This window comes from Lysinibacillus sp. EB271-A1-10B, assembly GCF_058791335.1.
The window spans coordinates 1-57,671 of record NZ_JBYTDL010000005.1 but is presented as its reverse complement, the minus strand read 5'-3'; the positions used below and the strand labels follow the sequence as shown (position 1 = coordinate 57,671).

General features: G+C 38.0%; 48 protein-coding genes (1 of these 48 running past the window's edge). 41 read left to right on the top strand and 7 right to left on the bottom strand.

The genetic code is table 11. The features are described 5' to 3' along the window. From AC3WSK_RS09170 to prfB, 14 genes are all read left to right on the top strand, one after another. Nucleotides 1-991 carry the 3' portion of a DUF4910 domain-containing protein gene (locus tag AC3WSK_RS09170; protein ID WP_492411769.1) on the top strand. The gene continues 350 nt to the left of window position 1, outside the view, so 991 of the gene's 1,341 nt are visible here — the last part of the coding sequence; its start codon lies beyond the left edge, outside the window; it ends in the stop codon at nucleotides 989-991. Then, the gene (locus AC3WSK_RS09165; protein WP_427481800.1) at nucleotides 991-1,797 is read left to right on the top strand and encodes a formyltransferase family protein; all 807 of its coding nucleotides are present in this window, start codon (nucleotides 991-993) and stop codon (nucleotides 1,795-1,797) included. The genes AC3WSK_RS09170 and AC3WSK_RS09165 overlap by 1 nt, the downstream gene beginning before the upstream one ends. A 2-nt stretch (nucleotides 1,798-1,799) precedes the next feature. Further along, nucleotides 1,800-2,942 (top strand): UDP-4-amino-4,6-dideoxy-N-acetyl-beta-L-altrosamine transaminase, encoded by a 1,143-nt coding sequence (gene pseC, locus AC3WSK_RS09160; protein WP_492411767.1) that lies wholly within the window; start codon nucleotides 1,800-1,802, stop codon nucleotides 2,940-2,942. A gap of 60 nt (nucleotides 2,943-3,002) precedes the next feature. Continuing rightward, nucleotides 3,003-4,217, top strand: a complete 1,215-nt coding sequence (locus AC3WSK_RS09155) for a glucose-6-phosphate isomerase (protein WP_492411765.1) — start codon at nucleotides 3,003-3,005, stop codon at nucleotides 4,215-4,217. Nucleotides 4,218-4,254: 37 nt separating this feature from the next. Then, nucleotides 4,255-5,907 (top strand): phospho-sugar mutase, encoded by a 1,653-nt coding sequence (locus AC3WSK_RS09150; RefSeq protein WP_492411968.1) that lies wholly within the window; start codon nucleotides 4,255-4,257, stop codon nucleotides 5,905-5,907. A 189-nt stretch (nucleotides 5,908-6,096) separates the two neighbouring features. Then, on the top strand, nucleotides 6,097-6,483 hold the full coding sequence (locus AC3WSK_RS09145) for a flagellar protein FlaG (RefSeq protein ID WP_427481804.1): 387 nt from the start codon (nucleotides 6,097-6,099) through the stop codon (nucleotides 6,481-6,483). Between the two features lie 23 nt (nucleotides 6,484-6,506). Further along, the gene (gene fliD / locus AC3WSK_RS09140; RefSeq protein ID WP_427481806.1) at nucleotides 6,507-8,834 is read left to right on the top strand and encodes a flagellar filament capping protein FliD; all 2,328 of its coding nucleotides are present in this window, start codon (nucleotides 6,507-6,509) and stop codon (nucleotides 8,832-8,834) included. Nucleotides 8,835-8,855: 21 nt separating this feature from the next. Continuing rightward, complete coding sequence (gene fliT / locus AC3WSK_RS09135; protein ID WP_427481808.1) at nucleotides 8,856-9,215, top strand: flagellar protein FliT; 360 nt, start codon at nucleotides 8,856-8,858, stop codon at nucleotides 9,213-9,215. A gap of 76 nt (nucleotides 9,216-9,291) precedes the next feature. Continuing rightward, nucleotides 9,292-9,702 carry a flagellar export chaperone FliS gene (fliS, locus tag AC3WSK_RS09130; protein ID WP_427481809.1) on the top strand — a complete coding sequence of 137 codons (411 nt, stop codon included), beginning with the start codon at nucleotides 9,292-9,294 and terminating at the stop codon, nucleotides 9,700-9,702. A gap of 408 nt (nucleotides 9,703-10,110) precedes the next feature. Beyond that, nucleotides 10,111-10,494: a PilZ domain-containing protein gene (locus tag AC3WSK_RS09125; RefSeq protein WP_492411761.1), complete on the top strand. Its 384-nt coding sequence runs from the start codon at nucleotides 10,111-10,113 to the stop codon at nucleotides 10,492-10,494. A gap of 173 nt (nucleotides 10,495-10,667) precedes the next feature. Further along, entirely contained in the window at nucleotides 10,668-11,219 is a 552-nt protein-coding gene (hpf, locus tag AC3WSK_RS09120; protein WP_079559522.1) for a ribosome hibernation-promoting factor, HPF/YfiA family, read from the top strand. 368 nt (nucleotides 11,220-11,587) lie between these two features. Further along, nucleotides 11,588-14,098, top strand: coding sequence for a preprotein translocase subunit SecA (secA, locus tag AC3WSK_RS09115; RefSeq protein ID WP_079559523.1), 2,511 nt, complete (start codon nucleotides 11,588-11,590; stop codon nucleotides 14,096-14,098). A 348-nt stretch (nucleotides 14,099-14,446) separates the two neighbouring features. Further along, nucleotides 14,447-15,001, top strand: coding sequence for a competence protein ComK (locus AC3WSK_RS09110; protein WP_079559524.1), 555 nt, complete (start codon nucleotides 14,447-14,449; stop codon nucleotides 14,999-15,001). A 146-nt stretch (nucleotides 15,002-15,147) separates the two neighbouring features. Continuing rightward, nucleotides 15,148-16,252, top strand: a protein-coding gene (gene prfB, locus AC3WSK_RS09105; protein WP_427413545.1) for a peptide chain release factor 2 whose coding sequence is annotated in 2 segments (ribosomal slippage) — nucleotides 15,148-15,222 and nucleotides 15,224-16,252 — 1,104 coding nt in all. Because the reading frame shifts where the segments join, the coding sequence is not laid out codon by codon here. An 86-nt stretch (nucleotides 16,253-16,338) separates the two neighbouring features. Here prfB and AC3WSK_RS09100 read toward each other — a convergent pair. Beyond that, nucleotides 16,339-16,848, bottom strand: coding sequence for a competence protein ComK (locus AC3WSK_RS09100; RefSeq protein WP_079559526.1), 510 nt, complete (start codon nucleotides 16,846-16,848; stop codon nucleotides 16,339-16,341). 224 nt (nucleotides 16,849-17,072) lie between these two features. Here AC3WSK_RS09100 and AC3WSK_RS09095 point away from each other — a divergent pair, with 224 nt between their 5' ends. From AC3WSK_RS09095 to AC3WSK_RS09030, 14 genes are all read left to right on the top strand, one after another. Continuing rightward, complete coding sequence (locus tag AC3WSK_RS09095) at nucleotides 17,073-17,315, top strand: IDEAL domain-containing protein (RefSeq protein ID WP_079559527.1); 243 nt, start codon at nucleotides 17,073-17,075, stop codon at nucleotides 17,313-17,315. 288 nt (nucleotides 17,316-17,603) lie between these two features. After that, nucleotides 17,604-18,197, top strand: a complete 594-nt coding sequence (locus tag AC3WSK_RS09090) for an RNA polymerase sigma factor (RefSeq protein ID WP_492411757.1) — start codon at nucleotides 17,604-17,606, stop codon at nucleotides 18,195-18,197. Continuing rightward, complete coding sequence (locus AC3WSK_RS09085; RefSeq protein WP_492411755.1) at nucleotides 18,169-19,296, top strand: DUF4179 domain-containing protein; 1,128 nt, start codon at nucleotides 18,169-18,171, stop codon at nucleotides 19,294-19,296. The genes AC3WSK_RS09090 and AC3WSK_RS09085 overlap by 29 nt, the downstream gene beginning before the upstream one ends. 469 nt (nucleotides 19,297-19,765) lie before the next feature. Then, nucleotides 19,766-21,745 carry an excinuclease ABC subunit UvrB gene (gene uvrB / locus AC3WSK_RS09080; RefSeq protein ID WP_427481821.1) on the top strand — a complete coding sequence of 660 codons (1,980 nt, stop codon included), beginning with the start codon at nucleotides 19,766-19,768 and terminating at the stop codon, nucleotides 21,743-21,745. 7 nt (nucleotides 21,746-21,752) lie between these two features. After that, a complete protein-coding gene (uvrA, locus tag AC3WSK_RS09075) occupies nucleotides 21,753-24,617 on the top strand; it encodes an excinuclease ABC subunit UvrA (RefSeq protein WP_427481823.1) in 2,865 nt (954 codons plus the stop codon). A gap of 336 nt (nucleotides 24,618-24,953) precedes the next feature. Beyond that, a complete protein-coding gene (locus AC3WSK_RS09070) occupies nucleotides 24,954-26,147 on the top strand; it encodes a DUF4097 family beta strand repeat-containing protein (protein WP_492411752.1) in 1,194 nt (397 codons plus the stop codon). A gap of 271 nt (nucleotides 26,148-26,418) precedes the next feature. Then, complete coding sequence (ftsE, locus tag AC3WSK_RS09065) at nucleotides 26,419-27,105, top strand: cell division ATP-binding protein FtsE (protein ID WP_079559533.1); 687 nt, start codon at nucleotides 26,419-26,421, stop codon at nucleotides 27,103-27,105. Beyond that, complete coding sequence (ftsX, locus tag AC3WSK_RS09060; RefSeq protein WP_079559534.1) at nucleotides 27,095-27,979, top strand: permease-like cell division protein FtsX; 885 nt, start codon at nucleotides 27,095-27,097, stop codon at nucleotides 27,977-27,979. The genes ftsE and ftsX overlap by 11 nt, the downstream gene beginning before the upstream one ends. A gap of 57 nt (nucleotides 27,980-28,036) precedes the next feature. Beyond that, entirely contained in the window at nucleotides 28,037-29,371 is a 1,335-nt protein-coding gene (locus AC3WSK_RS09055; protein ID WP_079559535.1) for a murein hydrolase activator EnvC family protein, read from the top strand. Between the two features lie 289 nt (nucleotides 29,372-29,660). Next, complete coding sequence (locus AC3WSK_RS09050) at nucleotides 29,661-30,302, top strand: hypothetical protein (protein ID WP_079559536.1); 642 nt, start codon at nucleotides 29,661-29,663, stop codon at nucleotides 30,300-30,302. Continuing rightward, nucleotides 30,299-30,886 carry a peroxiredoxin family protein gene (locus tag AC3WSK_RS09045; RefSeq protein WP_427481828.1) on the top strand — a complete coding sequence of 196 codons (588 nt, stop codon included), beginning with the start codon at nucleotides 30,299-30,301 and terminating at the stop codon, nucleotides 30,884-30,886. Before AC3WSK_RS09050 ends, AC3WSK_RS09045 begins: the two co-directional genes overlap by 4 nt. Nucleotides 30,887-31,443: 557 nt before the next feature. After that, nucleotides 31,444-32,880, top strand: a complete 1,437-nt coding sequence (locus AC3WSK_RS09040) for a S41 family peptidase (RefSeq protein WP_240518174.1) — start codon at nucleotides 31,444-31,446, stop codon at nucleotides 32,878-32,880. A 202-nt stretch (nucleotides 32,881-33,082) separates the two neighbouring features. Next, the gene (locus tag AC3WSK_RS09035; RefSeq protein WP_079559539.1) at nucleotides 33,083-34,264 is read left to right on the top strand and encodes a PDZ domain-containing protein; all 1,182 of its coding nucleotides are present in this window, start codon (nucleotides 33,083-33,085) and stop codon (nucleotides 34,262-34,264) included. Further along, nucleotides 34,264-34,500 carry a DUF2198 family protein gene (locus tag AC3WSK_RS09030; protein ID WP_079559540.1) on the top strand — a complete coding sequence of 79 codons (237 nt, stop codon included), beginning with the start codon at nucleotides 34,264-34,266 and terminating at the stop codon, nucleotides 34,498-34,500. The genes AC3WSK_RS09035 and AC3WSK_RS09030 overlap by 1 nt, the downstream gene beginning before the upstream one ends. 123 nt (nucleotides 34,501-34,623) lie before the next feature. On the opposite strand, the gene AC3WSK_RS09025 is transcribed toward AC3WSK_RS09030, so the two are convergent. Together AC3WSK_RS09025 and AC3WSK_RS09020 are read right to left on the bottom strand one after the other, a co-directional pair. After that, nucleotides 34,624-34,950: an AzlD domain-containing protein gene (locus tag AC3WSK_RS09025; RefSeq protein WP_492411748.1), complete on the bottom strand. Its 327-nt coding sequence runs from the start codon at nucleotides 34,948-34,950 to the stop codon at nucleotides 34,624-34,626. After that, on the bottom strand, nucleotides 34,947-35,678 hold the full coding sequence (locus AC3WSK_RS09020; RefSeq protein ID WP_079559542.1) for an AzlC family ABC transporter permease: 732 nt from the start codon (nucleotides 35,676-35,678) through the stop codon (nucleotides 34,947-34,949). Before AC3WSK_RS09020 ends, AC3WSK_RS09025 begins: the two co-directional genes overlap by 4 nt. Nucleotides 35,679-35,803: 125 nt before the next feature. On the opposite strand from AC3WSK_RS09020, the gene AC3WSK_RS09015 reads away from it, so the two are divergent. The 8 genes from AC3WSK_RS09015 to AC3WSK_RS08980 all read left to right on the top strand — a co-directional run bounded on the left by AC3WSK_RS09015 (nucleotide 35,804) and on the right by AC3WSK_RS08980 (nucleotide 49,333). Then, a complete protein-coding gene (locus AC3WSK_RS09015) occupies nucleotides 35,804-36,355 on the top strand; it encodes a helix-turn-helix domain-containing protein (protein WP_492411745.1) in 552 nt (183 codons plus the stop codon). An 11-nt stretch (nucleotides 36,356-36,366) separates the two neighbouring features. Then, entirely contained in the window at nucleotides 36,367-36,990 is a 624-nt protein-coding gene (locus AC3WSK_RS09010; protein ID WP_079559544.1) for a TVP38/TMEM64 family protein, read from the top strand. Between the two features lie 304 nt (nucleotides 36,991-37,294). Next, nucleotides 37,295-40,804, top strand: coding sequence for a helicase-exonuclease AddAB subunit AddB (gene addB, locus AC3WSK_RS09005; protein WP_492411743.1), 3,510 nt, complete (start codon nucleotides 37,295-37,297; stop codon nucleotides 40,802-40,804). A 1-nt stretch (nucleotide 40,805) separates the two neighbouring features. After that, complete coding sequence (gene addA / locus AC3WSK_RS09000) at nucleotides 40,806-44,522, top strand: helicase-exonuclease AddAB subunit AddA (protein ID WP_427481836.1); 3,717 nt, start codon at nucleotides 40,806-40,808, stop codon at nucleotides 44,520-44,522. Nucleotides 44,523-44,621: 99 nt separating this feature from the next. Then, nucleotides 44,622-45,788 carry a DUF418 domain-containing protein gene (locus AC3WSK_RS08995; protein WP_079559547.1) on the top strand — a complete coding sequence of 389 codons (1,167 nt, stop codon included), beginning with the start codon at nucleotides 44,622-44,624 and terminating at the stop codon, nucleotides 45,786-45,788. Between the two features lie 372 nt (nucleotides 45,789-46,160). Next, nucleotides 46,161-47,063, top strand: coding sequence for a fumarylacetoacetate hydrolase family protein (locus AC3WSK_RS08990; RefSeq protein ID WP_492411740.1), 903 nt, complete (start codon nucleotides 46,161-46,163; stop codon nucleotides 47,061-47,063). Nucleotides 47,064-47,274: 211 nt separating this feature from the next. Next, nucleotides 47,275-47,643, top strand: coding sequence for a YisL family protein (locus AC3WSK_RS08985; RefSeq protein WP_349659098.1), 369 nt, complete (start codon nucleotides 47,275-47,277; stop codon nucleotides 47,641-47,643). Between the two features lie 199 nt (nucleotides 47,644-47,842). Continuing rightward, entirely contained in the window at nucleotides 47,843-49,333 is a 1,491-nt protein-coding gene (locus AC3WSK_RS08980) for an alpha-amylase family glycosyl hydrolase (RefSeq protein ID WP_492411738.1), read from the top strand. Nucleotides 49,334-49,392: 59 nt separating this feature from the next. On the opposite strand, the gene AC3WSK_RS08975 is transcribed toward AC3WSK_RS08980, so the two are convergent. Both AC3WSK_RS08975 and AC3WSK_RS08970 read right to left on the bottom strand, forming a co-directional pair. Then, the gene (locus tag AC3WSK_RS08975; protein ID WP_079559550.1) at nucleotides 49,393-50,250 is read right to left on the bottom strand and encodes a DegV family protein; all 858 of its coding nucleotides are present in this window, start codon (nucleotides 50,248-50,250) and stop codon (nucleotides 49,393-49,395) included. A gap of 355 nt (nucleotides 50,251-50,605) precedes the next feature. Continuing rightward, complete coding sequence (locus AC3WSK_RS08970; RefSeq protein ID WP_079559551.1) at nucleotides 50,606-51,415, bottom strand: Cof-type HAD-IIB family hydrolase; 810 nt, start codon at nucleotides 51,413-51,415, stop codon at nucleotides 50,606-50,608. A gap of 121 nt (nucleotides 51,416-51,536) precedes the next feature. On the opposite strand from AC3WSK_RS08970, the gene AC3WSK_RS08965 reads away from it, so the two are divergent. Together AC3WSK_RS08965 and AC3WSK_RS08960 are read left to right on the top strand one after the other, a co-directional pair. Beyond that, nucleotides 51,537-52,301: a prolyl oligopeptidase family serine peptidase gene (locus AC3WSK_RS08965; protein WP_079559552.1), complete on the top strand. Its 765-nt coding sequence runs from the start codon at nucleotides 51,537-51,539 to the stop codon at nucleotides 52,299-52,301. A 53-nt stretch (nucleotides 52,302-52,354) separates the two neighbouring features. After that, on the top strand, nucleotides 52,355-52,663 hold the full coding sequence (locus AC3WSK_RS08960; RefSeq protein ID WP_079559553.1) for a metal-sulfur cluster assembly factor: 309 nt from the start codon (nucleotides 52,355-52,357) through the stop codon (nucleotides 52,661-52,663). Nucleotides 52,664-52,731: 68 nt separating this feature from the next. Here the strand turns inward: AC3WSK_RS08960 and AC3WSK_RS08955 are convergent, their stop codons facing one another. Continuing rightward, complete coding sequence (locus tag AC3WSK_RS08955) at nucleotides 52,732-53,418, bottom strand: Crp/Fnr family transcriptional regulator (RefSeq protein WP_079559810.1); 687 nt, start codon at nucleotides 53,416-53,418, stop codon at nucleotides 52,732-52,734. Between the two features lie 269 nt (nucleotides 53,419-53,687). Between AC3WSK_RS08955 and AC3WSK_RS08950 the strand changes: the two genes are divergently transcribed. Then, nucleotides 53,688-55,814 (top strand): ATP-dependent Clp protease ATP-binding subunit, encoded by a 2,127-nt coding sequence (locus AC3WSK_RS08950; RefSeq protein ID WP_427481843.1) that lies wholly within the window; start codon nucleotides 53,688-53,690, stop codon nucleotides 55,812-55,814. A 47-nt stretch (nucleotides 55,815-55,861) separates the two neighbouring features. Here AC3WSK_RS08950 and AC3WSK_RS08945 read toward each other — a convergent pair whose 3' ends face one another. Further along, nucleotides 55,862-56,056: a YjzD family protein gene (locus tag AC3WSK_RS08945; protein ID WP_079559555.1), complete on the bottom strand. Its 195-nt coding sequence runs from the start codon at nucleotides 56,054-56,056 to the stop codon at nucleotides 55,862-55,864. Between the two features lie 401 nt (nucleotides 56,057-56,457). Here AC3WSK_RS08945 and AC3WSK_RS08940 point away from each other — a divergent pair, with 401 nt between their 5' ends. Next, complete coding sequence (locus tag AC3WSK_RS08940) at nucleotides 56,458-57,396, top strand: beta-ketoacyl-ACP synthase III (protein ID WP_079559556.1); 939 nt, start codon at nucleotides 56,458-56,460, stop codon at nucleotides 57,394-57,396. 30 nt (nucleotides 57,397-57,426) lie between these two features. Then, the coding region (locus tag AC3WSK_RS08935) for a beta-ketoacyl synthase N-terminal-like domain-containing protein (RefSeq protein ID WP_492535014.1) at nucleotides 57,427-57,671 on the top strand (245 nt) is incomplete at its 3' end.

The window sequence follows — 57,671 nt, the reverse complement described above, 5'->3', positions numbered from 1 at the left end:
TATTTCCTATTATAAGGATCGTTGGGGTTTTTGTATGAGCCAAAATCAGGTAGATGCTCTTCCAGATGGACAGTACCATGTGTATATTGATAGTGAAAAAATTGATGGTGAGCTAAACTTTGCTCAAGCTGTTTTACCGGGAAAATCAAAAAAAGAAGTATTAATTAGTACATATATTTGTCATCCTTCCATGGCAAATAACGAACTAAGTGGACCAATTGTTGCAACCTTTCTATATAATCGCCTTAAACAATGGGAAAATAGAGAGTTAACTTATCGATTTGTTTTTTTACCTGAAACAATAGGATCTATTGCATATTTATCAAAATACGGACAACATTTAAAGGAAAATATGTATTCCGGAGCAGTATTAACATGTTTGGGTGGAAAAGAGCATCCGCTTAGTTACAAGAAATCTCGTAATATTAATGCACCACTTAATAATTTGGTAACCTACTTAAATGAAAGTGGACAACATAGTTATTCAATACGTCCATTTACACCATTGTTTGGTTCAGATGAACGTCAATATTGTTCACCTGGTTTTAATTTGCCAGTAGGGCAGTTCTCTAAAATGATATATGGAACGTACCAAGGCTATCATAATTCTTTAGATACAAAAGAGCATATGACAATAGAAGCTTTATTAAATAGTGTCAATGAAATTGAACATATTTTACAGCTACAAGAATTAGATGGTTATTATATTAATAAAAAACCATTTAGTGAACCAAAACTAGGGAAGTATGATCTTTACCCTGATATAAACGCTCCTGGGACATGGGGTAGTTCTAATAGCAAAAAAATAGATAATCGACAACAATTAAATCAAGTATTAACACTTTTAAGTTATTCTGATGGGAAACATAGATTATCCGATGTTGCCAAAACTTTAAACTATTCACTAGAGGATTATAAAATTTCAATTGATGTCTTAAAAGAACATCAATTACTTGAAGGTCCATTTTATGAGGAGAGGGAGTTATTTTAGTGAGAGTATTATTACTAACAGGATCTCATCCGAGACATTTATTTGTAGTGAATAAACTAGCAGAATTAGGTATAGTAGCTGCTCATGTTATGGAAGTTCGAGAAGCGTTTGTCCCTCAACCACCAGCTAATCTAGAAGAAATCGATCGCTTGAATTTTATGCGACATTTTGCAGATAGAGATGAAGCCGAACAGCGCCATTTTGTAGGACATGAAAAAGTACAACTTGAGATTCCAACTTTAAATGTGTCTTTAGCACAATTAAATAGTGAGGAAACAATTAAGTGGGTTGCTTCACAATCATTTGATATAGCTATTAGTTATGGGGTACATAAGTTATCTGACGAGTTGTTAGATGTTTTACCAGAGCATGCATGGAATATTCATGGTGGACTATCACCTTGGTATAAAGGAAACACTACACTATTTTGGCCATTCTTTATGTTACGACCAAATTGGGCAGGTATGACAGTACACCGATTATCAGCGCGTTTAGATGGAGGAGATATTGTCCATCAATCAGTTCCAAATTTAGATTATGGAGATGAGCTTCATGATGTTGCTTGTAAGGCGGTCGTTCAAGTTGCTAAGGATTTGTCTACAATTTTAACTACAACACCTCTTGACCAAGTAGAATATCATCCGCAAAAAGGAAACGGTAAACTTTGGGTAGGTAATGATTGGATGCCACAGCATCTTCGTTTTGTTTACAATCAATATAACAATGATCTAGTAGACCAGTTTTTAGACGGCAAAATTCCAAGAACTGATCCTCCGATTATTTCTGCTTTGAGATTTGAGGAATAGATATGAAAAAATTGCCTGAATTTCTTTCCTATGGTCGTCAATCGATTGATGAAGACGACATACAGATTGTTATAGAAACATTACGCTCACCTTTTTTAACACAAGGACCCAAAATTCAACAGTTTGAGCAGGCAATTGCTGATTATGTTGGCGCTCAATATGCAGTTGCATTTTGTAACGGAACTGCAGCACTTCATGCAGCTTGTTTTGCAGCAGGTATAAGCGAAGGGGATGAGGTAATTACTTCACCCATTACATTTGCAGCAAGTGCTAACTGTGTGCGTTATATGGGAGGAACAGTTGTATTTGCTGATATTGACGCAAGTACTTACAACATTGATCCTAAAGAGATAAGAGAAAAGATTACACCAAATACAAAGGCAATAATTCCGGTTGATTTTTCAGGTCAACCAGCAGATATGGATGCCATTATGGATATCGCACGTGAACACAATCTAGTTGTGATTGAAGACGGTGCTCACTCTCTTGGTGCTGAATATAAAGGGGAAAAAGTTGGTACACAGGCAGATATGACAATGTTTAGCTTCCATCCAGTTAAGCCAATTACGACAGCTGAAGGCGGTATTATTGTAACGAATAATGAGGATTATTATCGTAAATTACAACTATTTCGTAGTCATGGTATTGAACGAACGGACTATTCAGCTGATCAAGGTGGTTGGTATTATGAAATGACTGACCTCGGCTATAATTATCGAATGACTGATTTACAAGCTGCACTTGGCTTATCTCAAATTACTAAAATTGATACGTTTATCCAGCACCGTCGTGAAATTGCAGCCCTTTATACGGAGGCATTTCAAGATATAGAAGGAATTATCGTTCCACAGCAGCTAGAGGAAACTAATTCCGGCTGGCATTTGTATATGCTTCAGCTTGAGGGAATATCTCGGAAGTTTGTATTTGAACAAATGAGATCTTTTAATATAGGAGTTCATGTACATTATATTCCTGTCTATTGGCATCCATATTATCAGGAACTGGGTTATGAACGTGGAATATGCCCAATTGCTGAAAAGTGGTACGAAAAAGCTTTAACGTTACCAATTCATCCAAATATGACAGTTGAAGATATATCAATAATTGTGTCGAATATTAAAGAATTACTAAAACAGCCGAAATAAGTAGTACAACACACAGCTTGCTCTTAAAAGAGTAAGCTGTTTTTAACAGGAGTTGACGATATGATTAATTTTCATCCACTAGCTAATATTCCTAAAATGAAAATTTCAGAAAATCCTAGCATGCAGCATTATAATCCTGTTACTATGCAAGAGCTTTTTACGATTCAAAATGTTGCAAATCAGATAAATTCAAGAGCACAAATTTTTCTAGTTATTGGTGTAGGTGGTTCTTTTCTTGGTGCACGTGCGGTGATTGATGCTCTAACTCCTTATTTCCATACTAATAACGGTGTTGAAATTTTATATGCTGGAAATAATATGAGTGGTGCCTATTTAAAGCAGCTATTATCTTATTTAGATACGAAGGACGTTTATGTCAATGTTATTTCAAAGTCTGGTTCAACGATGGAGCCTGCGCTTGCCTTTCGAGTTGTAAAAAAATATATGGAACGACGATATGGTAAGGAGACACGTAAAAGAATAATTGTTACTACTGATGCTGAAAAAGGAATCTTAAAGCAAATTGCAAAAAAAGAAGGATATCGCCAGTTTACTGTTCCGTTTGAAGTTGGAGGACGTTATTCTGTCTTTACGCCTGTAGGTTTATTACCAATTGCTGTTGCAGGTATTGATATAGAAGCTTTTGTTCGTGGCGGAAGACAAGCGGAATTAGATTTTTCTAGTGAATCGAATAGTGCAGTCGATTATGCTAGTAATCGTTATGCATTATATAAACAAGGTTATTCAGTTGAACTGCTTGCCTCGTTTGAGCCAAGACTTAATAAATTGCATGAATGGTGGAAACAGCTATTTGGAGAAAGTGAAGGGAAAGAGCATAAAGGGCTATATCCTTCAACCGTGAACTATTCGACAGATTTACACGCTATTGGACAGTTTATTCAAGATGGTAGTCGTATAATGTTTGAAACACTTATTCACTTTGATAATATCGAAGAAGATATTGAAATCCCTTTTTCTGCTGAAAATATAGATGATCTGAATTATTTAGCTGGTCTATCAATGAATGAGGTAAATGCAACATCAAAAGATGGGGTAGCACTCGCACATGAAGAAGGTGGCGTACCTGTTATTCGTATAGAATTGCCAAAGTTAGATGCATATCATGTTGGATATTTGATGATGTTCTTTATGAAAGCGTGTGTTATCAGTGCTAACTTACTTGAGGTGAATCCATTTGATCAGCCTGGTGTAGAAGCATATAAAAAGAAAATGTTAGAGTTGTTAAAGGAAGATGTGGTGAAGGTTCGTGCATAGAGAGTTGTATGAGTTATGGCGACAAAAAGCGAGTAGTATGTATCAAGATGAACTCTTGGAAATTGCTAATAAAAAACAAGCGATAGAAGATCAATTCTATCAGTTAGTTCCTTTCGGTACGGGTGGAATGCGTGGGAGGTTAGGCGCCGGCACGAATCGTATCAATGTTCATACCATTCGTTTAGTAGCTGAAGGATTAGCTCGTCAAATTGAATGTCAGGGAGAAGCGGCGAAAATAAGTGGTGTCGTTATTGCGTATGATACACGACATTTTTCACAGGAGTTTGCTTATGAAACAGCAGGAGTTCTGGCTGCGCATGGTATACAAAGTTATGTATTTAGTGAAAGTAGACCAACTCCTGAATTAAGTTTTGCTATTCGATATTTAGCGGCTTATGCCGGAGTAGTTATTACAGCAAGTCATAATCCTAAAGAATATAATGGTTTTAAAGTATATGGACAAGATGGAGCACAGTTAACACCTCAATTTGCCGATGAAGTCTCTGAACATATGAAAAGTGTAGAAGATATTTTTAAAATTCATTCTCTCACAAAAGATGAATTATTAACATCGGGTTATTGCATTGAGATGCTAGAAAAATTGGATGATGCGTATAATGCTGCTCTAAAAACACTTGTTCAAGCTAATGGTAAAAAGGATATAAACATAGTCTATACTCCTTTGCATGGTGCAGGTCTTGTGCCGACAAAGCGTGCTTTAAAAGAGGCAGGCTTTACAAATGTACATATTGTTAACGAACAAGCTATTCAAGATGGCGATTTTCCAACAGTGTTGTATCCAAATCCAGAAGAAACTCTTACTTTTCAAATGGGGGTTGCTTTAGGGAAGGAAGTTGAAGCTGAATTAATACTAGCTACAGATCCAGATGCTGATCGTCTTGGTGTAGCGATACTTAATGAAGACCAGTATCAACTTTTGACAGGGAACCAACTTGGAGCTTTATTGTTAAACTATATACTTTCTACAATGCAAAGAGTAGGAACTTTACCTTCGAATGGGGCGATGTTAAAAACTATTGTAACCTCAGAGTTAGGGACAGCAATTGCAGATAGTTTTAACATACAAACAATAAATACACTTACAGGTTTTAAGTATATTGCTGAGAAAATTGAGGAATTTGAGACTACTGGTGAGCATTCATTTTTATTTGGTTATGAAGAAAGCTATGGATATTTAGCAAGGAATTTTGTAAGAGATAAAGATGCAGTACAAATTGCGCTCTTAACTTCAGAAATGGCTTCTTATTACAAAGAACAAAATTTAACACTTTTAGATGTACTGAACTCCCTTTACCAACAACATGGATACTATCAAGAAAAATTGTTGTCATTTACATATGAGGGGATGGAGGGACAGAAACGCATAACCAATATTATGGAGCAATTTAGAAACAAAAAACTTGCCGAAATTGCTGGAATAAAAGTTATAGCAACAGAAGATTACAAAGTTGGTTTCACATATCTTGCAAACGGTGAGAAACAAGCATTATCTTTACCAAAAACGGATGTTCTCAAATATAGATTACAAGATGGTTCATGGATTTGTATTCGACCTTCTGGAACAGAACCAAAATGTAAGATTTACATTGGAGTACGAAAGGATAGCGAAACAAAAGCATTTGAAACCATGATTGATATAGAAGAGTATATGCAAAAAATGATTAATTAAAAGTTTAAAAAGACCTCGAAATCACATGGCACATTGTGTGATTTCGAGGTTTTTTAACTATAGCTTGTCTAAAAATGAAATGAAGACTTAACAAGTTACTAAGCATTTGTTTACCAAAAAACGTGAAACTATACAAAATGCTTCCGATAATAATGGTAAGCAATTGAAAAGTTTAGGAGGTTGAGTTTCATGCGTATTGCATCCCAAGGGCAGTCAAATGATACGATTACTGCACCAACTAATACAAAAGCAATGAATGTACAGGAAAATATAACGCCTAATGTTTCAAAAGTAACCGACTCTCAACAAGTAGTAGAAAAAGCAACTACTGTTGGAGAAGAACAGGAAATTTCAAAAGAAAAACTACAACAAGCTGTAGATGTTGTAAATGAATTTTTGGAAATAAATCACAGTTCCTCGAAGTTTGTTTATCATGATGGCTTGGAACGCTATTATGTGACGATAGTGAATCGTGATACTGAGGAAGTTGTTAAGGAAATTCCACCTAAAAAATTATTAGATGCTTTCTATGAAATGCAAAAAATGGTTGGAATGATTGTAGACGAGAAAATTTAAACGGAAATTGGGAGGAAATAAACATGGTAATGAGAATGGGCGGATTAGCGTCAGGGATGGATATTGATAGTCTTGTAGAGAAACTGATGCAGGCAGAAAGAGTGCCTTTGGATAAAACTTATCAAAAAAAGCAAACGTTCGAATGGCAACGGGATGCTTACCGCGATGTTAATAAAACAACCCAGAAATTTAATCAGTTTTTAAAGGATAGTATGCGGTTACAAAGTAGCATGATGAAAAAGACAGCTACATCTTCCAATGAAAACTTAGCCACTGTAAAGGCAACAAGTACAGCTAATGGAACGCTCAATATAGAAAGTGTTACACAATTAGCTACATCAACTCAAATGATTGGTAGTCAGACAGGGTACACTGGAACAACAAAATTGTCTGCTTTAGTAGGAGAATCCGTTAAGTCAGTAGAGATTCAAGCTATTGATAAAAATGGAAATTTAGCAGAAAAGGCAACGACAATTACCTTCGACCCAACAAATGATACAGTTGATGATTTAGTGAAAAAAATCAATCAAAGCAATGCAGGTGTTACAGCACTATTCGAAAATGGACAGTTATCACTAACTGCAAATAATTCTGGTAGTGTAAAAAGTGGTAACGGCGAAATTGTATTTGGACAAGGGAAAGAATTGTTCGATGCATTAGGTATGGATAATGCGACAACAAATTCAGGTAAAAATGCAATCTTTAAAGTAAATGGCATTTCAATGGAGCGTTCATCAAATACTTTTACAATCTCTGGTTTTGAGGTATCACTGAAGTCAACTTTCAATGCAAAGTCAGGTGCAGCTGATCGCTTGGCAGCAGCACAAGTAGAATTAAATAATGCACAGGCTGCTCTACCTGGCTTAGAAGCAGAAAGAGACAGTAAGCGTATTGCATATGAAAGCTATCGAGATAATACGTATAAAAATGCATATAAGAATACTTTTGGGGAAAATAATTTAACAGCTGATCAACAGGAAAAATTTGATAAACTTTCAAATGTAGGGAAGGTTGCGCTCCTAAACTCTGGAGATTTGTCTGACCTACAATCTTTGAACATTGATTACACAGATGCAGATAGTATTAAATCATCTATTAATAATTCCAGCTTAACAGATGAACAAAAAGCAAAATTATTAAGACTATCATCCGATGATTTACAGGCATTACAAAGCCCGGATGGTGCAGATATACTTGAACGTGCACATCAAGTTGATTTTGAAAATTCATATAAAACTCTTGATAAGAAATTTTTAAATGACCTAACAACTGATGATATTGCTTTCTTATCCGAAATTAAAGGAAAAACAGGAAGTGAAATTGAACAAATTTTAGCAGGAAAAGATGACGCTATTAAAGATAAATTCGGCAAGATGGATTCAATGGATTTAAATAAATTAGCTGATTTAAGTGGTTCCTTAGAAGATTTTCAACAGTTTAGTGCCATTGAGAAAACAAATAACGAAAATGCAGCTGCATATAAAACAGCTGAAAACAATGCAGTGGCGGGTCAAAAACGTCTAGATGAAGCACAAAAATCTTATGATAATGCAAAAGCAGCATCGGATAGCGTGGCAAATGATACTTCTCCAGCTGTAGCGGCTGTAAATCTTACATCAACGACTGATACCAAAAGTATAAAAGACTCTATTCAAGAGTTTGTTAAAAATTACAATGAGATGGTAGATTCGCTAAATAGTTCATTAAAAGAGAAGAAATATCGTGACTATCCAGCACTAACAAGTGAACAACGTAAAGATATGTCTGAAAACGAACAAAAGCTTTGGGATGAAAAAGCAAAAAGTGGTTTATTACGTAGCGATTCCTTAATTCGAGATGGCTTAGCTAAAATCCGTACGCAGTTTATGTCATCGGTAAACGGACTTGGGGACGACACAATAGATTCATTAGCTGAAATTGGCATTACAACATCTGATAAATTATCGGATGGTGGAAAACTGAAAATTAATGATGCTAAACTGGATAAAGCATTAGCTAAAGACCCTGATCAAGTTGTTCAAATGTTTACTAATACAGGAAGTGTAACTACGACAACTGATGAAAATGGTAGAAAAGTTACAAAAGATTCACGTGGTATTTCACAACGTTTAACTGCTGAAATTGAAACACTTCAAAAGAATATTGAAAAAAAGGCTGGTAGAGAAGGAGCAACAGATCACACATATAGTTTAGGTAAGAAAATTGTTGAATCTGATGATCGCATTACTAAATTACAAGCAAAGTTAAAAGATATCGAAGCTCGATACTGGAAACAATTCACAGCCATGGAGAAAGCAATCAATAAAGCAAACCAGCAATCAAGTATGTTTATGCAAGGTGCAGGCTTCTAATTAGCAAGGTAGGAGAAAATTATGCAACTAATAAATCAACTATTACAGGTATCAGCTAATTTATTTAAGCTTTTGGGTGATATTCCAAATGGTGAAGAGCGCGATGAATATATTGATAATATTAACAGTATGTTAGACAAGCGTGGAAAGATTATTGAAGATTTAGTTCAAGAAGGCTTTAAATTCGATGAACAGAATCGAATTCATCGAACGTTACTGGAATTAGATAACGGGATAAAAGAACGATTGGCTGCTGTTATGGGCGCCGTAAAACAGGATATGGCAAACTTACAGAAAACGAAGAAAAGTGAAGAGCAATACTTCAATCCATATTCGAATGTTCGTGTGATGGATGGGATGTATTATGACAAAAAGAATTAACATTCACCTATTAGCTTTTCTTCATATTATGGTTTAAACTAGTAATTAAGTAACCTTTCAAAGGAGTTGTCTTTTATTGGCAGCAAATTTAACAGCACAAAATGCGTATAAACAAAATAGTGTTACCACTGCTTCCCCTGGTGAGCTGACGTTAATGCTTTATAATGGATGTTTAAAGTTCTTGCACAAAGCTAAGCTAGCAATTCAAGAAAAGAATATCCAAGAAAAAAATACTAATCTTATCAAAGCACAGGCGATTATTAGCGAGCTGATGTCGACTTTGAATATGGATATCGAAGTGTCAAAAAATATGTTTGCCCTTTATGAATATATCAACCGTCGCTTAGTCGAGGCAAACATTCAAAGTGATGTCACTATTATTGAAGAAGTTGAGGGATTAGTGACGGAATTCCGTGATACATGGAAGGAAGTAATTCGCATTAATCGACAGCAGCAATTCGGTCAGGGTAACGCTGGACAAATTTAGACAACATAGAGGCCATCAATTCATGATGGTCTCTTTTCTTTTCGAGAAAAGCGAGAAATGACATTTACATCATCGTATAAAAGGGAACGTTTAACTTATTTCAGCAGGTGTCAAAACACCCACTGAAATAGAGGAACTCAGTCTAAGAACGCCACGTCCTGTGGCAACGACTGAGTGACCAACATCACGTTGGCCCAAAGCCTCCGGCGGATGTCACGGAATCGGAAAGGAATGCTTTGTGCTAGCACAAAGCCGCTTCCGGACGCAATTATGCCGAGGCATAATTGATTTACTCATAAAATAGGACTTTATTCAGTAAAATATGTTACTTATTCCCTCTGGATGTAAAACATGCACCGTGCCATAATCAAGCTAAATAGATGTTTAGAATAGTATTGAGGTGGGAAAATGATATTTAAGCGCCAAGAAGGCTTTCGATTTAAATTCGAGGAGCCTGTTCAAATGACTTTTGCGATATACGAGAATGGTAGAGACAATCAAGCACAAACGGCAATGGCTGATTTGCTTGATATAAGTCCACGAGGGTTAAAGATGTTTACTGAGGTGGATTTAGGTGTTAATCCTCGTCCTTTGGATTTACGCTTTATTCTGGATACAAGAGAGGTACGAGCTTATGGAGAAGTCATTTGGAGCCGTCCTTTTGGTACTGGTAAGCAGTATGGTGTGAATTTCAATGATCAAGAATCGGTTGAAGATTTGATTGTCGAAGAGTTGAAGTTGCGCCGAAGAAAAGAAGCGGATGAGGCAAAACTAAATAATATTCATTTATAAAGTGAAACATTCATCAGTGAGAGATTTTGTTCATCAATCACCTAGCTTCGTTGCTTTTACAGATACTGCTCATGCAGGAAAAAATTTTTTTTTGAAAAAAAGAATTATTTTAGAGGAATTTCGCACACTTGTGTAGAAATATAAAGTATAGCAGTTATAAAGGAGGAGTTTACATGTTAAACTTTAACATTCGTGGTGAAAATATTGAGGTAACTCCAGCTATTCGAGAATATGTTGAGAACAAAGTCGAGAAAGTTGAACGTTATTTTAACGAAGATGTTAACGCCAACGCTAACGTAAATTTAAAGGTTTATAATGACAAGCAAACTAAAGTGGAAGTTACAATTCCGATGAAGAACTTAACTCTTCGTGCAGAAGAGCGTCATACAGATATGTATGCTGCGATTGATTTGATCGTTGATAAATTAGAACGTCAAATCCGTAAGCATAAAACGAAAGTAAACCGTAAATTCCGTGAGCGTGAAGGTACAGGCCTTTATTTTGCTACTTCTCAAGCAGCCGCTGATGCAGTGACAGAGGAAGATGAATACTCAATTGTTCGTACAAAGCAATTTGATTTAAAACCGATGGATCAAGAAGAAGCTGTTTTACAAATGAATATGCTAGGGCATGATTTCTATATCTTTACAGATGCGGAATCAAACGGCACAAATATTGTCTATAAACGTAAAGACGGTAAATACGGCTTAATTGAAACAACTTAATCTTAAACATGTTCAAGGGCTCTCGCCATAGCGGGAGCCTTTTTTATCTTCATTCAGTAGAACATTCTTATCTCAATAGGTGGTGGAATGATTGCAGGTATATCTTTTCTCCAAACGCCTACTGAATAAAGATAAACCTCTGGCAGATGTCACAGATTTCGAAAGGAGTCAATATAAGGATGTTAGCCTAAAACCGTCGCTTCATGCGACAACGGCTAACTGACCTGCGTAGTGCAGGCCTTAGCACAATTCAAAATCCGGACGCAATTACGCCAAGGATTTCTTTTTATGCTAGGGACTCTGTTTGCATGAATCTGTTATACAATGGTAAAATGAAAGTTGAGACTATATAGGAAGTGAAAAAATTCATGGTAAACCTATTAAATAAATTATTTGATTTCAATAAACGTGAACTAAAAAAATTAGAAAAAATCGCTGACCAGGTTGAGGGATTCGCTTCTCAAATGGAACAGCTTTCAGATGATCAATTACAAGCGAAAACAGAAGAATTTAAAAAACGCTTTGCCGACGGAGAGCCTTTAGAGTCGATTCGTGCGGAAGCTTTTGCGGTTTGTCGTGAAGCATCAAAGCGTGTGTTAGAGATGTACCCATTCCGTGTGCAAATTATGGGTGCTGCGGCATTAGATGAAGGTAATATTGCGGAAATGAAAACTGGTGAAGGTAAAACGTTAACGGCTACGATGGCTGTTTACTTGAATGCCATTACTGGTAAAGGCGTACATGTTGTAACAGTCAATGAATATTTAGCGGGTCGTGATGCTGAGGAAATGGGACATCTATATAATTTCTTAGGCTTAACGGTTGGTTTAAATTTGAACAGCCTGTCAAAAGAAGAAAAACGTGCTGCTTATGAAGCTGATATTACGTATAGTACGAACAATGAGTTAGGCTTTGACTATTTACGTGATAATATGGTGCTTTATAAAGAAGAACGTGTACAACGTCCGCTACATTTTGCGGTAATCGATGAGGTTGACTCAATTTTAATTGATGAAGCGCGTACGCCATTAATTATTTCGGGTCAGGCTGGGAAATCGGCGCAGCTTTATAAACAGTCTAATGCGTTTGTTCGTATGTTAAGTGCGGAAACGGATTACACATATGAAGAGTCGACAAAGGGTGTTACGTTGACAGATGCTGGTGTTGAAAAGGCAGAGAAAGCATTTGGCATTGATAACCTATTTGATTTAACGCATGTACGTTTAAACCATGCGATTAACCAATCGTTAAAGGCACATGTAAGTATGCATAATGATATTGATTATGTTGTACAAGAGGGCGAAATCATTATTGTTGACGGCTTTACTGGTCGTTTAATGAAAGGTCGTCGCTACTCAGATGGGCTGCATCAGGCAATCGAGGCCAAAGAGGGCGTAGAGATTCAAAATGAATCGATGACGATGGCGACAATTACATTCCAAAACTATTTCCGTATGTATCAAAAGCTTTCAGGTATGACAGGTACAGCGAAAACAGAGGAAGAAGAATTCCGTAATATTTATAATATGAGTGTTGTGGCGATTCCAACGAATAAGCCAATTGCTCGTGATGACCGTCCTGACTTAATTTTTGCTTCTATGGAAGGAAAATATAAAGCGGTGGCGGCAGATATTGCAGAGCGCCATAAAGCTGGACAACCAGTTCTTGTCGGTACTGTTGCTATTGAAACATCTGAAATTATTTCGGATTTGTTGAATAAACATAAAATCCCACATAACGTTTTAAACGCGAAGAACCATGAGCGTGAAGCAGAAATTATTGCGAATGCTGGTACGAAGGGTGCCGTAACGATCGCTACGAACATGGCTGGTCGTGGTACAGACATTAAGCCTGGAGAAGGTGTAATGGAGATTGGCGGTCTAGCGGTAATTGGTACGGAGCGTCATGAATCTCGTCGTATCGATAATCAGCTACGTGGTCGTTCTGGTCGTCAAGGGAATCCAGGGGTTACTCAATTCTATCTGTCACTAGAAGATGAATTAATGCGTCGTTTCGGCTCTGATAATATGAAATCCATGATGATGAAATTAGGGATGGATGATTCACAGCCACTTCAATCTAAAGTTGTTTCAAGAGCGGTAGAATCGGCTCAAAAACGTGTTGAAGGTAATAACTTCGATTCTCGTAAACGTTTATTACAATATGATGATGTGCTACGTCAGCAACGTGAGATTATTTATCAAGAGCGTTACGACGTATTAGAAACAGAAAATATGCGCGTGCTTGTTGAGTCGATGATTCAAGAAACAATCGATGACATTGTCGCAGTATATACGCAAGGTGAGCAGAAGGATTGGAACTTAAAAGCGATTGATGACTTTGTCGCTGCAAACCTATTGGATGAAGGCGTTCTGAAGATGGAAGATTTCCAAGGTAAATCTGTAGAAGAGATTAACCAGCTAATTTCGAACACTGTCCAAGCACGTTATGATGAAAAAGAAGAACAGCTTACATCAGAGCGTATGCGTGAATTTGAAAAAGTTATCTTATTACGTTCAATTGATACGAAGTGGATTGATCATATTGATGCTATGGATCAGCTACGTCAAGGTATCCACCTTCGTGCATATGGTCAAAATGACCCTCTTCGTGAGTATCAACAAGAAGGCTTTGCTATGTTTGAGGATATGGTTGCTTCCATTCGCGAAGATGTAGCAAAATATGCGATGAAGGCAGAGATCCATAATAATTTAGAGCGTGAGGAAGTTGCAAAAGGTCAAGCTGTTAATCCGAAAGAGGATGGCGGTTCAGCTCCGAAAAAGCAACCTGTCCGTAAGGCTGAAAATGTTGGGCGTAATGATTTATGTCCATGTGGAAGCGGTAAGAAATTTAAAAACTGCCATGGTGCAGGTCAATAACATTATAATGACGGAAAAGACCATTTTAACGATAAGTTAAAATGGTCTTTTTTCTATGTTTAGGATATTTTCACGATTTAATGCAATGAAATATCTAAAAATTCAGAAAAAGGTACATAATACTACAACAATAGGTAAATAGTTCAATGAAAAGGGTAATGTTTATAACTTTTTTCTGATTTATTATGAATATAAGTTTATAGTCTGAAAGTTGTGATAAATGACAGAGGAGGTGATTGATATGTGGAGATAAAAAATCCTCGAGAACAGCAGTCCGCGGAAGACCTTCTCGAGGAAATGCATTGGGGTATACCAATATATTTCTAAAAAAATAAAGGAGGGTTAACAATGCAGTATGATGACATTATGAGTAGCGAAACGATGCTGTATAAGCCGGAGTATGATGCCTTGGGAAACTTGTGCACACGCGTAATTGAAAGGGATAACGAATATATTTCAAAATTAGCGCCGACAAAATTAATGGATTATAATCTACGATATTTTGGTTCAAGTTTAAGAGGGGCTCTCGATGGATCGAGAATGATACTAGGAAAGTTGAATAAAAATCCAATAGTTGTTCATGAACGAAGTAATATTGTATGGTTTCCAAGTAAGTCTTATATAAGACCTGAATGTCAATGGTTTGCTGTCCATCATATCCTGGACTATCAAGCTATGGATAAAAAGAATACAAAAGTAATTTTTATGAACGGCTATGAAATTACTGTGGATCTAAGTTTCAGATCATTTGAATACAGAATTCAAAGAGCGTATTTACTAAAATATAAACTGGAAAAACGAACTAAGCTATTAGTTCAATATGATCAAGGCAGAGTATTCCCGCGAATGACGAACAACGTTATCTTTGACGATGATAAAGATAGAAACAAAACAGTGTTGTAAAAAAGTATGTTTTCCTTCGTAAAAACGTTATAATGAAGTGATACGGGGCTTGAAAGAAATGAGGGAGAAGTATTTTAAATTCATTTCTTAACCTGTTTTTAAGCTTTTAAAACCAGCCCCATTAAAAATGTTCGGAGGATTTAACAATGATTGAATTAGCAGATGTACGTAACGCGTTAGACACTTCAGCCAAAAAATTGGCGGACTTTAGGGGGTCTCTTTGACTTAGAAAACAAAGAGGCACGCATGCAGGAATTAGATGAAATGATGCTTGAGCCAGGCTTCTGGGATGACCAGCAAGGTGCACAGGTAATCATTAATGAGAGCAATGGCTTAAAGGCAATTGTTAATGAATATAAAGATTTAGTGGAAACACACGAGAACCTAGATATGACGCTAGAGCTATTGCAAGAAGAGCCTGATGAAGAATTGCAGGAGGAGCTAGGCAATGAATTAGTAGAATTCCAGCAAAAAATGGGCGATTTTGAGCTGCAATTACTATTAAGTGGCCCTTATGATCAAAACAATGCGATTTTAGAGCTGCACCCAGGAGCAGGTGGTACGGAATCTCAGGATTGGGGCTCAATGCTACTTCGTATGTACACACGCTGGGCTGAGAAACGTGGCTTTAAAGTGGAAACAGTTGATTATCTTCCTGGAGATGAAGCAGGTATTAAATCTGTAACATTGTCCATTAAGGGTCATAATGCTTACGGCTATTTACAAGCAGAAAAAGGTGTTCATCGTTTAGTACGTATTTCACCGTTTGACTCTTCGGGTCGTCGTCATACATCATTCGTTTCTTGCGATGTTATGCCTGAATTCGATGATAATATTGAAATTGATATTCGCACAGAGGATTTAAAAATTGATACGTATCGTGCAACAGGAGCAGGTGGTCAGCATATTAATACGACAGATTCAGCTGTTCGTATTACGCATACTCCTACTGGTACTGTCGTACAATGTCAGGCAGAACGTTCACAAATTAAAAACCGTGAAAAAGCTATGACGATGTTAAAAGGGAAGCTTTATCAATTAGAGATTGAAAAGCAGCAAGCACAGCTAGATGAAATCCGTGGCGAACAGAAGGAAATCGGCTGGGGTTCACAAATTCGTTCATACGTATTCCATCCTTACTCAATGGTGAAGGATCATCGTACAAATGAAGAAACAGGTAATGTAGGAGCGGTGATGGATGGCGATTTAGATCCATTCATTAACGCATACTTACGTTCAAAAATCGGGTAATGAAGTCCCCTCAGAGGCACAGTAACATTGTGCTTTTGAGGGGTTTTTATTTTCACTACAATTACACCAAAGCGAAATTCATTGCTTTAAAAAGGTGGGTGATTCGGGGTGTCCTGACTAATCTGCTTGCGCTCATTCATGTAATGCTTATATAACATCGATGCATTGACAAATTGCTTGCTAATCGAAGCATATTGAATGGGTAATTCAATTTGTTTATCGTTTTTCAGTGTGACGATACAGCCCGTTTTACTCGGTACAATATTCGAAATGGCGTGAAGTCCAATCCAGATGTTGTGGACAGAGTTTGGCGAATAGATTGGTAGAAAAATACACGGATAACCATAATCATAAGCAACAACGATTGGAAGCTTATGTTGATTGCCGAAGAAGCGTTTAGCGGAATGCTTCGCTGCTTCATAGGTTGTACCTAGTGAAATACAAGATTTCCGTAATATATGCATTGGCCTCCGTGTAACAATAAGTTCATTATGCTTATCGATTACCCGAGTGAAAATTTTAGAGTCGTACTGAACTGGCTGAAGTAAATAGGTGTTAAAAGAAAGTAAATATCCATTGACGTAGTTTGCTGACATCTATGTAAGCCTCCTTTTCTATTTCTTCTTGAAGTGTATAACACAAAAATAAATTCAGAAAATATAGATAAAAGAAGGAAGTTCGTGCTATTTCAAGCAATTGCTTAGAAAAATTGCTTAAAATAGCACGAGATTAATAGTAAATCGAAGTGATTTTCAGTTCTAAAGCATTGCATTTTAATTTCAATTTTCTTATAATTTAGAAAAGGATCGAGGTGAGATCGTTGGATAAATATTATTCGTATACAGATTTTCTAAAAGCCGTTGGTCAGACAAAGAAAGTTGATGAGGCAGAGAAATTATTAAACGAGATTTATTTAGATTTATTTTTAAATCATATCCAGCGTAAGCATCGTGAAGAGCAGCTCATGGTTCTGATAGATAGAGCACTCGATGACAAAGATGAAAATGCATTTCATCTATACGCAACCGAACTAGTAGCTTTACACCAAGATACAACTGAATAATATGACGAGCCCGCTCTCTGATATTGGAGGGTGGGATTTTTTTGTGATTTTATTTGTAAAATTGATGAGTGGATACCTTGAATTCGTTAGGAGTGTAGAGTATGTAGAAGGCTCAGAGAAGAAAAGAAGACATTTTGGAGTCTCTTTTGCCAGGATTCTATACACCGTTAAAGAAGTAAAGCATCCCAAGTTGTGTCTCTCTTTTTTTATTTTTCCCGAAAAGTTTTTTTATAGTGTCACAAATCCCCATTAATTTCAGTTATATAGGTTAGAAAGGAGGGGAGAGATTTGACTGTACTGAATAACTCCAAGGAAAAAGCCGATTTAGATATAAAATCTATCGTGGAACAAGTTCAAACAGGCAATATTCATGCCTATACAGAAATAATTCGTTGTTTTCAAAAGCCAATCTATATTTACTGCTACTATCTTTTAGGAAATAAAGAAGAAGCTGAGGATGCTTCACAAGATATTTTTATAAAGGGATTAGAGAATATTAGTCATTTTTCTTATACTGTTTCTTTCTCAGCATGGCTTTATAAGATTGCTCATCATCACTGTATTGATTTAATAAAAAAGAAAAATAAAGGTTTTAAATTTTGGACAAGTTTTAAGAAAGATCATGCGTACAAGCACACTCATGAACAAGGATTTCAATATGACGATATCATTCATGAGTTATTAGAACAGTTACATATGGACGAAAGAAGGATTCTGCTACTTCGGTCAATAGAGGATTATAGCTTCGACGAAATTGCTTCTATTATGGAACTTAAGCCAACTACTGTTCGAAAAAAATATGAACGATTACGTAAAAAATTGTTGAAAAAGAATAAGTTAGGAGGGGAAAGTTATGAACACTCGTTCAAAACAGGAGGATAAAGCGTTAGATCAGTTAGAAAGATTAATCCGAGAAACCCCAATGGAAGTTGATTTAGTTAATCGTACAATGAACAAATTCGAAAGTACTCGTTATACAAAGCAGCCAGAAAGCTTTAGAACTTCTAAGAACAAGCGTCAAAAAGTAATGATGATTACGGCCTCTGCAGCAATGATTTTTAGTCTTATATTTATTTCTAGTTTAGTTTCACCAACTTTGGCTGCAACGATCAAACAAGTTCCCGTGCTTTCTTCTATTTTCAAACTCGCTGGTGATCTTGGCCTGCAAACTGCTGATGAGAAAGGGCTCTCAACGAAACTTAATACAAGTGCTACTCATGATGATTTTACATTAAATGTATCAGAAGTAGTGTATGACGGTACACGCGTTTCAATAGCTATTGAACGCCCTCATAAAGAAGATGAGAAAGAAACGTTAATGGAACGTATCAATAATATCGAATTGCTCATTAATGATGCTCCTGTTGAATCCTTTGCTCCGGATAAATCTATTGGAATTGTTACGAAGCCAGGTAAAGATAATGATTCTGCTATTATTGAGTTTTCTGATTTGAGAAACCAGGGAGGAAGTCCTTTCCCAGAACAGTTTGATTTAACAGTATCGGCTACAATAGATGGCATACAGGATCCTTTCAAAATTGATATTCCTGTGAATAAAATCGAAAACTATCTGACTTTACAACCTAATGTAAGTCGAGAATACAAAAATATTCATTTTAGTGTTGAAAAAGTCGAATTTACACCAATAACGACAGGATTAACTACACGAGTTGTTTTAACTGACAACTCAATTTTCACGCTACCTTTACTAACGATGGGTGTAGATATTTTTGATGATCAAGGCCATAAACTTAAATTAATTGGCGGAAATGGTTGGAATGCTACAGATGGAAACATTCATATCTCTGATCTTAGATTCCAGCCATTTGAATCTATTCCCAAAACATTAACTCTTAAGCCATATATACACCTCTTTGATGAAAATGAAATGGGAGCATTTCAAATGGATGAAAATGGTGAGCCAAAGATTCAATATATTCCTGAGTTAGAGGTTACGCTCCCTATTAATTCACAAAAATAAAAAAGTAGAGAAAGTGAGGCAAATCTCACTTTCTCTACTTTTTAGTATTTCAAACTATTTACTTAAAAATATAATTTTCCAACCGAGCCGATTAGTTTTACTGGTAACCCGAGCAGTAATTCAGCTAGCTGATCAGTTCCCCCCAGCAACCCAATCAAAACCCCTAGGCTCCGCTTACATAACCTTTTAATAAACCTAAACCCGGCGAGCAATTCGTCACCAAACAGTGAATTTCCTGCTAAGATCATGTATTTACATCGTCCTATCCCGATTAGCTAACATTTGGAAAGGGTAATCTATTGATAGAGAGGTTCCGATTAATCATTGTAGTACATACGTTCTGTTGGATTCATCGCAAATAGAGCAAATGAGAAAATATTTACAAACATTCGTTCGTTAAATGTTCGAAATTTTAATAACGCTATGCTAAAATATATGTACAAATTGGAAGGAAAGGACGGGGACATGTGTGCAAACATTTGATTTACAAGCGCCATATACGCCTAATGGGGATCAGCCACAGGCAATTGCGGAATTAGTGGAGGGTGTACGTGCAGGTAAACGTCATCAAACGTTGCTTGGGGCAACAGGAACGGGAAAAACGTTTACGATCTCTAATGTCATTAAAGAAGTAAAAAAACCGACACTTATTATGGCACACAATAAAACACTAGCGGGTCAATTATATAGTGAGTTTAAAGAGTTCTTCCCTGATAATGCAGTTGAATACTTTGTTAGCTACTATGATTACTTTCAGCCAGAGGCTTATGTACCGCAGACGGATACTTATATCGAGAAAGATTCAAGCATTAATGATGAAATTGATAAGTTGCGTCACTCTGCGACATCTTCATTATTCGAGCGCGATGATGTCATTATTATTGCATCCGTGTCCTGTATTTATGGTCTAGGTTCTCCAGAAGAATATCGTGAACTGGTCGTATCAGTGCGTACGGGAATGGAAATTGAACGTAATCAGTTGCTTCGAAAATTGGTCGATGTACAGTATGAGCGTAATGATGTGAGTTTTACACGTGGGACGTTTCGGGTACGTGGTGATGTAGTGGAAATTTTCCCTGCATCCCGTGATGAACATTGTATCCGCGTGGAATTTTTCGGGGATGAGATTGATCGAATTCGAGAGGTGGATGCGTTAACTGGAGAAATACTAGCAGAGCGTGATCATGTTGCTATTTTCCCAGCGTCCCACTTCGTTACACGAGAAGAAAAAATGCTAAAAGCTATTGATAATATTGAAAAAGAGTTGGAGGAGCGTTTAGCTCTTTTGCGTTCAGAGGATAGATTATTGGAGGCGCAGCGTTTAGAGCAACGCACTCGTTATGATTTAGAAATGATGCGTGAAATGGGCTTTTGCTCGGGGATTGAAAACTACTCGCGTCATTTAACATTGCGTGAAGCGGGGGCGACGCCATATACACTACTTGACTATTTCCCTGATGATTTTTTACTTGTTGTCGATGAAAGTCACGTTACTTTGCCACAAGTTCGAGGGATGTATAACGGTGACCAAGCACGTAAAGGTGTGCTAGTTGAGCATGGCTTCCGTTTGCCATCAGCACTAGATAACCGCCCTTTACGTTTTGAAGAATATGAGAAACATATACATCAAGCTATTTATGTATCGGCGACACCTGGTCCGTACGAGCTTGAGCATACGCCGGAAATGGTGCAGCAAATTATTCGTCCAACTGGGCTGCTTGATCCACAAATTGACGTACGTCCTATTGAAGGGCAAATTGATGATTTAATCGATGAGATTCAAGGTCGTATTGCTCGTGATGAACGAGTGCTCGTTACAACGTTGACGAAAAAAATGTCAGAGGATTTATCAGCTTATTTGAAAGAGATGGGCTTAAAGGTGGAGTACTTGCATTCAGAGATTAAGACGCTAGAGCGAATTGAAATTATTCGTGAGCTGCGAAAAGGTACTTATGATGTTCTAATCGGCATTAACTTATTGCGAGAAGGGCTAGATATTCCTGAAGTTTCTCTTGTGGCAATTTTAGATGCTGACAAGGAAGGGTTTTTACGTTCAGAGCGTTCATTAATTCAAACGATTGGACGTGCCGCGCGTAATGCTAATGGTCATGTCATTATGTATGCAAATAATATGACGGATTCGATGAAAAAGGCGATTGAGGAAACGAAACGTCGTCGAGCATTGCAAATGGCGTATAACGAGGAGCATGGTATTACACCGAAAACGATTGTGAAGAAAATTCCTGATGTTATTCGTGCGACACAGGTGGCAGAGGAAGAAGAGACTTATGTAGCGAAGGCTACAAAAGGTAAGAAGCTGACGAAGGCGGAAAAAGAGCAGTTACTTGCTACGCTAGAATTAGAAATGAAGGAAGCAGCAAAAGCACTCGATTTCGAACGTGCTGCTGAGTTGCGCGATACAATATTTGAATTGAAATTAGAAGGGTGAACGGCTTGTGAAAAATACTGAAATAGTCGTGCAGGGCGCACGAGCACATAATTTAAAAAATATTAATGTCACAATTCCACGCGATCAATTAGTCGTGCTAACAGGTTTATCGGGCTCAGGGAAATCATCATTAGCGTTCGATACGATTTATGCCGAGGGACAACGTCGTTATGTAGAATCCCTTTCAGCCTATGCCCGTCAATTCCTTGGTCAAATGGATAAACCAGACGTCGATGCGATAGAGGGATTATCTCCTGCTATTTCAATCGATCAAAAAACGACGAGCCGTAACCCACGTTCGACAGTTGGGACAGTAACGGAAATCTATGATTATTTACGTTTGCTATATGCACGTATTGGTAAGCCTATTTGTCCAAATCACGGTATAGAAATTACCTCTCAAACGATTGAGCAAATGGTCGATCGTTTATTAACTTATCCAGAAAGAACGAAAATGCAGTTGCTTGCTCCAATGGTAGCAGGGCGTAAGGGAACACATGTAAAGCTACTGGAAGATTTAAAAAAGCAAGGCTTTGTTCGTGTACGTATCGACGGTGAGCTACGTGATTTAGATGATTCGATTGAACTTGATAAAAATAAAAAACATTCAATAGAAGTAGTCATCGATCGTGTTGTGATGAAGGAAGGCGTCGCGGCACGTCTTAGTGATTCCTTAGAGACAGCATTACGTTTGGCAGATGGGCGAGTACTTGTCGATGTGATGGAACATGAGGAATTATTATTTAGTGAGCATCATGCTTGCCCATTATGTGGTTTTTCAATCGGTGAGCTAGAGCCTCGTATGTTTTCATTTAACAGTCCATTCGGAGCTTGTCCAAGCTGTGATGGTTTAGGCTCGACACAAGAGGTTGATCTTGAATTAGTAGTACCCGATTGGGATCGAAGTTTATTAGAGCATGCTTTAGCACCGTGGGAACCGACAAGCTCTCAATATTATCCTCAGTTATTAAAGGCTGTGTGCGATCATTATGATATCCCGATGGACGTACCTGTAAAGGATCTACCGAAAGAAAAGATGGATAAAATTTTATATGGTTCTGGTAAAGATAAAATCCATTTCCATTATGAAAATGAGTTTGGCAATGTGCGAGATCAAATGATTGAATTCGAAGGTGTTGTCCGTAATGTGGAGCGCCGCTTTAAGGAGACAACGTCTGATTACGTGCGTGAACAAATGGAAAAATATATGGCCCAGCAAGCATGTCCATCTTGTAAAGGGTATCGCTTAAAGCCTGAAACATTAGCTGTAAAGCTAGCAGATAAGCATATTGGTGAAGTGACACAGTATTCGATTCAGGAAGCTGATACATTTTTCAAAGAGCTGGATTTATCAGAAAAGGATATGAAAATTGCTCGACTTGTTTTACGTGAAATTGAAGAGCGCCTTGGCTTCCTTGTCAATGTAGGGCTAGATTATTTAACATTAAGTCGAGCGGCAGGAACACTTTCAGGGGGAGAAGCTCAACGAATTCGCCTTGCAACGCAAATCGGCTCGCGCTTAACGGGTGTTCTCTATATTTTAGATGAGCCATCAATCGGCTTGCACCAACGTGATAATGATCGACTTATTAGCACATTGCAAAATATGCGTGATATTGGCAATACGCTTATTGTTGTCGAGCACGATGAAGATACAATGCTGGCGGCGGATTATCTTATTGATGTTGGTCCTGGTGCAGGTGTGCATGGCGGTCAAATTGTAGCGGCAGGAACACCTCAGGAAGTAATGGAAAATGAAGAGTCTTTGACGGGGCAATATTTAAGCGGTAAGAAGTTTATTCCACTGCCAATTGAGCGCCGTAAACCGAATGGACGTAAATTATCGATTAAAGGTGCCAAAGAAAATAATCTTCAAAATGTGAAAGTGGATGTGCCACTTGGCTTATTCGTTGCTGTAACTGGAGTTTCAGGTTCAGGTAAATCAACGCTTATTAATGAAATTTTATATAAGTCCTTAGCTCAAAAGCTAAATCGTTCAAAGGTGAAGCCCGGCGAACATAAAGAGGTAACGGGGATTGATGAACTCGAAAAGGTTATAGATATTGACCAATCACCAATCGGTCGTACACCTCGCTCAAATCCTGCTACGTATACAGGCGTTTTTGATGATATTCGAGATGTTTTTGCAACAACAAACGAAGCAAAAGTACGTGGCTATAAAAAAGGTAGATTTAGCTTCAACGTTAAGGGAGGTCGCTGTGAGGCTTGTCGTGGTGACGGTATTATAAAAATTGAAATGCATTTCCTTCCAGATGTTTATGTGCCATGTGAAGTTTGTCATGGAAAGCGTTATAACCGTGAAACACTTGAAGTGAAATATAAAGATAAGAGCATTGCAGATATTTTAGATATGACGATTGAAAACGCAGTCGTATTCTTCGAAAATATTCCGAAAATCCAGCGTAAGCTACAAACAATCGTGGATGTAGGATTAGGTTATATGAAATTAGGACAACCTGCCACAACGTTATCTGGTGGTGAGGCTCAGCGTGTAAAATTAGCCTCTGAATTACACCGTCGTTCAACAGGTAAATCATTCTATATTTTAGATGAGCCGACAACAGGCTTACATGCGCATGATATTGCACGTTTACTCGTTGTTTTACAGCGCCTTGTAGAAAATGGCGATTCAGTGCTAGTCATCGAACATAATTTAGATGTCATCAAAACAGCAGACTACATTATCGATCTAGGGCCTGAAGGTGGCGACAAAGGTGGTACGATTGTGGCGACAGGTACGCCAGAAGAAGTCGTTGAAGTCAGCGGCTCATATACAGGTAAATATTTAAAGCCAATATTAACAAGAGATCGTCTACGTATGGAAGATGCTTTAGCCAAGGCTTCTCAATAAAGTACCCACTAAAAAAGTTCGCAATTTGCGAACTTTTTTTACGTTAGGGGCATACTGGGAAGGTGGATGTCGATAAGAACTAAAAGTAGGGTAATAAAACGTGAAAGTTAATCGATAAACTTCAAAAGTTGGGTGACATTCTATTAAAACGAATGTCATATGAATAAGTTGATCTTCGTTCCGGCTGGATGCGCCCAGCCGGAACGGAAATCAACCACACCTTATGGTAATGTGCCTAAAATAAGATATTTTCCCAATTTTTTGTTTTTGGGTGAAACTTTTCACAATGTGTTTCGTATAAATACTATAACGAACTGAGGGAGGCTAATTTTAATTATGCAAAATGAACGTCAACGAATTTTAGAACTTGTGGAAAAAGGAACAATTTCAGCGCAAGAGGCGATTACATTATTAGAAGCATTAGAGCAACCTAGCAAGTCCACTCAACATGTTATGAATGATGTGTCAAATGAGGGCCAGCATTCCCAAACAGAAAAAGAGTCAGTATTTAAAGGTGAAAGTCCTAAGAGTGAACAATCGCAAAAAGACGAGGATTTCCCTAAATATTTCCAAGAAGAAATGAAGGACTTCCGTAAAGATTTATCACAAATTGGTTCACTTTTTATGGATATGATGAATACGGCAGTAAAAAAGGTCAAAGAATTTGATGTAGCTTCTCCATTTGGTGATAAATTTGAGTTTACACATACGGAAGAAGTTGCAGCTGAACATGTAGATAAAATAATTGCTGAATTACCGAATGGCAATTTTTCATTAGAAACCGCTGAAGGAGATAGCTTCCAAGTCGTTTGCAAGGTAAAGGCACCTCTTGTTAATGATAGTGAAGAGGAAACACGTGCTAATTTCCTAGAGCAATTCGTTGTCAAAGAAGATGGAGATTCATTACGAATCTTAAGTCAACTTAAGCTAGTGCAAGTAAATGTGAAAGTCCTTGTTCCAAAGGATAAATTAGAAAAATTATCAGTACGTTTAATGAACGGAAGTGTTACTTTACAAGATACGGACTTCGAGCATTTAAAAGTAAAGACATTAAACGGTGCGATTAAAGGCTCTAAATTTAACTTTGGAAAGGCAGAAGTGGATTCTTCTAATGGTTCCATTGAATTAACAAATGTTCGTGGTAAAGATTTAGAGGCTGAAACATTGAATGGCCGTGTTTATTTAGATGGCGCATTGGATGAAGTTGAAGCAAAATCGGTTAATGGACATGTTGTGGTCACAACTTGCTCTACTAATTCATCGAAAATCAAAGCACAAACAGTCGCAGGAGCCGTTGAATTGTATGTGCCACGTACAATATCGTTAAGCGGTAAAATTGTTACGAATTTTGGTAAAGTAGATGTAGGTATTCAAGATGCTTCAAAAATTGAATCACAAGATCAATTTTTATCAAAAGTCGTACGTTTCGATAAAGAAGTAGAGAATGCTAATCGTCTATTTATCGAAGGTGAGTCTAAAACAGGTGCAGTTTTAGTACGCTATACAACGACTGACGAGCAAACTGTTTAACTAACAAAAGCATTCAGGCTATGTATACTAACATAGTTTGAATGCTTTTTTTGCTTAAAAACTTTAGAAAGGCAGAAATCGAATTTCCTCTAATGGGCTCGATTTCTGTTATTTTGTTTGTCGAGGTTGTAACACATTTATGGCAATCAGATAACGAAATAACAGGAACTACCACGGAATGAAATGAAACTGTAATAATAAAGGTAGAAATTGAGTGTTATAATAGGTTACGAAATACCTCTTACATGTAAGAGATTTAGGTGGTTTAAATATGATAGAAATGAAAAATGTGACAAAGAAATACCCAAATGGTGTTGTTGCGACAAATGGAATTTCCGTTAACATAAAGCAAGGTGAATTTGTCTACGTTGTAGGTCCAAGTGGAGCAGGTAAATCTACATTCATTAAATTAATGTATCGCGAGGAAAAAGCTACTTCGGGAGAAATCACTGTTAATGGTATAGATTTAGCTTCCTTGAAAAATAAAAAAGTACCTTTTTTACGTCGTCAAATCGGAGTGGTTTTCCAAGATTTTAAACTTTTACCTCGTTTGAATGTTTATGAAAATGTAGCGTTTGCTCTAGAGGTAATCGAGGAAGAACCAGCAGAAATTCGCCGCCGAGTGATGGAGGTTTTAGAGCTTGTAGGACTGAAGCAAAAGGCAAGAATGTTCCCTAATGAACTGTCAGGTGGCGAACAGCAGCGTGTTTCGATTGCACGATCAATCGTGAATGTGCCGAAGGTCGTTATTGCGGATGAACCTACCGGGAATCTTGACCCTGAAACGTCTTGGGATATTATGAATTTATTTGAAGAAATTAATGCGAGAGGTACAACTATAGTAATGGCAACACATAACCGTGAAATCGTAAATACGATTCGTCGTCGAGTAATTGCAGTAGAAGGCGGAATGATTGTCCGTGATGAGCACGGAGGTGACTACGGCTATGAAAATTAATACGGTAAAACGTCACTTTAGAGAAAGTTTAAAGTCTCTTGGTCGTAATAGCTGGATGACTATTGCTTCCGTAAGTGCAGTTACAGTTACATTAATATTAGTAGGCGTCTTTGCGCTTATCATGATGAATTTAAATAAAGTAGCATCTGATTTAGAAAACGATGTTGAAATTAAAGTATTAATTGATGAAACAGCAGGTAAAGCTGATGAAAAAGCGCTCATGGAAAAAATTAAGAAATTGCCAGATATCGCTGAGATGACTTATTCGACAAGAGAAAATGAATTATCTAAATTAGTAAAAGATTTTGGGGACGATTTTAAACTATTTGAGCAAAGTAACCCATTACGTAATGTTATTTATGTGAAGGCTTCAGATCCTCAGCAAACAGCTAAAGTTGCTAAAACAATTGATAAATTTAATTATACATATGACGTTATGTATGGTGAAGGCAAAGTTGAAAAGCTGTTTAACTTCTTGAATATTAGCCGTAACGTAGGGATTGTGCTTATTTTAGGATTATTATTTACAGCAATTTTCTTAATTTCTAATACGATTCGAATTACTATTATTGCGCGTCGAGATGAAATAGAAATTATGAAACTTGTAGGAGCAACGAATTCATTCGTGCGTATCCCATTTTTATTAGAAGGAATGTGGCTCGGAATTTTAGGTTCTATTATTCCGATTGCGGTCATCGCAACTCTTTACCACAATGTATATAAAATTATTGCGCCTCGATTAAAAGGCGAACTTGTCCAAGTACTTGATTTCTCACCTCTTGTGTACCAAGTAAGCGCTCTACTATTACTGATCGGTGTGCTAATCGGTATTTGGGGAAGTTTCATGTCAGTACGTAAGTTTTTAAAAATTTAGCTTTGTGAAGCAGGACAAGCATCAACCAAAATTAATAGTCGAAAAGGAGTTCAACCGGTGAAAAGTATGGCGAAAAACTTAATGAAATCACTTGCTGCAGCATCTGCACTATGTCTTTTTATCCAAACTCCATCAGCTTATGCAAATAGTTTATCGGATTTAAAAGATGAAAAAAGACAAATTGAATCAAAGAAAGATGGCTTAAATTCATCCATCAATAATAAATCAAATGCTATTAATGTAAATGAAGACAAGCAGCAAAAAATATTAGATCAAATTCAAACATTAAATGCTGAAATTGATAAAACGAATAGCAATATTAAAAATGTATTGGAAGAAATTCAATCTACAAATAAAGAAATAAAGTCTTTAAAAGATGATATAGCCGAGCTTCTACGCAAAATTGAAGAGCGTGATTTATTGTTAGAGGATCGTGCTCGTGCCATTCAGGCGGGTGGTTCCGTTAGCTATATAGATGTACTGCTTAGTTCTAATAGCTTCGTAGATTTTATCGATCGATTCTCTGCTGTTAATGCTTTACTAGAGGCGGATCGTCAAATTATCCAAGATCAAAAAGAGGATAAGCAAAAGTTAGAGGAACAAAAGCAAGTTTTAGAAAGCAAACGCCAAAAGCTTGAAGACAAAAAAGCCGAGCTTGATCGTTTAAAAGCATCATTAAATAGTCAAAAGACTGAGAAAAACAAATTAATTGATCAATTAGAAAAAGAACAAGCAAAGCTGAAGACTGAAAAAGTATTGCTTGAAAAAGAATATTCTGAGGCTCTTGAGATTAGTGCGGATTTACAACAAAAAATCATTAATGAGCAAAATCGATTAGCTGAAATTGCTCGTCAACAAGAAGAGAAACGTAAGGCAGCTGCTGCAGCCGCAGCCGCAGCAAAAGCATCTAATTCAAGTAATTCAAACAGTTCAAGCAGTAATAGTGGTGGAGGGTCTTCAACAGTCGAAGCGCCACCATCGAATGGTACATGGATTAAGCCAACAAATGGTCGTTTAACATCACCTTATGGCTGGCGTAATATTGGCGCAGGCCCAGAATTCCACTATGGGGTCGATCTTGCAAATAGCACAGGTACTCCAATTTGGGCAGCTGCTGACGGTGTTGTTTCTTACGCTGCACCACTTAGCTCGTATGGTAATGTTGTTATCATTACGCATTCTATCAATGGCGAAATTCATACGACAGTATATGCACACTTAAATTCTTTCAATGTTAGTGTTGGTTCAGAAGTATCCCAAGGTCAGCAAATAGGAACAATGGGTATGACTGGACGTGTAACAGGACCTCACTTACACTTTGAAGTGCACATCGGCGCTTGGCGAGGACAAGCAGTCGGAAGTGTGAATCCATTAAAATATATTCCGGTATAAACATATTGAAAGCTATACATTAGAGTTCTTCTAATGTATAGCTTTTTTGTTTGCCATTCACATTTGTTAAGAACTAGTATTATGTGGAAGCCTTTTTCCTAGTGTGGCACCATTTGATGTAATATATTTATAGTGTGAATACCTCTGTGGGTATTTGAATGAAATTGCTCAGCAAAAGGCTATTTTTTGCATGTTTCAGGGAGATTTTTTGAACACACTGTGAAATGACAGTTCATATAAAGAATATATGCTATGCTGAAGCTATCTTTTTTTGTGGGGGATTTATTAGGTGAATAATACAGAATGGTTCTCTATCCGGACATTAACATTACCAGCAACTGCTGTCGCTCTGCTTGTGGCGTTTTTTATTGTGTGGCTCGTTATACGGGTACAGTTTCCGAAAAAATGGGCGGGGGTATATGGAGACGCGGTTTTTACCTTTATTCTCGTTTGGAAATTTAGCGTAATCGTCACTGATTTTAAAGCTGTTATTGCTCAGCCGTTTGCGCTCCTTTATTTCAATGGTGGAACAATCGGTGTCTTTTTAGGAGTTATGGCAGTCTCACTACAGATTTTGTGGAATCGAAAAAAAATCCACTTTGACGAAACTGGAATTGTTGCTTGTAGCTGGGCAATCATTTTAACGCAATCGAGCTATCAATGCCTTGTAGTGTTACTAAATGATAATCCAACCAATAGCGAAGTGATTACTCTACTTGTACTAAGCACACTAACAGTCCTCATATTATGGAAAATAACCGCTATCAATCGTGCATTATTTTTATATACGTGTGGTCTTATCATTGTGGCCTTCTTTCAGCCGCTTGGTTTATGGCAACCGGCTGTAGGAGTGAGCGTTGTATTATTTATAGTAGGTATAGGGATTCAGCGTCTAGCTGGCGTAACTAAATCATATGGAGGTAAGGAATGAAAAAAAATATTGGACTACTTATCGTCGTGTTATTAGTAGTCGCGATGATTGGTACATATGTTAAACAGCAGATTGATGAAGATCGTGAAATTGAAACAGCTTCTCTAGGGAAAGAAATGGACGAACGAAAGATTGGTTTAAAAAATGGAGATACACCACCGGATTTTACTTTAACAAGTTTGGATGGCGAAGATGTGACATTGAGTGAGCTTCGCGGAAAAAAAGTCGTGTTAAACTTTTGGGCAACATGGTGTCCACCATGTAAGGCAGAAATGCCACATATGCAAAATTATTACGAACAAAATGCTAAAAAAGATAATGTAGAAATAATAGCTGTCAATTTAACAAAGGCTGAACGAGACGTTACAGAGGACGAAAAAATAGATTCTGTCATGACATTTAGAGAAAGTTTCGATCTAACATTCCCTATTTTACTCGACCCGAAAAACTCAGCCGGCTTAGACTACCAAGTACTAACGATTCCCACAACCTATTTTATTGATTCAAATGGATATATTCAACGTGCTATTAGAGGGCCGATGAATGCGGAAATGTTAAAAAGCTATGTAGATGCAATGGACTAAGCAAAAAATAAATTTGGAAAGAATCTGCTCGTTTGCCAGAAGAAACGAAGCAGATTTTTTTATGTGAGTATTTCCTTGTTTATTAAATACCCGCGAATGGGGAGAGAATACCCGCGGAGGGGAAGGAGATACCCGCGAATGGGGAGAATACCCGCGGAGGGAAAGGCGATACCCGCGGAAGGAGGGTGAATACCCGCGAATGAGGAGAGAATACCCGCGGAAGGAAAGGAGATACCCGCGAATGGAGAAAATACCCGCGGAAGGAGGGTAAATACCCGCGAAAAGAAGGTAAATACCCGTGAACAGCGAAACAACACCCACGCTAGGAAATGCAAACCCCCACGATCCGCAATAGAACACTCGCGCTAGGAAATGCAAATCCCCTTAATCCGAAATAGAATACCTACGCTACGAAATAGAAAGCCTGCGATACACAATAGAATACTAGCGAAACAAAAATCATAGGATTCAACAAAGTATTTTGAAGCTTAATCTTGTATGTTTGAAAAATAAAATTCATACAGTAAAAGAGACGGAGGAGGGAAGGTTTGCGCAAAATGATGGCGGGTGTTGGCGTACTTGCTAGTAGTCTATTGTTAGGGAGTGGCATTTATTTTGACTGGTTTAATTTAGGGGATAATAAGGAACCGGTCGTTACAGAGGTTGATTCGATTAATGAAGCGATGAATTTAATTGAAAAAAAATCTGTATACAGTACGAAAAAAGATGCGTTGGTGGAAGGGGCACTTCGTGGTATGGCAGATGCTATTAAGGACCCTTATAGTACCTATTATTCGAAGGAAGAGGCGGAACAGCACCGACAAATGTTAGCTGAGGAAAGAGTGGGTATTGGGATTGAGCTAACTGAAAATAACGGGAAATTTATTGTTGTGTCTCCAGTCCGTTCGTCCCCAGCAGATAAAGCAGGGATGCGCTCTCTCGATGAAATTGTACAAGTTGATGGCACTCGAGTGGAAGGTAAAAAGATGAGTGAATTAATGCATTTAATTCAAGGGGAGAAAGGGACGAAAGTTACGATTGTCGTCTATCGTCCGAGTGAAGATAAACATATTAAAATGACGATGGAACGAGCAGCAATTTCTAATAAAACAGTGACGAGCGAAGTAGTGAACGTAGAAAATACGCCGATAGGTTATGTGGAAATCTCACTTTTTGGTGAGAAAACAGCAAATGAGTGGGTTGCCGAAACGAGTAAGTTGCTTCGAAAAGATATAAAAGGGTTAGTGATCGATGTGCGAGATAATCCAGGTGGTTATTTACATAGCGTCGCAGCGCTACTGAGCACAGTTTTGGAGAATGGCAAAGTGTTTGCCTATATGCAAAATGCTGAAGGTGCTATGGAACCATTAAAAACGGAATCAAAAAGCTTTGACGAGAATTATTTACAGTCAATGTACAAAATTCCGATTGTTGTTTTACAGAATGCGGGCAGTGCATCTGCTAGTGAAGTGCTTAGTGGCGCTTTAAAAGGATGGGGACGTGCTTCCCTTGTTGGTGTTAAGAGTTTCGGAAAAGGAACAGTACAGGAGTCTTGGTCACTGAAAAATGGTGGAGAGCTTAAATTGTCTACAAATAAATGGCTGACACCAAAGCGTGAATGGATTCATAAGCAAGGTATTGAGGCTAACTTAGTGATTGAACAAAATGAATTGTTTGCTTTCCAAATGCACCCACTATCAGGGAAGTTTAAAGAGGGCGACATGAGTGAGGAAATTGCTTATACTCAAAATGCTTTAAAAATGCTAGGGTATAAAATTGCTCGTTTAGACGGTTACTTGGATGAATCAACGGAGGAGGCTGTTAAACTTTATCGAGACGATAAGAAGGTGAAAAAAGCAGAAGGGAATTTTAATATGGACACTACCTTCTTTAACAGCTTAAACGAAACGTTGAAAAAATATAAAGAGGATCGTCAAAATGATTTACAGTTCCAAATGGCGACAAGCTTCTTATTGCATAATATTGAAGAATAAAAAATAGTGATAGTTTGATTTGAGGATATAGACTGATAGTTGGTCTCATATCCTCATTTTTTATTATTAAAAACGGGGACATCCACCAAAATGACGAAAAAAGTAAGAATAGAAGGCTTTCTACTAGATTGTACTACGCAAGAGTGTAGTCGTTTGATACAATAAATTCATAGTATTCTAGATAGAAACGGCGGGTGTTCGTATGGTTAGTGATATATTATTAGAAATTGTAACAGCGATTGGCCGCTTTTTAATCAACCCATTAATGTATATCGCAATTTTGTTTGCGATTTTATTAGGTTATAGGCGAGTAAAGCAGGAGCGTAAATTTTTTAATAGACGTATTATTTGGGGTTGGACAGAGTTAATGGGGCAATGGAAATATGGTTGGTTATCTGCCCTCCTTATTTCGCTTGTGAGTGTTGGTTTAGGTTTAACGGTGCCAAAAGCGTTTATTATGATTTTAATCGCTATTTCTGCATTGGCACTAATATTGTACTTTGTTAATGCCCTTTCACCTATTTATACGATGGGGTTTGCGACGTTAGCGATATGGTTAATGTATCACTTCAATTGGACATTTTCTTGGTGGAGAATCTCTTTAGAAGGTGTAAATTTATTAGAGGGCTCCATTGTAACGATTACGATTTTAGCAGGTCTATGTGTGATTGCGGAGGGTATGTTAATTCGTCGAACAGCAATGATGGTCACGACGCCGCAAGTTGAAAAGACGAAGCGAGGTATGCAGGCAATTGTCTATCGTTCAAGAAATGCATGGGTACTACCAATCTTCTTTGTAATACCTGGTGATGTTATTCCAGTAGATTTCCCATATTGGCCACAATTCACATTAGGGGAGAGTACCTTTGCACTTGTACTATTCCCATTCGTTATTGGCTTTTCAAAGCTTACTAGAAAAGAATTGCCGGCTTTGCAATTGCCTAAAATTGGCCGATCGGTGCTAATGCTAGGGCAATTAATTTTAATAGGTGGACTTGCAGCTGCCTTGGAGCCATTCATCGGCTTTATAACGCTAGCAATTGGTGTAGTGACTCGTATTGTTATTTCAATCTACTACGCGCAGCAAGATAAAACGGATATTTACGCGGTTGCCCCAAGTTCAAAGGGTGCTATTATTGCGGCTGTCTTACCTGATTCACCAGCTGAAAAAATGGGCTTACAGGCAGGGGAATGTATTCGTAAAGTAAACGGTGAGGCCATTTTTACTGAAAATGATTTATACGAGGCTTTGCAATTAAATGCTGCACATTGTCGTCTAGAAGTAGTAGATCGTAACAATGAAATACGCTTAACACAGCATGTTATATATAGTAATGATCATTATCGTATTGGATTATTACTAGCTGAGCCGAGGGATATATGATGGATGTTTTCGGGAAAATGATGTTAGCGTTATTTTTACCAGCATTACTCGTATTATTGTTTACTCGAATTACGTATAATCGGTATGTTGCGTTAATATTGGCTATTGCACTTATGGCGGCATCTGTCTATGCAGGTTATACGTCGCCGTCTATTATATTCGTCATCGATGCATTTTCGTTAACAGTAGGCTTTTGGCTAGCAAGTAAAATGAAGAAAAACAAAGGTACGGTTTAACTATTTTCAGCAGTTGTCCAAACACCTGTACCTACGCTTTCGGTACAAAAGAACACCTGCTGAAATTTACTATAAAAGGTCAGTCCAAAGTGATAGCTTTCTCACTTTTAAGACTGACCTTTTTTACATAAAAAATCTTACAGCTGCCATAATGATAACCCCTGCTACAACTGTAATAGATAAACTTTTGGTAACAAGTGCAATCATAAGCGTTGGCACAAATGTAATAAATACAGGCCAATTAAGTGTAACAATTTTTCCGTTTTCGGTATCCAATAAGTTTTCGATGACAAGGGCACTCAAAATACAGACTGGAATAAAGCTTAGCCATTTTAATACAACTCCTGGTAGCTTCACACTTCGGACGAACATAAAAGGAATAATACGGGGTAGCCAGGTTACAAGTGCACAGCCAATGATGAGCCATACCATAGTAGCAGTTGTCGTCATTTATCTGTCACCACCCCTATAGTTGCTACGATCATAGTTGAAAGAAGAACAGCCACATGCGAAGGTACAATATAAGAAAGACCATACATAATAACAAACATATAGCCGATTAACATAAGATAATGCATTATTTTACTTTTGCCTACACTGCTAAGCTGTAAAACAAGGAGTGCTACAAACATAGCGATCAATGCGAAATCTAAGCCCCATTTTTCAGGGTTTGCTACCCATTGTCCCAAATAGGCGCCGGTTACACAAGAAAAAATCCAAAATGAGTAGGCCGTTATATTCAGCCCATCCATCCATTTACCATATAGCTTACCGGCTTGCATTTGCTTTGTAACAGCTACACCAAATGTTTCGTCCGTTAATAAAGTGCCGAAACCAACATTTCTTAGCATGGAATAGCGTGTGAAATGGGGTGCTAATGTTAAACTCATTAGTAAATGGCGCAAATTTACAACGAAAATGGTTACAATAATAGCAGAGGCAGGGCTATTTGTTAAAAGAAGTGCACAAAAGATAAATTGTGCAGAGCCTGCATAAATGAGTATAGATAAAAGTGCAATTTCGAGTACAGATAACCCAGAAGCGGAACCTACAACACCGAAAGCGAGTCCTATGCTAATATAACCGAGTAAGGTGGGGATGCAATCTTTCACGCCTTGTAAAAAGCTATCATCGGGCGTGTTAACCGTTTCATTCTGAAAATCAGTTGTACTTGTCATAAAATAGATCATCCTTTCTTAAAAATTTCCATGTATACTAATAGCGGAATAGTTTGATAGTTCTTGATGTTTATTAGAGTATACATATGTCTGATAAAATAAACAATAGAAATTGGTGAATTAAAATGGAACAAATGAGTCGGAATTTAGCTTTTCAATTAAAAAAGATTCGACAACAGCGTCATTTAAGTTTAGACGATGTTGCCAAGGCTACAGGTGTAAGTAAAGCGCAACTTGCACAAATTGAAAAGGGAGAGGCAAATCCTACAGTATCAACGATTTGGAAAATTGCTGCTGGATTGCGCATTTCATTTTCTTCGTTACTACAAGCACCGACAGCACACTTCATGAAATATAGTAGTAAGGATGCACCACATGTAGATGAAGATGATGGTCGATATCGTGTGTATTCCATTATTCCTTATAATCCAGAGCGTGGCTGGGAGCTTTATAAGATTGAAATGGAGCCCGGAGCCATTAGCAGGAGTGAGGCTCACACAGAAGGGGTAGAGGAAACTGTAACTGTTATCCAAGGACAAGCCGTTATTTCTGCTGGAGAGATGCATGAATTGCTGGAAGAAGGGGATACACTAGTATTCTCAGGACATCAGCCCCATGAGTATAAAAATACTTCGGAAAAGCTAGCGATTTTACATTTAATTTTGCAATATAAATAGAGGTGTCGATTTTGAGTGAATGGTTTACTGTAGAAAATATTGAGCAGATTACGGCACAATACCGAACGTTCGGTCCGATTATTGGTTTATTATTACCTTTTATAGAAGCGTTTTTACCGTTTTTACCTTTAGTCGTGTTCGTTGTTGCTAATGCGAGTGCATTCGGTTTATGGTTTGGATTTTTATTATCCTGGCTAGGATCTGTAGCGGGGTCATATGCATTATTTTTGCTTGTCCGAAAGTTTGGCAAGCATCCGAAGCTTCGTTTTGTCACAGGTAATAAAAAAGTACAGCAGCTAATAAAATGGGTAGATATGAATGGCATTAGTCCCTTGTTCGTCTTACTTTGTTTTCCTTTTACACCATCAGTCATTGTAAACATAGTAGCGGGGCTATCTCATATTCATAAAAAGTTTTATTTAGTAGTGTTAATGGCTGGGAAGTTCGTTATGATTTTAGCAATGAGCGTGCTCGGTTACGATTTAAAAGCTCTCCTAACAAGCCCTGTAAGGCTAATTATTGCGGCAGTTGCGATTGTTCTGCTTTGGTGGATTGGCAAGTTTATAGAGAAGCGATTAAACGCGCGTGTAGAGAAAGATTTAAAACAAGCGCGAAAATTGACGAAAAATCATTAACGTTGAAAGTTGAATATGCACATCTTGCCCCTTTTATCATGTAAAATGAGAGAAGGGGTTTTTATCTTCTTTATGTAGTAAATAGTTTTGTACGACAACTTCCATTACGCCAAGGCGAAATAGATTTTTCTAAAATGGTAGGCGATGCGCGAAAGCATTGAGTAGCGCTTAGATAAAATATTTTAGTTAGAGTAGCAAAGTGATCGGGTCAAGCGAAACCCGCTCAGGTAAAACAGCAAATCAAGATAATCCACAACAACTATCATTTCTTTTAAATAGATCATTAATAGGAGGGGGAAAGTATATGACATTGCGTATCGTATCAGGACGTTCAGGAACAGGAAAATCAACATTTATTCATCAAGAGATTGTTGAACAACTAAAATCGGATCCGTTAGGTCATCCAATTTTTGTAATTGTCCCCGACCAAATGTCGTACTCAACGGAGTATGAGCTAACAAATAAGCATGGCTTGCAAGGCTTAATTCGTGCGCAAGTTATGACATTTAAACGATTGGCGTGGCTAGTGTTACAGGAAACGGGTGGCATTGCTCGAAAAGAAGTAAACGGCTATGGCTATCGAATGCTGATTCGTAAACTTTTAGAGGAACAAAAAAGTGAGTTTTCGTTATTTCGACAAGCGGCTGGGAAACGAGGCTTTACGGAAGAAATTGAAACGCTATTACGAGAGTTTAGTCGTTATAGTGTAAATAGTTCGGTGTTAGCTGAAGTATCAGCATCTTTGATGGCCATTGATGCGCCTAATACATTGCAAGCGAAGGCGAATGATTTGCAAGTCGTTTTACAAGCTTTGGAGGAACGATTGGGCACAACGTATGTCGATAGTGAAGGGTATTATCCGATTTTGACGGAGCATCTGAAATACTCTGAGACGATGAAGCAGGCGTCTATTTATATAGATGGTTTTACAGCATTTACTGTAAGGGAACTAGAGCTTGTAAAAGAGTTATTAAAGGTGACGAAGCAGGTAACGGTAGTTCTTCCCTTTGACCATATTGAAGAAGTGTATGATGAGCAATCTTTATTTCATGAAGCCGCTTCTACGAACCAACGTTTACACGATATTGCCTATGAAGAAGGCGTTGAGGTAGAAGCACCACTACACTTCTATCATACGCACCGTTTTCAATCCGCTGATTTACAGCATATGGAAAATCAGTTTGCTGATTTGGTGCCTCAAACGAAAGAAACTTCAGGTGATGTAATGGTGCTTGAAGCATCTAATCGACGTGCAGAGATTCATGCCATTGCCCGGGAAATAACAAAGCTGACAAGGGAGACAGGGTATCGTTATCAAGATATCGTACTTCTTTATAGACAAGCGGAAGTTTATGATCCGCTTATTACAACTATTTTTCAGCAATATGAAATTCCTATTTTTACAAATTCGAAAAAGACGATGCTGCATCATCCTTTAATTGAGCTTAGTCGGTCGGCTTTAGAGGTTATCACTTCTGATTGGAAATATGAACCAGTTTTTAGGAGTGTAAAAACAGATCTATTTTTCCCGTTACATGCGGAGTTAAATGTTTGGCGAGAACGGGCGGATCGTTTAGAAAACTACTGTTTAGCACAGGGTATCTTTGGTGAGCGCTGGTTTGAGGAAGCTCGCTGGTTTTTCAAAAAGTATCGTGGACTTGAATTCCATTCACGCGTACAAACGGACGAAGAACGTGCTATGCAAGCAGAAATCGAGGCTGTTCGCGATGAAGTTCGTCAACCGCTCCAATTATTGCAGGACAAGCTGAAAGTAGCGACAACAGGCAGAGATGTTGCGACAGCTTTATTTGAGCTGATTGAGAATTTGAATGTTTATGAAAAGCTTCAAGCGATGAAAGACCGTGAACTTGATCGAGGTGATGCATTAGCTGCAAGTGAGCATGATCAAGCTTGGAGAGAATGGATTGCAGTGCTCGATCAGTTTGTTTATATGTTTGGTGAGCAGGAGATGTCCGTGGAGGAAGCGGCTAAAATTTTAGATGAGGGCTTTGACACTTTAGAGTTTTCGCGTATCCCTCCTACATTAGATGAGGTCATGGTAGCGACCGTTGAATTAGCTCGTTTATCCAATATAAAAGTCGCTTTTGTCTTAGGGATGAATGATGGGGTCTATCCAACCCGTATGGAGTACGAGGGATTGCTGTCAGATACTGAGCGTGAGTGGTTTAGTCAAATTGGTTATGAGCTTGCGCCAACATCTAAAAATCGTTTACTGCAGGAAAATTCCTTGTTATATCGTGCTTTAACGACGCCATCCGATAAATTATATATGTCCTATTCGACGGCAGATGAAGAGGGGAAGGCTCTATTGTCTTCACTCTATATTAAGAAAATTATCGGCAATGATAAAACTGCTGGTCTTCTGAGTGGTGTCAAGGTCGAACGAGTGGTCATTGATCCAATTGAATTACTGGATGAAAATGCTTTACCGTATATACGTCATCCTCGGACAGCTTTAGCACATTTAATGGTGCAAAAACGCCAAGCTGAACATAGCCGTGAGCTTGCGCCAGAGTGGGTAGCGTTACAAAAATTTTATAAACAGGACCCTTATTGGGCACTTGTTTATAATCGAGTTTTACATCCAATCACTCATAAAAATGAGGCAGAGCCTTTAGAAAACTACATTACGCAAGAATTATATGGTCAAAAGCTAACTTCTAGCGTGTCTCGTGTTGAGAAGTACTTCCGTTGCCCATTTTCGCATTTTACAACGTATGGTCTTCGTCTAGAAGAGCGGGCAGAGTACAGGCTAGAAACATTCGCAATGGGCGATTTATTCCATGAGGCATTGAAATGGATTACTGAGGAGACACATCGTCTGCAACTATCGTGGATACGTTTAACAAAGCAGCAAATTAAACAATTAGCACGACAAGCCGTTGAGCAAATTGTGCCGGTGTTTTCACATCAAATCTTACAATCAAGCGCGCGTTATCGCTACATTCAACGTAAGCTTATTCGAATTGTCGAGCGAACAATGACTGCACTTACACAGCATGCAAATGTCTCTCATTTTAAGCCAATCGCCATTGAGGCATCATTTGGACCGGGCCAAAATGAACAGCTTCCACCGCTTGAAATTGATTTAACAGGTGGTAAGAAAATGTTAATGCGAGGTCGTATTGATAGGGTGGATAGTGCGTCTATTGATGACCGCTCTTATTTACGGATCGTCGATTATAAATCATCAGCCCGTGATTTAGACTTGAATGAGGTTTACTATGGATTGTCACTACAGGTACTAACATATTTAGATGTAGCAATGGAAAATTCCTCTTACTGGCTACCAGGTGAAGCGGAACCGGCTGGGGTTCTTTATGTACATGTCCACAATCCAATGCTAAAGCTTGACAAGGATTTAAGCGACAGCGAAATAGAAGAAGACCGTTTAAAACAGTATAAAATGAAAGGTCTTTTGTCAGAAAATGCGGAGGCCATTTTATCGATGGACGAGCAATTAGAGGAATCGAGTGGGCATTCAAAAATTATTCCTGTCTATATGAAAAAAGATGGGACACCATCAGAATCTCAGTCACGGGTTGTACCTGTAAATGATATGAAAAATCTACAGCATTTTGTACGGCGCAAGCATCAAGAGGCTGGTAACGGAATTTTAGCAGGGGATACTTCCATTAGTCCGTATAAACTGAAATCAAAAACAGCCTGTGACTACTGTCAATTTACAGCTGTTTGTCAATTTGACCCATCTGATGGCAAGCAAAGCTACCGTCAGTTACAGCAAGCAAAACCGAATGATATCGTTGAGATAATTCGGAAGGAGATGAAGTAAGTTGGTACAAAAAATACCTGAAAAGCCAGCGGAAGTGACATGGACTGACGACCAGTGGAAGGCAATCTATGCAAGCGGCCAGGATACACTTGTATCGGCTGCGGCAGGCTCTGGTAAAACGGCAGTTCTCATTAATCGAATGATTGAAAAGGTAGTAGCGACAGAGGATCCCATCAATGTCGACGAGTTACTTGTCGTAACATTCACAAATGCATCCGCTGCTGAGATGCGTCACCGTATGGCGGAGGCACTTGAAAAGGCTATTGCAGAAAATCCAACTTCTAACCATTTGCGACGCCAGTTAAGCCTTGTCAATAAAGCGCAAATTTCAACGCTGCATTCTTTCTGCTTAGCTATTGTGAAGCAGTACGCCTATATGCTAGATATTGATCCAGGCTTTCGTATAGCAAATGAGGCAGAGGTTGCTTTGTTAAGGGACGATATATTAGCCGAAGTATTAGAAGATGCTTACGATTCTGAGGACGAAACACAGGTTCAAGCAATCTATCGTCTTGTTGATAGCTTTACATCGGATCGTGATGATCAGGCAATAGAAACGTTAATAAGTAAGCTTTATGATACGTCCCGTGTTCATGCAGAGCCTCAAAAATGGCTTCGTAGTCTACCTGAGACATACGACTTGGCGGCGGACGTAACAATTGATGATTTAGAGCTATCAAAATATGTGAAATTAACAGTCAAACATAGTCTTGAAGAGGCATTTGTGTTAATTTCTGAAATGCGTTCCATTACGCTACAGCCTGCTGGGCCTGGACCGTATGCTGAAACTGCAGAAATGGATTTTGCTATGATTCAGGAAGGCATTCGCATTAGTCGTGAAGGAACGTGGCAAGAACTTTTTGATTATTTTGCTACGGTAAAATGGTCAACTTTAAAGCGTGTATCCAAGGATGCTTTAGTAGATGTGGAGCTACAGGAACTTGCTAAGAAAAAGCGTGAGGCAGCTAAAAAAATTGTAAACAAGCTTAAAGAGACTTTCTTCGTTCGTACTCCTGCACGATTGCTGGAAGAGATTCGATTAATGGGGCCTACGATAGGAACATTGGTCGAATTGACGAATGTTTTTAGTGAACAGTTCCGCATGGCAAAATTAGAACGAGGAATTATTGATTTCTCAGATTTAGAACATTTCGCCTTGCAAATTTTAACTGTAGAAATCGAAGGTGAATTACAGCCTTCACCTGTAGCTCTAGATTTGAAGCAACATTTTAAAGAAGTGCTTGTAGACGAATATCAAGATACAAATATGTTACAAGAAACGATATTACAGCTTGTGAAAACAGGTAGTGAGCAAGATGGAAATCTTTTTATGGTTGGGGACGTCAAACAAAGCATTTACCGTTTCCGTTTAGCAGAACCGAAGCTTTTTATGCAAAAGTACAGCGAGTTTCAAGAGACCCCAGATTTGACGGGGATGCGTATAGATTTAAACGCTAACTTCCGTAGTCGACAAGAAGTGTTGAATGCTACAAACTATGTATTTGCACAAATTATGGGTGAGCGAGTTGGAGAAATTCTTTATGATGAAAATGCTTCACTAAAGCCAGCAGCCCCGTATGATGACAAAGAAGTTCCGGTAGAGCTAGTCATCATGCATCCTCCCGGGGAAGAGGAGTTGGACGAAGAAGCAGAAGATACTGTAAGCGACGCTTCTGAATTAGAAGAATTAAAAAAATCACAGTATGAGGCACGTTTTATTATTGAACGTATTCGACAGATGATGGAAGACGGGACAACCGTATTCGATACAAAAACGAAGACAGAACGTCCGTTAAAATATAGTGATATTGTAATTTTAATGCGTTCAATGACATGGTCGACGGATTTAGTAGAGGAATTTAAGCTTGCGGGAATCCCGCTCTATGCGGAGTCCTCGAAAGGATATTTTGATGCGCTTGAAGTAATGATTATGCTGAATGTACTAAAGGTTGTTGATAATCCATATCAGGATATTCCTTTAGCTTCAGTGCTACGCGCTCCATTTGTTGGCTTAACAGAAAATGAGCTAGCAAAAATTCGGCTAGCAGATGCGAAAGCGCCATTTTATGATGCGTTAAGGCAATTCATTCGAAGTGAGGGGCTTGGTGTGCAGTCTGACACTTTTGTGAAGCTTCAACGATTTATGTTAGCATTTGAAAACTGGCGAGATTTAGCGCGACGTGGTTCGCTGTCAGATTTAATTTGGAAAATTTATTTAGATACGCATTATTATGAGATGGTTGGAGCGATGCCGAATGGGAAGCAGCGTCAGGCCAATTTACGCATTTTACACGACCGTGCTTTAATGTATGAGAAAACAGCCTTTCGAGGACTATTCCGCTTTTTACGTTTTATTGATCGTATGCGTACGCGTGGTGACGATTTAGGGACGGCGAAATCGATTGGAGAAAAGGATGACGTCGTTCGCCTTGTGACCATTCACTCATCTAAAGGGTTAGAGTATCCCGTTGTCTTTGTGGCTGGGATGGGGCGACCGTTTAATAAAATGGATTTCCATAACCCATATTTATTCGATCAAGATTTTGGTCTTGCAGTGAAGGCAGTTGATCCAGAAAATCGCATTACGTATACATCTCTACCATTTTTAGCTTTGAAGGAGAAAAAAGAGCTGGAAATGCGTGCTGAGGAAATGCGTGTATTATACGTAGCGATGACACGTGCAAAGGAGCGACTTATTTTAGTAGGCTCGGTAAAAAATTGGGATAAAACCCGCGACAATTGGCTAGATGCACAAAGCTTGCCGCTAGATGCCCCCCTACAGGAGTATTTACGCGCTAGAGCAAATAGTTACTTTGATTGGCTTGGGCCTGCAGTAGCAAGACATGCAGATTTTTCAGCCATTGCTGCTTCCCCTTATAAGGCAGCAGATGATGTATCGCATTGGTGGGTACGAGCTATTGAAACAAGCCATTATGCGTATGATATACAGGCGTTAGAGGACGAGGTACAGCAATTGCTAGAAACGCCAGAGGATGAAGCTTTGCAGTCGGAAATTACGATGCGCTTTCAAGCACAATATGCGTTTCAGAAATCAACACAAAAACGTTCAAAAACATCTGTAAGTGAAATTAAGCGTTTAGAAAATCTTCAAAGACAGGAAGAGCCTGAATATTACTTTTCAGCACCTTCTAAGCAAAAAACGACGGCCGTTGCACCCCGTCCAACCTTTTTACAGGACAAGCAGCTGACAGGTGCAGAAATAGGGACAGCGATTCATACAGTAATGCAACATGTCCCTCAAAACGGCTTTATGGATGTACAGGAGGTTCAGGAGTTTGTCACTAATTTAGTGGATAGACAGCTTCTGACCGAGGCTGAGGGGAAAGTTGTTCCGTCGAAAAAAATATATAATTTCTTTACAACAGACATTGGACAACGCTTTAAAAAAGCAAAAACGATTCGCAGAGAATTACCATTTACCATTAGTAGAGTAGATGAAGATGGTGACGCTCAAATTGTACAAGGAATTATTGATTGCTTATTTGAGGATGAAAACGGGGATTGGATCTTGCTTGATTATAAGACCGATCGTATCCAATCACATTTTGCTGAGGAACCAGCGTTGACGAAGGAACTTTTAGAACGATATGGTGTCCAGCTTAGAGTGTATAGTGAGGCGATTGAATCAATCCTTCAAATTAAAGTGAGTGATAAGGTTCTCTATTTATTTGATATTGAACGGGTTTTACATGCATAAGTGAAAGCGGTGAAAACAGGGCTATCTGAGGTAGTTTCATATAAGGGAATGCATGTTAGGAAGTCCTGTTTTCGCCATATACATAGAGGAGGCTTTTTTGTGGAGTTAAAACCGACAATGTTGCAGGAGCGCATCGCAACATTAGATATTTTACGTGGTATTAGCTTACTAGGCATTTTACTCGTTAATATGTTTGCCTTTTATTTGCCAATGCCCTATATTGATTTGGCATCATGGTTTACAACACCGTCAGATATAGTGTGGCAGCAAAATTTAGATATTTATGTACAAAGTAGCTTTTATCCACTGTTCGCCATGTTATTTGGCTACGGACTCGCTATGCAATGGCAGAAAGCACAAAGTCGTGAACAAAATTTTTATGCGATAGGACTTCGAAGACTTTCTGTATTATTTGTATTTGGTTTGCTACATGCTGTGCTCATTTGGTGGGGCGACATTTTGATGATGTATGCATTTTGTGGCGTTTTTTTAGTGCTATTACTACGTCTACATCCAATTTGGTTATTGTCAATTGGCGTTATGATTAGCGGCGTCATGCAAGCTTTTATGTTATTTGTAGTAGGATATATTAATTTCAATACAAAGATTGATGAGTATTTAGATATTACTTCAGTAGAGCAGGCGATAACTGCTTATGGAACAGGGAGCTGGGTTGATGCATTTATGCAACGTCTAACTGATTTATCTGTTCAGGCAGGAATCGGCATGTGGTTTGTGGCATTATTTACAATTCTACCATTTATGTTAATTGGTGCCGCAGCCTCTAAATGGCGTTTAGTAGAACGAGCGAGAGAGCTTAAATGGCTATGGCTGACATTAGCGGTAGCTGGGTTAGCAATTGGTATTTTTATTAAAAGCTCACCGATCATGTTTACGCGTACGTATTTATTAGACTACTTAAAAGTATACATAGGTGGTCCAATTTTAGCAGTAGGCTATACGGGGCTCATTGTTTTACTTTGTTTACTCCCAGGTGTACCAAAATTGCTTAGTCCTTTTGCGAAAATAGGGCGTATGTCGTTTACGATGTATATACTTCAATCGGTCATTGGAACATGTCTATTTTATCAATTTGGATTTGGCTTGTATGGAAAAGTAAACGTCGCAACAGGCGTGCTAATTGCGGTCAGCATTATTATTGTACAAATGATTGTGGCAGAAATTTGGCTAGCGAAATGGCAACAAGGTCCGCTAGAGGCTTTATGGCGCAAGTTAACGTATAAGGCGAAAACGAAAGCAGGGTAAATGTTAAGGGCTTGACTCTCGTGCAAAAAGCGAACAATCTGCGGTAGAAATCAGCGTGCATCTTTAATGTGAGGGCAACATAAAGTTAATGAATACGTCTTGTATAATAAGAATAATTAATTGCGATTTGGCTCATTATCAAAAGTTGGGATAGCATTTGTTAAAACGTATGTTATGTAAGTAAGTTGATTGTAGTGGAGACTGGGCGACTCCTCGGACGCCCCGGGAAAGCGCCCAGTCGGAACGGATATCAACCACACTTTATGGTAAAAAAACAGCAAATTATTCGGAATAAAAATAGTTTTCGTAAAAGTAAGGCAATTTCTATAATTTTGTTGTATTATGTAAAAAAAAGAAGGAGCTCTGAAAATCATGAAAATTTTATCATTTAAATTAGGTGGACATGTAAGCTTTGGACCAAAAGTAAAAAAAGAAGAAGCAGTATGGGATGTACTCGCTATTCAAAATGAACTTCAAGTTCTCCCTTCTTTTTCAAGTTCAATTGTAGATGGCATTGCTCTAGGCTTTGATTTTGTTGAACAGATTCGTAAATTAGTAGAAGCCGCTGAAAAATCAGACCGTGCTAATAGTTTCAAACGCGAATTTACAGTGATCGAGTGGTTATCACCGATTCCACGCACACCAAAAAACATTATGTGTATTGGGAAAAACTATGATGAACATGCTAAAGAAATGGGTGCAGAAGCAGCTCCAACAGACTTAATGGTATTTACAAAATCTCCGACTGCTATTGCTGCTGATGGCCAAACAATTTCTATTCATGCTGATCTTTCATCTAAAATGGATTATGAAGGCGAATTAGCGGTTGTCATTGGTAAACGTGGTAAAAATATTCCGAAAAACTTAGCATACGATTATGTATTTGGCTATACGATTGCCAATGATCTAACAGCTCGTGATTTACAAGAAAAACATAAGCAATTCTTCTTAGGAAAAAGCTTGGATGGAACTTGTCCACTTGGACCTTACCTTGTAACAAAAGATGAAATTCCGCATCCACAAGATTTAACAGTCGTTACAAAAGTGAACGACGAAGTACGTCAAAACGGCTCAACAAAAGATATGATGTTCACTGTAGAATCATTAGTATCGATTTTATCTCAGCATGTTACATTAGAGCCAGGTGACGTTATTTTAACAGGTACTCCAGCAGGTGTTGGCAAAGGCATGAATCCGCCACAATTCTTAAAAGCTGGTGATACTGTAAAAGTATCTATCCAAGGCATCGGTACTTTAGTGAATCATTTTGAATAATTTTTCAAATCCGCGTGAGTTTACCTCCGCGGATTTTTAACTTCTTTCAGTGGGTGTCTAAACATCTGCTGAAAGAAGTTAGACCCTTCGACGCAATTTTCCGAGGCATAATTGATGTAAATTATATGAACACTATTGTAATGTTTGAAACCCTTTCCATCACATGGTAGGATAGAGTTTGATAGAAAAAAGAATATGAGGTGGGACAATAATGAGTTTCTTAACTAGCCAAACGCATTTGCATATTACTACTTGGGTAGTTGCAATTGTAATCTTTTTAATTGCAGCATTAATGGGCAAGCAGTCAAAAGGCTTACATATGACATTACGTTTATTCTACATTTTAATTATCATTACTGGTGGAGCACTATTTATTAAAGGCATGGATTATGGTATGGGTATGCTCTATGGCTTTAAATTTATAGGTGGTATTTTAGTCATTGGTATGATGGAAATGGTATTAGTTCGTCAAAAGAAAAATAAACCAACTGGTATGTTTTGGATTTTATTTGCAGTGTTCTTATTGATTACATTGTTCCTAGGCTTCAAATTACCAATGGGTCAAAATTTCTTAGCATAATTTTGTAAAAGTCGTGAAGTTCTCGCTTCACGGCTTTTTTTGAAGGTGAAATTGCTCAGGTCCCACAATCAAGTCGATAAATTGTGTTTGAAGGAGAAGTTGACACCTTTTTGCCGTAATTCATTTTGTCATTTTCGGAAAATATTTTAAATTGATAGCGAGGGGACTATTTTATTTGGTAAAATGACGGAGGATTGGTTTGAAAGAGAGGGAATTAAAAGTGAAATTCAAAAAGTGGATAAGTGCGACAGCTGCATCGCTTTTACTAGCAACTTCATTAGTGAGTGCTACACCAGTTGCACATGCTGATGAAGCGTCGACAAGAACGATTGCAGAAGAAAGCATCTATGATTTACTCGTTGATCGTTTCTTTAATGGTTCGGGCACTAACGATTTTGATACAAATACGCAAGACGCTACTAAATTTGCAGGAGGCGATTTTGCAGGTTTACAGGATAAACTAAAATTTATAGGAGAGATGGGCTTTACAATCGCTTCTATTGGCCCGATTTTTGCCACTGAGAAATATGATGGATCGATGCCGACGAGCTACTCTTCAATTGAGCGTCATTTTGGGACAGCTGAGGAGTTTCAAAGTGTCATTGAGGCCTATAAAGCTAAAAACGTATCGATCATGGTTGATTTTCCATTAAACAATGTAAGTCCGAATCATGAGTGGGCAAAAGATCCAGCGAAAAAGGACTGGATTGCTTCAACAAATAATGGACAAGTACAGTGGGACTTAACAAACAAAGACGTACAAGACGCACTTGTTAAATCAGTAACAGACTTTGTCTCTACATACGATGTTGGTGGAGTGCGTTTAACGAATATTGCTGGTGCTGATACAGAATTTATCAATGCTGTGATTAAAGCATTAAAGGATACGAAAAAATCACTCTATGTCATTTCAAATGAAGAAAGTGATGCAAACTTTGATGCAAGCTTTTCTAAAGCTTCAGCTGATATTTACCGTAATATCTTTAAAAATGTTGATATGGATTCTACTAAGTTGATGGAGCCTTTTACAGGTAAGAAACCAACTCAGATTATGATTGATTCGTTAGAAACGCATCGATTTACATTTGATTCTGCAGCAGAAAATATGTTCCCACCAACGCGTTTGAAAATGGCGATGGGTGCTTTATTTATGATGCCAGGAATTCCAGTTGTACAATATGGTACAGAAATTGCAATGAACGGTGAAAAAAAGCCAGATATGCACCAAATATATAACTTTAAAACTGATACAGAATTAATCGATTATATTAAACATGTCCAATCTTTACGTAATAAATCTGAGACATTACGCAACGGTGATTTTGAAGTTCTCACAAATGAAAATGGCCTACTTGTATTTACACGTACGTCCGATAAAGAGAAATGGGTCATCATGGTTAATAATACTAGTGAAACACAACGCGTTGATTTAACACCTGCTCAGCTTGGTAAAGGTAAAATGCTAAACGGTATTATACATGAAGAAAAAGTTCGTATTAATGAAAAAGACGTTTATCCAGTTATTTTAAATCGCGAAATGGTAGAGATTTATCAAGTTAGAAATGATGAAGGATTAAATGTACCTTATATGGTAGCACTAGGATTAGTATGGTTAATATTCATAGGATTTGTAGTTGTTATTATTAGACGAGGTAAAGTACGACGTAAAGAGCAAGATGCTCTAAACTAATCCTAGTAGGATTAAATGAAAGATCCCCTCAACACTTTTCAGTGCGGAGGGGGTTTTTGTTAAGCTTGATAGCTTTTATTTGTAAAGAAGATGGCAATTGTACCTGGTCCTACGTGGGAGCCGATAGCTGAACCAATCATTGTTACTTGAATGGCTTTTGGTGAAAATCTTTCTTGGATAGAAGCTTTTACTTCGTTGGCAAATTCCACATCATCACTATGGCTAATACCAACAACTTTTTCAGAGAAATTTTCACCGCGCGCCTGCATTAAATCTAACATGCGAGCGATGGCTTTTTTACGTCCACGCGATTTTTCAATCGGCACAAGTTTACCATCCTCAACATTTAAGATGGGTTTAATGCTTAGGAGCCCCCCTAGAAATGCGCTTGCCTTAGATACACGACCACCTTTAGCAAGGTAATCTAAATCTTCCACCGTAAATAAGTGCTCCATCTGTGGAGTAAGAGCTGTAATTTTTGCTTCGATTTCTTCCAGTGAAGCACCTGTATTTCGAAGGCGAACGGCTTCTTCGACTACTAGGCCGAAACCTAGTGAAGCACATTTAGAATCGATAATAGCTAATTTAAGGGATGGATATTGCTCCTGTACTTGATTGCGAATCATGACAGCGGTATTATAGGTGCCTGATAATTCCGATGAAAAGGCAATATAGATTCCTTCTTCTTCATTTTTTGCTAGATTTTCGAAATGATTGAGAAATATCTCTGGTGATACTTGGGATGTTTTTGGGCGAGCACCTTGACGAATAGCGTCGTAAATTTCTTTGGAATCAATCGAAATGACATCATCATATTCATTATTGTTCAATTGCACTCGTAGTGGAAGAAGTTCAATATTGTTTTCTTCGTAGTAAGACTTTGGTAGATCACAGCCACTATCAGTAAAAATTTTCATCATTTGTCCCCCTAATTTAATATTCTTTTAACTCTATATGAGAAGTTTACAAATACCTATACTACATAACAGGTGAACACGTGTCGAGTTTTCAATTTCCACTCTATATTTCTCGAAACTACTTCCTAATAAAATTTTATATAGTTATAATATCATATCGAGTTTCAGTATAATTGCAACTCAGTGTATTGTTAACTCGAAAGTTAAAGTGAAAAATGGGCTCATCACCATAACATGTGGTTGATTTCCGTCCGACTGGGCGTACTTCGCGCAACTTTCATAGATGGCTTACATTTTCATGAATGACATCCACAACTTATGGTGATGATCCAAAAAATAGGGTTTTTTTATTTAACTAGGATAGTTTTAAACGTTCGATAAGCATTTTAGCGATGCCATCGTCGTTATTGGTTGTCGTAATTTCGTTGGCAATGTTTTTTAAAGCAGGGATGCCATTGCCCATTGCGACACCGATACCGGCATATTCAATCATTTCTAAATCATTGTCCTCATCACCGAATGCAATAATACGCTCACGTGGGATACCTAAATCTTGTGCTACATGAGCGATTCCTACTGCTTTATTTAAGCCACGGCGAACAATTTCAATAATGTGAAGTGGGGCACCCCAACGACGATGTTCAATGACCTCTGCATGAACAGCCTGTAAATGGTCACGAATAATCATTGAATTCACGTCATTCGCTTGAATCAGTAAACTAGTAGGGTTATCAAGTAAATGGGTATAGAGATTCCCATGAGTAATTTTAGGATTCCCCATATTAAATATATTTAAAATCCGTGAGTTCTCTGTATGAACATAAATATCGTCCTTCACCTCCGCTATAATATTTTCATATTCATAGCTATTGATGGAATTGACGACATCATGTACTACGCTTAAATCAATAGGAGTATGTTTAGTCTGCCAAGCAGCATTTTTAGGATGGTGGACGTAAGCACCATTAAAATTTACGATGGGCGTTGTAAGGCCAAGCTCGTGATAGTAAAGATCACTCGCACGATAAGGACGACCGGTAGCAATCATAACTTGATGGCCTTGTTCCTTTGCCTGCAATAATGTTTTTTTAGTTTTTGCTGAAATTTGTTGTTGGTCCGTTAATAACGTACCATCTAAGTCCAAAACGATTAAATGCGGTTTCATAGCTTATTGCCCCTTTCTTATATTTTGAATAGTATCGTTTTGTAAACCATTCGTCAAAATTTTGTCACAGTGAAAAAAGTTTGCTAACATAAAGATGAGACAAATGTTGGGAGTGACAAAGATGATTGTTGAGAAAGAATTGTGGGGAAATATTCCTTTATTACATATACATACGGAAAATATGAATGAAGAAACCCCGGTAGTAATTTTTTTACATGGTTTCACGAGTGCAAAAGAACATAACTTACATTATGCATATCAATTAGTAGGCAGAGGGGTGCGTGTCCTATTGCCAGATGCAAAATTACATGGCGACCGTAGTGAAGGCCTAACTGAGATGCAATTGAGCTTACATTTTTGGGATATTGTTTTAAATTCTATTCATGAAGTGGAACAATTATATAATGAATTAAAGAATAAAAAATTATTAGTGAATGATAAAATTGGTATTTCTGGTACATCAATGGGTGGTATTGTCACATCAGGCTGTTTAAAGCGCTATGATTGGATCAAGACAGCAGCAGTTTGCATGGGTGCACCAAGTTTCACTAAATTAGCGGAGTATCAATTACAGCAATTCGCTAAAAACGGTGTGAATTTGCCGATGTCCGAAGAAGAAGTACAACAAACGAATGAGCTTCTAGCTAAATATGATGTGAGCCTAACACCAGACAAATTTGCAGAACGACCTGTTCTATTTTGGCATGGGGAGTTAGATAAAACTGTACCTTTCAAGGAAACGTATGATTTTTATTTAACTTTACGCAAATATTATGAAAAAAATCCAGAAAACTTAAAATTTATAGCGAATAAGAAAGCAGGTCATACTGTGCCACGTGATGGTATGTTAGCAGCAACTGAATGGCTTGCACAGCATTTGGCATAATAAGATGCATCTGCTATGATTAAGTTAACACTGTGACGGAAGGAGAAATACAGATGGATCAAGATATGAAAGACAGCATGTTCGGTGCATTAGAAAATGTAATTGACCCTGAGCTTGGTATTGATATCGTCAACTTAGGTTTAGTATATGATGTAGAGTTAGATGAAGAGGGTGCAGCAATTGTTACAATGACGTTAACGTCTATGGGCTGCCCGATGGGACCTGTTATTGTTGATCAAGTGAATACAGCATTAGGTGAGCTTCCAGAGGTGAAAAGTACAAATGTAAATATTGTATGGAATCCACCTTGGTCAAAAGATAGAATGTCACGCTATGCAAAAATGGCATTAGGTGTACGCTAAGTTCACTTAAAGCACGATAAAAAATCCCCGCTTATAACTCATAAGCGGGGATTTCGTATGTAAGTGTACTAATCAATACGACATATTTGTAACGGACAATTTTCACAGGCGATTTCATCCTTTAAAAATTGTAGATCGTGAATGGTTATATAACCTTTTTCAAAAGATATAATATTGTGCTTCTTTAAGTCATTCAGCATGCGATTAATCATCTCTCGACTCGTTGCACATAAATTAGCAATCTCTGTATGTGTTAACGGGAAGTCAATATAAATAGTGTCATTTTCTAACGGCTTCCCATAAGTGTTTGAAAGACGGATAAGCGTTGAAAATAAAGCGCCCTTTTTCCCATGTAAAATCAAATCACGCAAACGGCTTTGATGCTTTAAATTTTCTGTTTGCAACCACTTCATATACTCCACCATTAAAATAGGCTGTTCCACTAGTAAAAGTTCTAATGTTTCAAGGCTAAGAACATATAAACTGGAGGGCTCTAGTACTTTAGCGGTCATCGAATTATACGTAAAGTTGCAAAATAATGAGCTTTCTCCAATGATGCTATCAGGACCACAAATACGAATGGTTAATTCCTTTCCATTCTCCGTTTCCTGACTAATCGAGATAGCTCCTGTTTTTATATAATAAATTTCTTTCGCACGTTCGCCCTCTAAAAAGATTTTACTATCCTTATTCACTTTAATAAAAACACCGTGCTTTTGAAAAAGATCGTGAAATTTCTCCTGTATATTATCCATAATAGCCATATCTTCAACACATCTCTTTCTTTTTTCGTAAAAATTGTTTAATTATTACAAAATTAAGTGAGCAATTTACTAGATCTAAGAAATATACTTTCATTATAACGTAGTTTTCCAGTAATAAGTGAAGAAATTTTAGGGCTAATTCTTTGCTCTAGTTTGTCGAGTGTTGTAAAATAAAGTTAGTCAAAAAAGGTCAAACATTTTCTATGAAATAGAATGGCAAACGGGATTCCGATTAACATTATTAAAAAGGAGTGCTAAATATGCAATTTCAACAAACAAATGACAAAAAGCCATTAGAACAATTTGGACGTAATTTAATAGAAGAAGTTAAAAACGGTAAAATGGATCCGGTTATCGGTCGTGACGAAGAAATTCGTAATGTCATTCGTATTTTAACACGCAAAACGAAAAATAATCCTGTCTTAATAGGGGAGCCTGGGGTTGGTAAAACAGCTATTGTAGAAGGGTTAGCTCAACGTATAGTAAAGGGCGATGTTCCTGAGGGGTTAAAAGATTGCGTACTGTATGAGCTGGATATGAGTGCTTTAATAGCAGGTGCTAGTTATCGTGGCCAATTTGAAGAGCGCTTAAAAGGTGTATTAAAAGAAGTAAAAGAATCAGAGGGACGCATCATTTTATTTATCGATGAAATTCATACAATTGTTGGTGCTGGTAAAACGGATGGTGCAATGGACGCTGGGAATATGCTTAAACCAATGCTTGCACGAGGTGAGCTACATTGTATCGGGGCTACAACATTAGATGAATACCGTATGTATATTGAAAAAGATCCTGCTTTAGAGCGTCGTTTCCAGCAGGTGCTTGTACGAGAGCCGTCTATTGAAGATACAGTTTCCATTTTACGAGGCTTGAAAGAGCGCTTTGAGTTGCATCATGCGGTACGTATTCATGACCGTGCAATCGTAGCGGCAGCGGGGCTTTCCAATCGCTATATTACAGAGCGTTTCCTGCCAGATAAAGCGATCGATTTAATCGATGAAGCATGTGCGATGATTCGAACAGAAATTGATTCCATGCCACAGGAATTGGATGCAGTTACACGCCGTATTATGCAGCTTGAAATTGAGGAGCAAGCATTGCGTAATGAAAAAGACGAGGCGAGTAAAAAACGTCTAGAGCAGCTCAGTGAGGAATTAACAAAGCTCAAAGAATCCTCTGAGGGCATGCGTAAACAATGGGAAACCGAAAAAGAAGCGTTACACGGCATTCAGAAAAAACGTGAAAAACTTGATAAATACCGCCGCGACTTAGATGAAGCAGAAAGTAAATATGATTTAAATAAAGCAGCTGAACTACGTCATGGGAAAATTCCTACACTTGAAAAGGACATTCAAGAGATGGAAAAACAATTAGAAAATGGTACGGAATCACGTATTTTGCGTGAAGAGGTAACGGCTGATGAAATTGCATCAATCGTTTCGCGCTGGACAGGAATACCAGTGACGAAATTAGTAGAAGGTGAGCGAGAAAAATTATTGCGCTTAAAAGATACATTGCATGAGCGTGTAATCGGACAAGATAATGCAGTACAGCTTGTTACGGAAGCGGTATGGCGTGCTCGAGCAGGTATTAAAGATCCGCATCGACCAATTGGTAGCTTTTTATTCCTAGGACCAACAGGTGTTGGTAAAACAGAGCTTGCGAAGGCACTAGCGGCACAATTGTTTGATTCTGAGGATCATTTTATTCGCATTGATATGAGTGAATATATGGAGAAACATAGCATATCGCGCCTTGTAGGGGCACCTCCAGGCTATGTTGGCTATGAGGAAGGTGGTCAATTAACAGAAGCTGTTCGCCGAAATCCGTATTCAGTTGTTTTATTAGATGAAATTGAAAAGGCCCATCCGGATGTCGCAAATATTTTACTACAAATTTTAGATGATGGTCGCATTACTGATAGCCAGGGGCGTATGGTTAACTTTACGAACACAGTGGTCATTTTAACTTCTAACATTGGCTCAAGCTATTTAATGGAAGCAAAAGAAGCCGATGCTGCTGTTGAGGATTTAGTGATGGCTGCACTGCGTCAACATTTTAAACCAGAGCTGTTAAATCGTATGGATGATATTATTATGTTCCATGCACTATCAGATGAGCATTTTACAGCCATTGCATGGAAATATATCGAACAGCTTGTCAAACGAGTTGCAGAGCAAGACATTACTTTACAAGTAGAACAAAATGTAGTTGATTGGGTTGTCGAACAAGGAGCAGATGCTCAGTTCGGCGCAAGACCATTAAAACGCTTCGTGCAACGTTATATTGAAACTGCGGTTGCAAAAGAATTGCTTCGAGGTGAAGTATTACCAGGAGAAACATTGCACATTAAAATGCATGATGGTCAATGTGTCGTTGAAAAATAACAAAAAACCTGTTCCGCATTGAGCGAAACAGGTTTTTTCTAGTTGAATTAATGATTGTCTGCAGCTTCTGGAGTTGACTCGTTTGGAATAATTGCACCGATAATGAAAACAAGAATTGTAAATACAACTGATGTAACAATAGCAGTATCGATATCAAATTCTGCACCAAGTACAGAGCCTACTACGTAGTTTAACATTGAAACTAGTAGGAATGACCATATGAATGTTACGATATATCGCATTAATTTCACCTCAACCGAACTTTTTTATATCATAAGATTTTACTACATATTCATTATCATATCATAACATAAATCGAAAAAAAAAGAACCTTTTCTGTGAAACATGGCGAATTTGTCACAACAATAACATTTTTTTTATTTTTAATGCAATTTCAATACATCACTGAAATTAAAAGACGTCACAAATACTTGTGTGTCGTAGCGTGTAGAAGTGCTTCAAGCCCCGCTAAATTCTATACAATTGCTATCAAGCGCCCGATTTCACGCAGTGATTAATTCGTGGTGGAATTGATAGGAAAAAAAGCATTAATTTTAATTCATCTTGCACCTGATCTTATTTATGAGTTATAATTATGACCAGTTACTAATAATTGATAGTAAGAAAGCAGAGGGGTTGCTAAATGAACGCTGGTATTTTAGGGATTGCCAAATACGTTCCGGAGAAGGTCGTTACGAATTTTGATTTAGAAAAAATAATGGATACTTCGGATGAATGGATTCGAACTCGCACAGGGATTGAGCAGCGTCATTTTGCTGCTGATGATCAGGAAACTTCAGATTTAGCAGTAGCTGCAGCAAAAGAGGCTATTGAAAAAGCAGGAATTTCACCAGAGGAAATAGGCTTAATCCTCGTAGCGACAGTAACACAAGATCAAAATTTTCCAAGTGTCGCATGTATGGTTCAGGAGCAAATTGGAGCAGTTAATGCAGCAGCGATGGACCAAGCGGCAGCTTGTGCAGGGTTTATATATAGTTTAGTGACGGCAAAGCAGTTTGTAGAATCAAATGCTTATAAATATGTCTTAGTAGTAGGTGTTGAAAAGCTGTCGAAAGTACTTGACTGGGAAGATCGTAATACCGCTGTATTATTCGGTGACGGTGCAAGTGCAGCAATTATTGGTCCAGTATCAGAAGGTAGAGGTATTTTATCATTTGAACTTGGTGCTGACGGTACAGGTGGAAAGAATTTGTATTTAACACAGCAAGATACAATCGCTATGAATGGCCGTGAAGTATTTAAATTTGCCGTTCGTCAAATGGGTGAATCTGCAATGAACGTTTTAGAAAAAGCAGGTTTAACAAAAGAAGACGTAGATTTTTTAGTGCCGCATCAGGCGAATATTCGAATTATGGAATCAGCTCGTGAGCGTCTAGAGCTACCACCGGAAAAAATGTCAAAAACGATTCACAAATATGGGAATACGTCTGCGGCATCTATTGGTATTTCCTTGGTAGATGAGCTTGAAGCAGGTAAGATAAAAGATGATGATTTAGTAGTACTTGTTGGATTTGGCGGTGGCTTAACATGGGGTGCCGTTACAATGAGATGGGGAAAATAAAAACGAAAAATGCTTGAGGGGAGTAATACAATGAGTAAACGACGAGTAGTAATTACAGGAATTGGCGCAGTTACACCACTAGGAAATAGCATCGAAGAAACATGGACTAACATTAAAGCTGGAAAATCTGGCGTTGGCGAATTAACGCGTTTAAATAAAGATCTTTTCGCAGCAAAAGTTGCTGCTGAAGTGAAGGATTTTAATATCGAAAAGTATATCGAACGTAAAGAAGCTCGTAAAATGGATCGCTTTACACAGTATGCTTTAGCAGCATC

Coding starts and splice junctions, on each gene's coding strand:
- AC3WSK_RS09030 (WP_079559540.1), top strand. CDS start 34,264: ATGGATGTTTTCGGGAAAATGATGTTAGCGTTATTTTTACCAGCATTA.
- AC3WSK_RS08965 (WP_079559552.1), top strand. CDS start 51,537: ATGATTGTTGAGAAAGAATTGTGGGGAAATATTCCTTTATTACATATA.
- AC3WSK_RS08990 (WP_492411740.1), top strand. CDS start 46,161: ATGAAAATTTTATCATTTAAATTAGGTGGACATGTAAGCTTTGGACCA.
- AC3WSK_RS08940 (WP_079559556.1), top strand. CDS start 56,458: ATGAACGCTGGTATTTTAGGGATTGCCAAATACGTTCCGGAGAAGGTC.
- AC3WSK_RS08945 (WP_079559555.1), bottom strand. CDS start 56,056: ATGCGATATATCGTAACATTCATATGGTCATTCCTACTAGTTTCAATG.
- AC3WSK_RS09085 (WP_492411755.1), top strand. CDS start 18,169: ATGAACACTCGTTCAAAACAGGAGGATAAAGCGTTAGATCAGTTAGAA.
- AC3WSK_RS09025 (WP_492411748.1), bottom strand. CDS start 34,950: ATGACGACAACTGCTACTATGGTATGGCTCATCATTGGCTGTGCACTT.
- addB (WP_492411743.1), top strand. CDS start 37,295: ATGACATTGCGTATCGTATCAGGACGTTCAGGAACAGGAAAATCAACA.
- AC3WSK_RS09020 (WP_079559542.1), bottom strand. CDS start 35,678: ATGACAAGTACAACTGATTTTCAGAATGAAACGGTTAACACGCCCGAT.
- ftsX (WP_079559534.1), top strand. CDS start 27,095: ATGAAAATTAATACGGTAAAACGTCACTTTAGAGAAAGTTTAAAGTCT.
- ftsE (WP_079559533.1), top strand. CDS start 26,419: ATGATAGAAATGAAAAATGTGACAAAGAAATACCCAAATGGTGTTGTT.
- AC3WSK_RS09155 (WP_492411765.1), top strand. CDS start 3,003: ATGATTAATTTTCATCCACTAGCTAATATTCCTAAAATGAAAATTTCA.
- fliT (WP_427481808.1), top strand. CDS start 8,856: ATGCAACTAATAAATCAACTATTACAGGTATCAGCTAATTTATTTAAG.
- AC3WSK_RS09150 (WP_492411968.1), top strand. CDS start 4,255: ATGTATCAAGATGAACTCTTGGAAATTGCTAATAAAAAACAAGCGATA.
- AC3WSK_RS08975 (WP_079559550.1), bottom strand. CDS start 50,250: ATGAAAATTTTTACTGATAGTGGCTGTGATCTACCAAAGTCTTACTAC.
- AC3WSK_RS09125 (WP_492411761.1), top strand. CDS start 10,111: ATGATATTTAAGCGCCAAGAAGGCTTTCGATTTAAATTCGAGGAGCCT.
- secA (WP_079559523.1), top strand. CDS start 11,588: ATGGTAAACCTATTAAATAAATTATTTGATTTCAATAAACGTGAACTA.
- AC3WSK_RS08950 (WP_427481843.1), top strand. CDS start 53,688: ATGCAATTTCAACAAACAAATGACAAAAAGCCATTAGAACAATTTGGA.
- AC3WSK_RS09145 (WP_427481804.1), top strand. CDS start 6,097: ATGCGTATTGCATCCCAAGGGCAGTCAAATGATACGATTACTGCACCA.
- hpf (WP_079559522.1), top strand. CDS start 10,668: ATGTTAAACTTTAACATTCGTGGTGAAAATATTGAGGTAACTCCAGCT.
- AC3WSK_RS09035 (WP_079559539.1), top strand. CDS start 33,083: ATGGTTAGTGATATATTATTAGAAATTGTAACAGCGATTGGCCGCTTT.
- AC3WSK_RS09110 (WP_079559524.1), top strand. CDS start 14,447: ATGCAGTATGATGACATTATGAGTAGCGAAACGATGCTGTATAAGCCG.
- AC3WSK_RS09015 (WP_492411745.1), top strand. CDS start 35,804: ATGGAACAAATGAGTCGGAATTTAGCTTTTCAATTAAAAAAGATTCGA.
- AC3WSK_RS08955 (WP_079559810.1), bottom strand. CDS start 53,418: ATGGATAATATACAGGAGAAATTTCACGATCTTTTTCAAAAGCACGGT.
- fliD (WP_427481806.1), top strand. CDS start 6,507: ATGGTAATGAGAATGGGCGGATTAGCGTCAGGGATGGATATTGATAGT.
- AC3WSK_RS08985 (WP_349659098.1), top strand. CDS start 47,275: ATGAGTTTCTTAACTAGCCAAACGCATTTGCATATTACTACTTGGGTA.
- pseC (WP_492411767.1), top strand. CDS start 1,800: ATGAAAAAATTGCCTGAATTTCTTTCCTATGGTCGTCAATCGATTGAT.
- AC3WSK_RS09100 (WP_079559526.1), bottom strand. CDS start 16,848: ATGTCAGCAAACTACGTCAATGGATATTTACTTTCTTTTAACACCTAT.
- AC3WSK_RS09040 (WP_240518174.1), top strand. CDS start 31,444: ATGATGGCGGGTGTTGGCGTACTTGCTAGTAGTCTATTGTTAGGGAGT.
- AC3WSK_RS09070 (WP_492411752.1), top strand. CDS start 24,954: ATGCAAAATGAACGTCAACGAATTTTAGAACTTGTGGAAAAAGGAACA.
- AC3WSK_RS08970 (WP_079559551.1), bottom strand. CDS start 51,415: ATGAAACCGCATTTAATCGTTTTGGACTTAGATGGTACGTTATTAACG.
- AC3WSK_RS09045 (WP_427481828.1), top strand. CDS start 30,299: ATGAAAAAAAATATTGGACTACTTATCGTCGTGTTATTAGTAGTCGCG.
- AC3WSK_RS08960 (WP_079559553.1), top strand. CDS start 52,355: ATGGATCAAGATATGAAAGACAGCATGTTCGGTGCATTAGAAAATGTA.